The organism is Spirosoma lituiforme, from assembly GCF_054776635.1.
In genome coordinates this window covers 403,427-461,097 of sequence record NZ_BAAHBO010000002.1, presented here as the reverse complement: position 1 = coordinate 461,097, position 57,671 = coordinate 403,427, and the positions used below count along the sequence as shown (strand labels likewise).

The window sequence follows — 57,671 nt, the reverse complement described above, 5'->3', positions numbered from 1 at the left end:
CCAAGGGACAGTTTGCCGATTATTACGAACGGGAAGGTAATCAGCTGTTTAACCAGAAACGGTATGGTCAAGCCAGAGAGAGTTACACCAAAGCCCTCAATTACACAACGACCCGCCAGGAAACGCTCCGCCTTCAGATCAGGACAATCGATAACGTAACAAAGCCATCTAAACACGTAGGAATAAAGGTCGTTACGGGCTTGGTTGCTGTGGGTGCGGGGGCCTATGCCGCCCTGTTGCGGAGTGACTACCAGTCGAAAATGAGCACACTGGCACAAGTTAGCCAAACGACTGATCCTACCGGAAGTGGCATTATCGCTGACCCTGATAGCTACCGCCAATATAATACTGCCTATAACGCGGCTCAGGATGCCCAGCAAAAGAACGGTTTATTTAAAGCTTGTTTGGGTGTTGCTGCCGTGGCAACCGTAGCCGAACTATACTTATTACTGCACAAGCCGAAACCGCGCGCGAGTGCGATTCAATGGAAGCCTTCGTCCCAATCGTGGGGCTTAGCCATTAGCCATACATTTTAACTTCTCATATTCATATCCTTTCTTCCATACAAATGAAGACATTACGTACTTATCTCCTTATTCTTTTTTCAATCTTCGGATTTGGCAGTTTGCTCTTAAGCTGCGGCAACTGGGAGGTTCCTACCAAAAAAACGCAGCGCGAATGTGTTAAACCATCGGGTACGCTCAATAATGTCATTTCGCAGCGGAAAGCCGATTTTTCGATCAGTAACAGCGGAGGAACCACGGACAAAGTGACTTGGGATTTTGGTGATAACAATTCGGCAGTTACCACGGGAATGACCGTGAGTTACACGTATCCCTCTAACGGTACTTATACCGTGAAGGCTACGATGGCGAATACCTGCGGTCAGGAAACGACGATTCAGCAGACAATTACTGTAAGCGACGCGGTTAATCCGACGGTGACAATACAGGCGATTTCGGGTGTCTCAACCACAACGGCACTAGCCGGAATGACCATAACATCCAACGGGAATGCAACAATTACCCAGTATGGCCTTTGTTACTCGACTACGAACCAGGCACCAAATAAAGATAGTGATCCTATACTATTGGGTGCCTTACCAGCCCCTCTTGGCACGTCTACCCCTTTGTCATTAACAAGCCTCCAACCCAATACGATTTACTACGTCCGTAGTTTTGCCACCAATGCCGCCAATAAAACCAGTTATAGTACTACCGTACAGACATTCCAGACGGGGCAAGATCCTATAGTTATTACAAATGGTACTGCCAGTGTAGGCTATGCAACGGCTTCGATCAATCTGATCGTGCAGCATCTGGGTAACCCGGTTGCTAAAGAGTATGGTATCTATTACTCATCAACGACCAATAACCCCGACGTAAATAGTACTTCGGCTAAAGCCAGCGGACCCGTCGTAGGGGTCAATATAGTTCTCAATCTGAACGACTTAACTGCCAGCAAAACCTACTATTATCGTGCGTTCGCCCGGACGGCATCGGATCAGATTATATATGGACCGATTATGTCCTTCACAACCCAGGCCGATCCTGTTGCTCAGGACCTGATTGCTTCCATCGCATTCACAGACCAATCGCTTGTAGACGTAAGTGGGTACAATAACCACGTTAAGCTGGTTGATAATCCAACCTTTACAACCGATCACAATGGTAAGCCCAACTCGGCCATTTTTCTGGATGGAGTGAATGACTATTTCTACATGTCTGAGAATAGTAGTCTAAATCCAGAAGCGTTGTCAGTAAGTGTCTGGTTTAAAATGTCTTCTTTTACGCACCGGATGCAGATTTATAACAAATCGCGATTCAGCGATAGCGCCTTCGAAACGTATAGCGCGCTCTTGAAATTGGAAAACGATCAGGGGCCCAATACAGTGGTTATGACCAATATCAAACAAAACAGCGCATGTCAACCGGGTAAAGGATGGCTGGATTTTCCCTTCACCAGTCGGATTGAAGTGAATACATGGTATCATCTTGTATTCACCTATAGCGGAAAAACCGTACGAATGTATCTGAACAATGTACCACTATACACAAATACTGACCTTCCATACAGTACGATGGATAAATGCCCCGGTGCTGATTTGAAATTTGGGGCAGCTATTCAGGGGCTCAACTGGTTTTTCCACGGAGCCATGGACGACATTCGTATCTATAAACGGGCGTTGACGGCCAGCGAAGTGGACATACTATACAAGCAATAACAACACCTTACTCGACCTTCTTCAGCACGCGTTTCGCCAGTGATTGAAAAGGATGGGCCTTGTCTGTACTGATTCGTTTCAGTAGGGGCAGGGCCTTTTCTTTTTGATTGGTCTTTACGTAGGCCAGGGCCAGAAACCATTCCGATTTCTGCCGAAGTTTGCCGGACGATGCCGCCTGTGCTTTCGTTAACAGCGGAACGGCCTCGACGGGTTGCTTGTTGGCCAGATAGCTCAGACCCAGAAAATAATTCCGGTACGGAAGCGTCTGCTTGTCGGCGGGCAGGGTTTTCAACTGCTCGATAACGGTATCGTACTTCCCCGATTTGTAGGCCGTCATAGCATCCAGAAACTGATCCCGGACGGACGGAGCCATCTGGCCGGACGGAAAATCTTTCATCAGATCGGTTGTCGGGTCCGACGAGAACGTCTCGGCATAGGCAATATCCGTCTGCCGATTTGTGGTTTGCTGGTACACAAGATACCCCACGCCCAACACCAAAACGACCGAAGCAGCCGCAGCCCAGTACCGCCAGGAAACCAGCGGCCGAACCACGGTCTGGTTAACCGGTGCTGTTTCGGCTGGTGCCGAAGTGGCTTCGTACTGTGCTTTGGCCCGTTCGAGGGCGCGTTCGATGCCCAGCGCCCGCAGGCCCAGCCGGATATCGCGCTGCCGGTCAACCTCGGCCTGGAGTTCGGCGTCGGCCTTTACATCATTCTCAAAGGCCACCCGATCAACAGCCGACAGCTCGTTGGTCAAGTAAGCCTCAATAAGTTCGTACTGTTCTTCTGATAAATTCATAGCCCTCGCTGAGTCGCGGTTTTCAGGTAAAACGTTTTCAGCTTTTCGGCGCAGTCGTAGCGCTTCGATTTAACCGAGGATTCTTTCATGCCCAGCCGTTCGGCAATGTCCCGCAGTGACAGCTCGTCCACGTAAAACCACTCGATTAGTTTCCGGCATTCACCCTTAAGCTGATCCAGCGATTTTCGAACGGCGTCGACAATGTCCAGGCGCTCCAAGTCCTTTACTGTATCGGCGGTATCGGGCATGTCGTAATCCTCCGATAAGACAGCTTTTGTCCGGAACCGAGCCGATTTCAGTTCGGTCTGCCACACGCGTTTACAATACTCGAAGACGACCGTGGTAATGCGGGCCTCTGCCTGAAGCTGGTATTTCCCGGTTTCTACGTTGAGCAAAAAATTAAGTAATCCCTTCTGAAACGAATCTTCGGCGTCCATCTCGGAGCCACTGTTCGACAATACCCAGTAGCGAAAGGAAGGAAACACATCCGCGTACAGGTACTGATAAGCCCGCTCATTGCGACGTGTCAGGGCAGTATAAAATTCGAGTTCCGTTGAGAAGACAGGAAGCGGTCGGGTTGACATAAGGCTGTAGAATGGGCGAATATAACCCCCAATGGCCCATAATCATACCTATCCGCTACTTATCGGTTAATAGGCGAACCCTCGAAAAGGTCAGTGAAAATAATTTTTTAAAATTTCTCATTACGGCCCCTCACCTTTTTGCCACTCCGGCTATAGACAGTCGAAAACAAACTGATTTCGCTTTCCGCTTCCTGTCACATCCACAAACCAGAGTACCGACTACTAATTCTTTTCACACAATTCACAATCAATTATGTCAATGAATTTATCTAGCCCGTCTACCGATTCATCATCCGTTAATGCCGACGATCATTACTTCTACCACACCGTTGATTTGCCCGGTCTGGGCGAAATGAAAGGTGAATGGGATTTGCGGGAGTTTGCCGACGATTACCTGGGCCACGTCGACCTGACCAACAAACGGGTGCTCGAAATGGGAGCGGCCAACGGGTTTCTGACCTTCTACATGGAAAAAAAAGGAGCTTCCGTGGTGAGTTACGATCTGTCGCCCGAGCAGGACTGGGATATGGTTCCGTTTGCCCACAAAGACGGGGCGGCCTGGGCGCCCAAACGCAAGAACCACATCCGAAAACTTAATAACGCCTATCGCCTGAGCCATTCGCTGTTCAAGTCGAAAGCACAGCTTGTACACGGCACCGTGTATGCCATTCCCGAAACCGTTGGCCTGGTGGATGTCAGTACATTCGGCAGTATTTTACTCCACGTACGGGACCCCTTTCTGGCGATGGAACAAGTCGCAAAGATCACGCGGGAAACCATTATCATCACGGAGATTCTGGACACCAGTCGCCAGAAAATCATAAACCAGCTATTTGGCTGGATGGGCGAATCGACGGTGCGCAAAATCCGCAGTAAGCTACTGGGGCCATCCCTGATCTTCCGACCCAATGCCGCCGTCGGGCATCCCGAAGAAACCTGGTGGCACTTCACCCCCGAATTTCTGGAGCAGGCATTGGGCGTGCTGGGTTTCGGCAACATTCAGATCAAATACCACAAGCAATTCTTTGCGCAGCATAACAAAACGCAGCTCATGTACACCATTGTCGCCAGGCGAACGGTGCCGATGAAGTAGGCTTAGCTGCCTATCATTTTCCTTCTCTATTCGTACTGCTTTTGTTAACGTTCCGCAAGCCAATCAGGCTTGCGGAGGGGCAGTTCGTTGCCCGGTGATTCTTAATAATACGAATGCTATCCACTAAACATAATTGATCATGGATGTTTCATCGAAATACTTCGCGCAGTTCAGTCAGCGCAATCCTTACCAGCTTCGGTTTTTATGGGCGTTTTTGCTGGACATTAAACGGGTTGGAAAAGTAAGAGAACTCGTTTCTTTCTTACTGTGGGAACTAACGCACAGGCTTCGTTTTTACCAGGCCGGGAATAAGTACGTCCGGTTTACGAACGATGCCTGCCTGACCATCTCGCAGGAAGGAGCCTGGTTGGTCGAAGAAGCGGTGACCGGCTCATTTTTAGCGGCTCAGGGTTTGTGTTTTCAACCGGTAGCGATCAACTGGAAATACTGCGTCGAACGAGCCGACGGCCTGCTGTGGGGTTGCTGCTACGAAGACCTGACAACGCTGTATCGTAGCGACGACCAGAGTCAATCGGCTACTCGTATGTACACGTTTGAGTATCCGATCACGTCGATTTTCCTTAGCCAGTACAATGGTCTGTTTGTTTGCGCAAACGGCGTTGTTTACAAAAGCAGTGACGAGGGTAAATCCTTCGGGCGTGTTTTACAACTCTCTACGCCGATCAGCTATTTCCTGTTCGACAATGGTATGACCGAACTGCCCGACCACACGCTGATGATTGGCGAATATGGCTCGCTCTGGCATGGCAAAAGCTGGCAGAATCTCGCGTTTCTCTACCACTCATCAGACGGAGGAAATACGTGGCATACCTCGGACTTTCTCATTCGTCAGGGGGTTAACAAACACGTTCACGTTGTTAAATACTCCGCACACCTGCAATCGGTACTACTGACCGACGGGGATAACAAAAAGCAGGTATGGCAAAATACGACCCTGTCTCACTTCAATAACCAAGCAGATAAGCGACGGGCGGGATGGCAGTTGATCAACAGGCACCATCACCAGACCGGCGGTTACCTGTCGATGGCCGAAACGGACGAGGCCGTCTTGTTTGGCAGTGATTATCTGGGGGGCACAAATTTCATTGTGAAAACCCTGGACGGCAAACAGTTCGAAAAACTCGTGCTGCCCGATCCGTACCGTCGCAGCCCCGTCATGAACATGCGGGCCCGACAATCGCCGACGGGTAAAGAGATCTGGGCGGTTTCCTACAGTTGCCTGTCCGGGAAAGCAAAGAGTGTGCTCCTGTGCACAAAAGATTCGGGGAAATCGTGGGCACGGATTGTTGAATTCGACGGGGCCACCCACGAGGTCCGTCTGGCCAGCGCCACCCAAAACGCATCCAAGACACTCTATATTTCTATAACTAACTTCGATCATCGCGGGGATCAACATCGCGTATACAAGCTGGTTGCAGACAAGATCGCCGGGGGGGGCGCTGATTATTCCAGTGAATTGACTTCTTGTATGTCAATAAGTTGTTGACATCAGATTGCTTCAGAAGTCATCTTCAACCTAAACAGGACTTACGCAAAAGCCGCCATGAAATTAACCATTCTAATTCCCGCCTTCAACGAAGAGCAAACAATCTATTCCATACTAGAACAGGTCACAACCGCACCGCTTCCACAGGGAATTGACCGGGAGGTTATTGTTGTAGACGATTGCTCGCAGGATATGACCCAGGTCTGTGTACAGAACTTCATGAATCAATTTGATGGAGCCAGTATCAAATACATCCGGCATGATGTAAACCAGGGAAAGGGAGCCGCTCTGACAACGGGCATCAATGCGGCTACCGGCGACTTTCTGGTGGTGCAGGACGCTGATCTGGAATACGATCCTGCCGAATATAAGCTGTTGCTTCAGCCTATACTGGATAATAAAGCCGATGTAGTGTTTGGGTCCCGGTTCATGGGCGGACGGCCGCATCGGGTTTTGTATTTCTGGCATTCAGTTGGGAATAGATTTCTGACGCTGCTATCAAATATGTTTACCGATTTGAATTTGACAGACATGGAAACCTGCTACAAAATGTTTCGTCTTGACACGCTAAAACAGATCAACTTACGCGAAAAACGATTCGGCTTCGAGCCTGAAATTGTCGCCAAGATTTCTCGTATACCGGATATTCGCATTTATGAAGTCGGGATTTCGTACGCTGGCCGAACCTATGCCGAAGGAAAGAAAATAGGCTGGCGGGATGGCTTCCGGGCAATCTACTGCATCCTGTACTACAACCTGTTTTATGCCCCAAATACCCTGAGTGCCCTTGTCTCTATCAACTTTATGTATGAACGTCTGGATACTGTTTTGGGCCGTCGGTAGTCTTTGGTACGGTCAGGCGGTGTACCGGGCTCGCTGCGTCAATCCGGCACCAATCCGGAATGGATTCATAGATTCGCTGCTTGTGAATACGCTGGTTGTGGTTATTCTGACGGAAGCGTTAAGTGTTTTTCATCAACTCAATGACAACAGAGTAGGCTTGGTCTGGATTGGGGTAGCTATCAGCTTTACTGGCTGGGCCATCATTCAGCATCACAGTGGTAAAAAATTAGTCGGACTTCACTGGACTCACCTGACTAGGTTTGAGCGCCGATGTCTTGTCGTAACGAGTGTCATTCTTGCCTTAACACTGCTGACTGCTTTTCTGTATCCACCCAATAATTACGACTCCCTCACGTATCACATGGGGCGCATCGGACACTGGATGCAACAGCAGAGTGTTCAGCCTTTTGCCACGCATATCGAGCGGGAGATTTACCAACCTCCGCTGGCCGAGTGGGTGATTCTGCACACACTGTTGCTCAGTGGTTCGGATCTGTGGGCTAACACCGTACAATGGCTGGCGGGGGTTGGTTGTCTGGTCGCCTTGTCGTTGCTGACGAAGCAAATAGGGGGTTTACGGTCACTTCAGATCGCTACCGTTCTGGTGGCCGCAACGATCCCGATGTTTATTCTTCAGTCATCGTCTACGCAGAATGATCTAGTCGTAGCCTTCTATTTAATTCTGGTCGGGTTTTTTCTACTGCGCTATTATCAGAACCGACACATCGCCAGCATCGTCTGGGCCGGTCTTGCGTTGGGCTTTGCATTACTGTCTAAGGGTACGGCCTATCTGTTTAGCGCACCTTTGCTGCTAACGTGGGGGATTATGGAGCTCAGACGTCATCTATTCATAAGCAGGCCAGGGATCTCGACTTACCGTTCTTTGCATAAACTGGCTTTGCCCGTTCTGCTACTCATTGGTATGAGCCTGGGATTAAATGCGGGCCATTATGCCCGAAACCTTTCCATCTATGGGCATCCATTGACAAACGCGCAGCTGGAGGGCGACTACAAAAATCGAGTTCATTCGGTACCAATGATGGTGTCGAATATAAGTCGTAACCTGGCTATTCATTTTGGTGTCCCTATTGTAAACAAACTGGTTCAGCATAGTGTAGAAAGCCTCCATACGGCGATGGAGATGGATATACAGGATGCAAACACCACGTTCGGGGGGAGTGTGTTCAAGTTGCCGAGGGTGAGCAATAACGAAGATAATGCCTCCTGTTTCGTACATCTTTTGTGGCTAACCGGAAGTCTGATCGGGTTAATCCGCCAAAAAAATCAACAAAATCGGACGCCTTATGTAATCCTGGCTGGCGTACTTGCCATTACGTTCATGCTGTTTTGTGCCTACTTAAAATGGCAACCCTGGCATACACGGTTGCACCTTGTGTTATTTCTGCTGGCTTCTCCGATAGGGGCTGTTGGGTTGATAAGGGCAATGGACAGGAATAGACAATGGCCTTTCTGGCTATTTGTCATATCGGCGGGTGGGTTTGCTTTAACGAATCCGTTCAGGCTGTTGATAACATTGCCGCCCTTGACTCAGCCGGTTTCGTTTCTCAATGGACGGGAGAAAAACTATTTTGTGAATGGCCGAGAACACCTGGACACGTTTGTGCGTACATCATCGGCGTTAAATCAGCGATGGCACGATTCGTTACGAGTTGGGTTGCTTCTGGATGAAAATGACTTAGACTACCTATGGTACCACCTGATAAAAAAACCGGTCAGGCTTTATCACATTCGCGTTACAACGCCCAGCAAAGCCGTTGATAGTCATCCGCTCGTAGACTACGTCATTTCAATGCACACATGGAATGACACACTTCACTACAACGGGGAGGTGTATAAACGATTACGAGACAAACGTGGAACGATAGCCTTGTACAGTCGCGATCAGAAAAGCCCACGGGTAACTAACGTGAATACGCCTGGACACACGGACATAAAGACGAATCAGGCAATTATAAACTCGAAACAGTATCCCATAGCAAATACCCGTTCAGGCCGATTATGAGCACAGCCACGGCCCACGACAGGGCTTTAACCCAGAGCGGATTGACAAAACGGCCCATCTTGGCTTTGCTGTTTGTGAACAGAACCAGCGGTACTACCGCAAAGCTAAGTTGAAGCGACAGCACTACCTGGCTGAGGACCAGCAACTCACTGGTACCGTGCTCCCCATAGAGTATGGCAACAACCAGGGCCGGAACAATGGCGACCAGGCGGGTTATGAGCCGACGAATCCAGGGTTTAACGCGCAGATTAATGAAACCTTCCATCACAATCTGCCCGGCCAGGGTACCCGTTAGGGTCGAGTTCTGACCGGAAGCCAGCAGGGCCACCGCAAACAGAATACCCGCCATCTTAACGCCGAGTACCGGGTCGAGCAGGCGGTGCGCATCGGTAATGTCGGCGACCTGCTGGTTGCCCGAAAAGTGAAAAGCAGCCCCGGCCAAAATGAGGATGGCGGCATTGATGAAGAAGGCAAGAAATAAGGAAACGGTCGAGTCGATGGTGGCGAATTTGATGGCCGATTTACGTCCTTCGTCGTTACGCCCGAAATTACGGGTCTGTACAATGCTGGAATGCAGGTACAAATTGTGGGGCATGACCGTGGCCCCCAGTATCCCGATGGCAATGTAGAGCATACCCGGATCGCTGATGATTTCGGCCCGGGGCAGCAAGCCCGAAACGACACCGGCTATATCGGGTTTTGACACCAGTAGCTCGTAGCCAAAACAGCCAACAATCAGGAAAATCAGGCTGGCCACAATCCGTTCGATCAGTTGAAAGCCTTTGTTCTGTAAAAATAATAGCAGCAACACGTCCAGCGCCGTAAGTAAGATGCCAACCGTGAGGGGGAGGTCGAACAGCAGGTTGAGCGCAATGGCTGAACCGATTACCTCGGCCAGATCGGTAGCCGCAATGGCAATTTCGGCTAACAGCCACAACCCAATGGCCACCGGCCTGCTGTAATGGTCGCGGCAGGCCTGCGCCAGATCACGGCCCGTAGCGATGCCCAGCTTAAGCGACAGGTGTTGTAAGAGAATAGCGAACAGGTTGGAAATCAGTACGACCGATAGCAGCCGGTAGCCATACCGCGCCCCGCCCGCAATATCCGTGGCCCAGTTTCCGGGGTCCATGTACCCCACCGCCACCATCAGACCCGGACCCGCGTAGGCCCGCAGGGTTTTAAAAAAGCCCCCGCCCACGGGTACGTTAACTGAGCTATGTACGTCGGCCAGTGAGTCAGTATTGTTCGCCTGCCGCCAGCCTTTCGTTGACGTATTCGTTGCTTCCATGTAATACAATTGACAAATAACTCTCCCTGTAACGAACGAAAGGTAAGGATTGTTGAAATAAAAATTTAGGTTCGTCTAAATTTTTAGAAAGTTTAACATAAAAATTACCTTTGCCTGCAACTGTTTCTGTTTATCCGGCCGTTATGGCTAAGCAGCCGTCCATTTCATGCATTCATTTACTGAGGAGAACTATCTAAAGACCATTTATTACCTCGCTAACCGGCAGCAGGGTGAAGTGAGCACCAACGCCCTCGCCGAAATGACCGCGACGAAGGCGGCCTCGGTAACGGATATGCTGCGGAAACTGGCTGAAAAACAGCTTATTCACTACAAAAAATACCAGGGCGTCCGGCTAACCGAGGAAGGGGAGCGGCTGGCGCTCCAGGTTATTCGGCGGCATCGGCTCTGGGAGGTCTTTCTGGTGCAGAAGCTAGGTTTCGGCTGGGATGAAGTACATGAGATTGCGGAAGAACTGGAGCACATACGGTCGGAAGAACTGGTAACGCGTTTGGATACGTACCTGGGTTGCCCGCAGTTCGATCCGCACGGCGATCCGATTCCTACCCACGCCGGGCAAATGCCCGAAATGGGCTATCGAAAGCTGTCGGAGGTGGCCACGGGTGAGGCCGTCTGCCTGATGGCGGTGCTGGAACACTCGACCGAGTTTCTGAAACACCTCGATCACTCGCACCTTACGTTGGGTTGTACCGTTACCATCCATGAGATCAACACGTTCGACAAATCGGTGCTGGTGCAGGTAGACGCCGGACGTACGGTATTTGTTACCCACGAAGTCGCCAAAAATTTATTAGTGAGTTAGTCCATTATGAAACTCTTAGACGCCTATATACTCAAGCGCTTTCTGCAGACCTACATCTTCGTGGTGATGGTTATTGTGCTGGTGGTGGTGATGATCGATTACACCGAAAAGGTGGACAACTTTCATAAAACCCACGCACCCGGCAATGAAATTCTGTTTAATTACTACCTCAATTTCATTCCGTACTGGGCCAATTACATCAGTCCGCTGATGGTCTTTATTGCCACCGTTTTCCTGACCTCGCGGTTAGCGGCCCGTACCGAGCTTATTGCCATTCTGAGTAGCGGAGTCAGTTTTATCCGGCTGCTTTTTCCGTATGTACTGGGGGCTTCTGTGCTGGCTGTTGCTACGTATTTTATGGTCAACTACGTGATTCCCAAAGCAAACAAAACCCGGATTGCGTTCGAGATCAAGTACATCAACGATGCTTATAACTACTCCGGCCGGAACGTACACTTAAAGATCGCGCCCAACACGTACGCGTATCTGGAAAGCTACAACAACCAGAGTAACACGGGCTACAAGTTTACGATGGAACGCGTGGAGGGCAACCAACTCAAGCAAAAACTCTCCGCCGACCATATCGAGTGGGATGCCAAAAAAAAGAAGTGGACCGTGTATGATTACAAGATACGGACAATCAACGGATTGCAGGAAACGCTCACGCCCGGTCCCCGTATCGACACAACGCTGAATCTGAAACCGGATGATTTCAGTTCGGACTTTAACTTGTACGAAACCCTCACCCGCCCCGAACTGAATCGCCATATTGCCCTCTTGCAAAGCCGCGGGGCCGACGGGGTCGAGACCTACCTGCTCGAAAAATACAGCCGGGATACCCGCCCGTTCGCCATCATTATTCTGACCGTGATCGGCGTCATTATGTCGGCCCGGAAGAGTCGGCGGGGGGTAGGCTGGCAGGTAGCGCTGGGGTTTATTCTGGCCTTTACATATCTACTGTTCTTCATGCTGGCCAAGGGGATTGCCGAGTCGGGTAACCTCAACCCAATAGTGGCGGTCTGGTTGCCGAATGCTATTTTTGCGGGTATCGGTGTACTTTTGTACAATACCATACCCAGGTAAGGGTACGTAATGATGAGTAATGCAGGATGAATGGTGATTCGTTACCGCCGTTCATCCTGCATTACTGCGTCATGTATCATTATGCAGAAAAAAGCGTCACTTACAGACTACTTTCAACTTCATTTCATTGTTCTGATCTGGGGCTTTACCGCTATTCTGGGCAAACTACTGCAACCACTCGATCCGTCGGCGGTCGTTTTGTTTCGGACCCTGCTGGCTGTCTTCGGGCTGGGGATTGTTCTGACCGTTCGTCGGCAAAATCTTCGCGTATCAACTGCTGATGTGTGGAGACTGCTCGGAACGGGCGGACTCATTGGTTTGCACTGGGTCCTGTTTTTTCTGGCGGCCCGATTGTCCAATGTGTCGGTATGTCTGGCCGGTATGGCAACCAGTTCGCTCTGGGCCAGCGTGCTGGAGCCATTGCTGCTGCGTCGGCGGGTGCGCCCCATTGAGGTAGCGCTTGGCGGGGCCGTTATGGCGGGCCTTTATCTGATCTTCCGTTTCGAGTTCGATAAGGTAGTGGGGCTATCGGTCGCCGTGGGGGCCGCGATGTTATCGGCGCTGTTTACCATTATCAACAGCCGGTTTACGCATAAGTATGACGCATTGGTCATTTCGTTTTATGAGATGGCGGGCGCTCTGCTGGGCGCGGTTATATTGTGGCTACTAACCTGGCAACTTACTGGTGAAGAAGCAGGTACGGTTGTTCAATACGTACCCCAAACGGGCATGCAGTGGCTCTGGTTACTCGTGCTTTCGCTGGTTTGCACCGTCTATGCCTATACCGTTGGGGTTAGCCTGTTGCGAAAGTTTTCGGCGTATCTGGCCATATTAACCGTAAATTTGGAGCCGGTGTACGGTATTCTCCTGGCCTTATTGATCTTTGGGGATACCGAACACATGACGTCGGGTTTCTACATCGGTACGCTTGTTATCCTGATTGCTGTACTGGCCTACCCGTTCCTGAGCGGGCAGAAATCGACGAATACCACGCCCACCGGGGGCGATCTGGAAATAAATAGTCAACAATAAAGCGGACGAAGGGCGCCAAAGAAGCCCTGACTTACGTCTGTACGAATTTTTGCATGAAACATCCGCTTATTGATCGGTTGGCGACCATAACCGTTGTTCTTCTGTTTTTACTGGCTTACCTGCCCTTACTGCTGCTCTCGTTTCACAACCATCCATCGGCCGCCGACGATTACTGCTTTGCTGATACGGCGGTCCGGTACGGGTTCTGGCAGGGACAGAAATACTACTATGACGGATGGACGGGGCGTTATTTCTCCAACATGCTGGTTCACGGAAGCCCGCTGGTGTGGGGCTGGTACGATGGGTACCGGTTTATTCCGGCGTTGCTGGCCACCGCACTGGTTGGTGCTATTCTGGCGTTGGTTAACGAGCTGTTGCGGGGTGAGTCGCTGAAAAACCGACTTCAGGTTGTGGGTTTGCTGTTTTTCATGATCGTATTGGCCCTGCAAAGTACCGTCGAAGCGTTTTTCTGGACAGCCGCGATGGCGACCTACACTGTCCCGACTATACTGACTATTTACCTGATGGCCGTTATCATCCGGTGGTATCGTATGCCGGATGGCCTTCTCAAAGGGTTGACGGCCGTGTGGGCGGGGTTTCTGGTATTTGCCAGCATCGGCTCCGGCGAAACGAACCTTGTGCTGTTAATTTTACTGCTGCTGGCCATACTGGGCTACCGGCTGGTGTTCCTCCGGCGGTTCGACCCTGTGCTGATCTGGCTGGTCGTGGTCGCCTTTGTGTCGGCCTGGTTGCTGTTCAGAGCTCCCGGCAACGCGATCCGCATGGGAAGTAACCAGGCAAAAGCGGGTGAACTAGCTAAGTCGATGGGGTTTTCGTTTGGCTGGCTGGCCCGGTCAATGGGGTTGTGGCTGCTCAAAACGCCGATTATTCCTTTTTCGCTGCTCTTCATCCCAATTGCCCGGCGGCTGGTTCGGCACGGCAGCCCTGTTCGTGAGTTGTTTCTGTTGCCGGCTGGTCTGGTCGCGGTGGTCTACCTGGGGTTGCTGGCCGCCACCATTTTTCCCTCCTATTACGGGTTAGGCATTCCGCCTTTCGCCCGCACCATGAACGTCCTGTTCGTTTTCTTTGTACTCGGCTGGTTTTATGTTTTAACCGTCTGGGTAGGGTGGCTCGAACGGCGGGGGCGCAGCCTGACGCTCGTTCAGAAATGGCCTGCGCCCATCTGGATGCTGGCCGGTATCTGGGTGATCGGGAGTGTTGGTGTCAGCAAATCTCTGAAACAGATGGGCACGGATTTAGTCAGTGGTGATGCCGCTACGTATGACCGGGAGATGACCGAACGTCATCGCCAGCTCACGCTATCCGCCGACACCGTTCGCATACGGCCTATCAGTGTATACCCGCCCAGTATTTTTGTTGAAGACATCAAGCCCGACCGAATGCACTGGTGGAACCGTTGCCAGTCAGGCTATTACGGGCACAAAGTAATTGTTCTCGACTCTACACTCACCGCCACCGCTAAGCTATAAATGTCGTCTGTCTGCATCATTATTCCCTGTTACAACGAGGCTACCCGCCTTCGAACCGAGGCATTTCTAGCGTATATGCAGCAGGGTACGAACGTAACGTTCTGCTTTGTCGACGATGGCAGTACCGACGGTACCAGCGTGGTACTGGAAGGCATGCAGGCACAATACCCCGATCGAATTAGTGCGTTGATCCTGCCCCAGAACCAGGGAAAAGCGGGTGCCGTTCGGGCGGGTATGCTGCATTGCGCCGGTAAGCCATTCGATTACCTGGGGTTTCTGGATGCTGACCTGGCCACACCGCTCGCGGCCATTGCCGATCTGTCTGCCGTGCTGGACGCCAATCCGGCGCTGGACCTGGTTATGGGGTCGCGCATCAAGTTTCTAGGCGTCGATATTCGGCGGGATGCTTTCCGGCATTACGTTGGCCGGATCATTGCTACCATTATCAGCACGATACTGAAATTACCCGTTTACGATTCGCAATGCGGGGCCAAGCTATGCCGGTCGGGCATTGTCGTGACGTTGTTTCAGGAACCGTTCATTAGTCCCTGGCTATTCGACGTCGAGCTATTGGCCCGGCTTACCCAGTATCATGGTCGGCCGGGCGTGCTCAGTCACCTCGCCGAACAACCCCTGCGCCAATGGATCGAGCAAAGTGATTCGCGCATCAGTTCGGGGTACATGTTCAGAATGTGGTATGAACTATACCGGATTCAGCGAAAATACAAGAACGTGTAATCGACCGTTGATTAACCTCTATTGGCACCAAACAGGGTGCTTCGGAGAATGAAACTGAAAAATTAAGTCTGCATTATGTCTACTGTTAGCACCGCACCCGTCCAAAGCCGTCTTTTCTCACGGCTGCAACGCGTTGCCCCTGTATTAATCGCCTTGCCGGTTGGTTGCTTTATTCTGTTCGTGTTCACGTATGCCGCCAATGTTCCCTGGTTCGACGACATTGACGCGTTTCTCGGTTTCACACTGGCGTATACCGATGCCACGACGCTCTCCGAAAAGATTTACAATGTTCTGGTCCCCAACAATGAACACCGGATTGTGATTGCTAAACTGATCACGCTGGGCATGTATTACCTGACGGGCGAGGTCAATTTTCGATGGCTCATTCTGATTGCCTTGCTGTTCATACTCGGCACGTTTGTCCTGCTATCCCGGGTGTTTCGATCCATGCAGTTGCCCTGGCTGGCTTTCTTGCCGGTGCCCTTTCTGCTGCTGCAACCCGAGTATTACCTGACCAGCCTTTGGTCTATTCCCGGTCTGCAACATTCCGTTGTTATTTGCCTGACGCTGTCATCGCTATATATGCTTACCCAGTCGGGGAGTGGCAAATTTACCCTCGCTATTACGTTACAAATTTTAGCCGCGCTTTCCATGAGCAATGGCCTGATGGGGTTGATCGCCGGCGGTATTATTTTGGCCCTGAACCGAAGCTGGCTTCGTCTGGGTGGCTGGGTGGTTGGGAGCGTGATCGCCATCTGGCTCTATTTCTATAACTTTCAGAGTGCCGGCCGGACCAGCGAAAGTTTAGCCTACAGCCTGGCTCACCCGGTGCAGGCCATTGGCGCGTTTTTCACGTTCACGGGGGCCATGTTCGATCTGACGCCCACCGTTCAGGGCAGCTGGCGCTATGCGGCACCCACCCTGGCGGGCGCTATACTGACCGCGCTGGTGTTAACCCTGGTGTACCGGATGGGACTTGGGTTCTGGCCGATTGCTGACAAAACCGGTACGAGCGGACGGCAAAACCGGCGGCTGTTCTTCATTGGCGGGTACGTCTTTCTGTTCGGTAATGTGGCCATTATTGCCCTGTTGCGCCTTCGGTACGGGTACGAAGTGATGGTGGTCAGCAATTACATGATCTATCCGGCAGTGATGGCGGCCCTGATCTACCTCAACGTACTAAGCGAATGCCCGGACTGGCGGGCGCAGCAGCAGTGCTTACGTATTGGTTTATTGGTCAGTATCCTGATTTGGGTGTTCGCTTATGGCGTCTACTGGCCCAGAGCGGCTTACCGGAAACAGATGCTGCTGACCAGCGCCATGAACCAGAAACACTATGATATTGGGCTTGGTGCCACGTGGGGAACGCCGTTTGCCAACATGGCCCGTTCGGTCATGCGCGAATCGGCAAAACGGGGTGTCTATCATTACCCGGCCAGTTATATCACGCCGGTGGAGTCATTTCTGACAGTGACAAATGGTCGTGTCTCTAACGACTCCTGTCTGACCATGCAGGTAGAAGGAGGGGGTTACAATTATGTGGCGCAAACTGAGCCCAACGCGTATCCGAATACGCTAAGACAGGCGGCCGTTTTCGTTCAGTCCGACCAGCGCACGCTTCTGTACGCATCGGAGACACCCTTCACGTTGCGGAACTTCTGGCTGAACCAGCCAGTCACGTCGGTGAAGGCCGAAATTATCAATATCATGCTGGCACCGGGTCGCTACAAAGTGGGGGTCGTAACGCCGTCGGAGGAGAACCGTCCGGTTCGGTTCAGCTGCCACGCGGTGACCATTCCTTAAGAAAAAAAGAGACACCCACGCGCTGCAACGACAAAAAGTTTACTTTTGCCAAGTCTGTACAGACTCAATATTCACTGTTTTGCCGAATCCACAGATTTCTATTATTGCTCCGTTGTACAACGAAACGGAATCGTTGCCGCGTCTTGTTGCCCGGTTGAACGCCGTTATGGACGCGTCACCCCTGCACATTGAAGTCGTGCTGGTGGACGATGGGAGTCGTGATACAACGGCTATACTGATGCAGCAACTGGCCCTCACCGACAGCCGCTACCAGTGCGTATTCCTGTCCCGCAACTATGGGCATCAGATTGCGCTCACGGCCGGTATAGCCTCGGCTATAGGCACCGAAGCTCTGTTCATCATTGACGGCGATTTGCAGGATCCCCCCGAGTTACTGACAGAGTTTTACCAGAAGTTTCAGGAAGGATACGATGTAGTGTATGCCGTTCGGAAGAAGCGAAAGGAAAACTGGTTTAAACGAACGGCCTATTCGTTGTTTTACCGGCTCATGCGGTCGATCTCGTACGTCGATTTGCCGCTGGACAGTGGTGATTTCTCCCTCATCAGTCGCCGGGTGGCCGATGTACTGAAGCAAATGCCCGAGGAGAGCCGGTTTATCCGGGGGATGCGAAGCTGGATTGGTTTCCGCCAGATCGGGGTTGAGTACGAGCGTGACGCCCGGCTGGATGGCGAGTCGAAATACTCGTTCAGTATGCTGCAACGCCTGGCCTACAATGGCATCTTTAACTTCAGTGAATACCCCGTCAAGCTGATCACCCGAATGGGTATGTTCACGATTGGCGTGGCTGCGATCTACCTGATTCAGACCCTGATAAAACGGTTTGTGTACCACGACGTACCGCAGGGCTTTACCGCACTGCTGTTCGTTATCGTTCTTTTCAGTGGCGTACAGCTCATCGCGCTGGGTCTGATTGGCGAATACGTATTGCGCATATTTTTCCAGGCTAAAGGCCGTCCGTTGTACGTTGTTCGGGAGGTTATCCGACACCAGCAACGTCAGCCTTTGCCCAGTCTCAGAAGCGCAGATCCAACCACGACTGCCTAGCCGACCACCCGCTAAACAACCTGTTTTTCTCTGTAAAGAACCCCGATGGCATTAGATAATACCTTAACCGCCTACCCTGATCGTATCAATATCGTCATTCCATTATTCAATGACTGGCAGGCGCTGGGGCTATTACTGGAACGTATTCGGGATGTCAACGAGCCGTCCTTAACCAGTCGACTGAGTTTTTTGATCGTCGATGATTGCTCATCAACGAACTTCGAAACCCTGCCCAATGGCATTGGCCAGTCGTTGTCGGTGCTGCGTCTTTTTCGGAACGTTGGTCATCAGAAAGCCATTGCGCTTGGGTTGTCGTATCTGGCTTCGTTACCCGATCAGTATCCTACCATTGTTATGGATTCCGATGGCGAAGACCGGCCCGAAGATATTCCCCAGCTGTTGCAAACCGGCGCTGCCAATCCGGGCCGGATTGTGTTTGCCCATCGCGCCAAACGACACGAAAGCCTGATCTTCCGGTTGTTCTACGAGGTCTACAAAAGTGTTTTTCGTCTGCTGACGGGGAAGGTGATCACGTTTGGGAATTTCAGCCTTGTGCCCGCCCGTCAGTTGCGTAAACTGGCGTACGTGTCAGAAATCTGGAATAACTACCCCGGTGGCGTAATTCGGTCGCGGCTGCCTTACACGGCCGTGCCCCTGGAACGCGGCCGTCGATTGGCGGGGGAGTCCAAAATGAACTTTGTCTCGCTGGTGCTGCATGGGTTGAGCGCCGTGTCGGTCCTGATGGATACAACTGCCGTGCGGTTAGCCTTATTTTGCGTTACGATGGTGGTTGTGTCGGTATTCGGGATTGGCGTGGTGGTGTTTCTGCGCCTGTTTACGGATGCGGCTGTGCCGGGCTGGGCCAGTTATTTAGTTTTTTCATTCCTGATCGTTATCCTCCAGGCGTTTCTTATCTCGCTGCTGCTGGTATTCATCGTGCTGTCGTATCGAACGCAGCCCCAGTTTATTCCGGCACGGCAATTTGGGGATTTCGTCGAAGAGGTCGAGAAGGTGTATTAATAGGTTTACGGCAGGTGGCTGAAGGCCGGTGCTGTGCCGCTGCAACCCCCACGTCGTGGATCACTGAACGATGCTATTTAATTCACTACAATTTTTACTGTTCTTCATTGTCGTTACGCTTAGCTATTTCAGCTTGAAATGGCAGGGACGATGGATACTGTTGTTAATAGCCAGCTGCTATTTCTACATGGTTTTCCAGCCCGCGTACATCCTTATCCTGTTTCTGACCATTGTCATTGACTACATTGCCGGGATCTGGATCGAGAAAACGAGTGGTAAATCCCGACGATGGCTGCTCATTCTGTCGCTCATCTCGAACCTGGGTATTCTGGCTTTTTTTAAATACCTCGGCTTTTTCGCCGAAAACCTGGCTCTGCTGTTCGAAAACCTGAGTATGCCCGGCGTGGCCGAATCCGTTACAGACGTGGTCAATCGGGTGTTTATTAAAGTGTTGCACGCGTTCGGGCAGAGCGGTATTTTGTCGTATAAAAACAACATGAGTATTCTGCCCATCGGTCTGTCGTTTCACACATTTCAGGCCATGAGCTACACGATTGAGGTGTATCGGGGCAACCAAAAGGCGGAGCGGCATTTTGGTATTTACGCCCTCTATGTCATGTTTTACCCGCAGCTGGTAGCCGGTCCCATCGAGCGGCCGCAAAACGTACTCTGGCAGTTCCACGACTATTTTAAGTACGATAAAGAGAACGTCAAAGCGGGCCTGATGCAGATGGCCTTTGGCTTATTCAAGAAACTCGTTATTGCCGACCGGCTGGCTATGCTGGTCGATCACGCGTACGCCGATCCAGCTCAACAGAATGGCCTGACGTTGCTGGCAGCCACATTTTTCTACACGATCCAGATTTACTGCGATTTTTCGGGCTACTCCGATGTGGCGATTGGAGCCGCCCGGGTCATGGGTTTTTCACTCATGGAAAACTTCCGGACACCCTACATTGCCCAGTCCGTCTCGGAATTCTGGCGACGCTGGCATATTTCGCTCTCGACCTGGTTCCGCGATTACCTGTACATTCCACTCGGGGGCAACCGAAAAGGGGAAGTGCGTCAGTACATCAACATGATGATCGTTTTCCTGGCCAGCGGCCTCTGGCATGGTCCTAACTGGACTTATGTAATCTGGGGAGGATTGAATGGGTTATACCAGATTCTGGCTGTGTTGCGGGATAAAGTATTAGCCCGACTGGGTTTCATATCGACACCGGCCAAACAGATTCACTCGCCTGCCAGTGCGCCTAAACCGCATTCGCCACTGCGCGTGGTGGCCAATACGCTCAGTACGTTCGTACTCATCATGCTGACCTGGGTGTTTTTCCGCGCCCGTAATCTGGGCGATGCTTTCCTGATCCTGAAACGGATTCCAACGCTGTCGTTCAGTGATCACCTCGACAGTCCCATGAATACAACCGAGATGTGGTTCAGTGTTTTTCTGATCGTCTTTCTGTTAATAAAAGAGCAGTTTTACCTCACCATTCCCACCCGAAGCACGCTCCGGTTTGCCGCCCTGTTTGTACTGATCACCTTCGCTACGTACTTATTCGGCGTGTTCTCCTCGAACCAGTTCATTTATTTTCAGTTCTGAGAAGCGCTCTTTTTCACTATATCGCCTACAAAGATCACCTTTTCATTAAGCTCGGATAACGCATTGGCTACAGCACGCAGTCGTACTATATTGGTATGATGGCTCATGCTGTGAGGAGTATGCGTTTGCTAAGTTCATTAACTGCTAAATTTACCTTTCTGGATTTACTAACTCGTATGGCGTCAACTAAGGCCAGCATTTCGTAAAGCAGGGGATCGTTAGTAGCAGCCTGCACGGCGGTTGGATAGAGTGGTTCGATAGCCTGGCCTCGAACAGCACCATCTGCATCCGGCCACACGTAGGGCTCATTTGATTGAATAAGATCACACAATGGTTGTGTGGGCATACCCCGAACCAGCGCTCCCGGTTACTGCGGGAAGACATACTTGATACCATACTGTAAAAAGTCAAGTAGAGCACGAGCCATGACATGTTTGGTCGCTGGATCGTACAAACCCGCAAACGCTGATCGCGCCAGCGATTCGGTTACCTCCGAAGGACTAATTTGAAGCTGAGAGGCAATTTCTTTATTTAATATATCTCGTCAAGATTTTGGTAAGACACGTACTATACCTAAAGGATTAATCTCAACCCAGCTTCTATTGTATTGAGCAATAATCTTCAATAATACAGGTACGTCTTGCGGGCGCATACCATTATGCTTTCTCATAATTCGTGATTCGCAAATTGCGAATTTTCCGAAAAATGTAGTTAGAATAGCGTAACGTTAGCTCACTCAATGACTAGTCTCTGATTAACTATCTGCTCTAAACGGAATAGGAGTGAGGCTACTTCCCCTCTTCAAACGCCATCGCCACGCCGTTCATGCAGTAGCGCAGACCCGTAGGCTCCGGTCCGTCGGTAAAAACGTGTCCGAGGTGGGCGTCGCAAACTGAGCATCGAACTTCCGTGCGGCCACCGTCGGGCTCATCATAAACGGCATTGGAAACAATGGGCGCGTAAAAACTGGGCCAGCCAGTGTGCGAATCAAACTTGGTGGCCGACGTAAAAAGGGGATTATGGCAGCATACGCAGGTATACATACCTTGTCGGTGCTCGTGGGTTAACTCGCTGCTGTTAGGCCATTCGGTGCCATTGTCGCGGGCAACGTTGTACTGGGAGCGGGTCAACTGCTTTTTCCAGTCGGCATCGGTTTTCTCGACCCGGCGGTTACCGGGCGATGTCGCTCCTGCGGGGCGCTGGTGTGGTGGCCTGGGCTTGGCAAAAAAGGTACCGTACAGCCATAAACCGGCTATCAGCAGCACGGCTACCAGGACGAAAATTCTGTTTTGTGGCATAGCGTCAAACCCGAATGTTTTCGTCTAAAACACAAAACAGACCGCTTCCCGTTCACCGAAACTTACCGGCCAATGGCTACTTTTCGCAAAATGGAATCGATGACCTGTAGGGTGGTAACCCCGTCGGCTTCGGCTTCGTAATTGAGCATGATGCGGTGGTTGAATACATCCGGAGCCACCTCCTTGATGTCTTCCGGCAAGACATAATCCCGGCGGTCGAAGTAGGCGAGGGCTTTGGCGGCCAGATTCAGGTTGATGCTGGCCCGTGGCGATACCCCGAACTGAATGTAACGAGCCTCGTCCCGGAGGTTGTATTCCAGGGGCCGACGCGTCGCGAAAACCAGCTCGATGATGTACCGCTCCAGGGTTTCTGAAATAGTAATGCCATTGATCTCGTCGCGAATGGCGGACAGTTCTTCCTTGCCCAGCACGGGCTGTACCTCGTAGTCGAAATTCATGTTCGACATCCGGCGCATGACGGCCAATTCGTCTTCTTTGTTCAGGTAGTCTACGAAGACCTTCATCATGAAGCGGTCTACCTGCGCTTCGGGGAGAGGATACGTACCTTCCTGTTCAACCGGATTTTGCGTAGCCAGTACCAGAAAAGGACGGTCGAGAACAAAGGTTTCTTCCCCAATCGTAACCTGCTTTTCCTGCATGGCTTCTAGCAGGGCCGCCTGTACTTTGGCGGGCGAGCGATTGACCTCATCGGCCAGAATCAGGTTGGCGAAGATGGGGCCTTGCTTCACTTCGAACTCCGCCGTTTTCTGATTAAAAATCATGGTGCCGATCAGGTCGGCGGGCAGCAGATCGGGGGTAAACTGAATACGCTGAAAATCCAGTTCCAGCACTTTGGCAAGCGTGTTGATTGTCAGGGTTTTGGCCAGACCCGGCACGCCTTCGAGTAAAATATGGCCACCCGTAAACAGGCCGATGAGCAACCGGTTAAGCAATCGGTCCTGCCCGACCACCACCTGGCTCATTTCATTGAATACCTCGCGGATCTTAGTATGGTACGTGAATGACGTCGTTGGTTGCATAATAATCCGTTTACGGTCTGTGGTTTACGGTTCGGAGTTGGTGGTTCACGGCAATCGCAACCCGCAAACCACAAGCTCTAAACCGTAAATCACAGACAAACTACCTTAAAACGTTATCCGGATACTGCGGTCCTTGCCGTGAATGTCCTTGTACACATGAATTTTGGTAAAGCCCCGGTCCGCAAAAACCTGCCGGGTCGCTTCGCCAAAGCGTTCATTGATTTCGACGTAGCAAGCGCCGTCTTTTGTCAGATACCGGACGCAGAAATCAGCCACGGCTTTGTAGAAAACCAGCGGGTCATTGTCTTCCACGAAAAGAGCCAGATCCGGCTCGTAGTCCAGTACATTGCGGTCCATATCCGCGGCCTCCGAACGGGTTACGTAGGGTGGATTGCTAACCACGCAATCGAACCGCTGGTCGAAATCAGGGGGAACATTCAGAATATCCTGAATCGAAAAGTCAACGTCGGCATGAAGATTCTCCGCGTTCTGGCGAGCCAGTGCCAGGGCCTCCATCGATACATCCCAGCCGGTTACTACGGATTGCGGCAGAAACCGGGCCAGCGTAATGGCAATGCACCCACTGCCGGTACCAATGTCCAGAATAGGAACATCATCAACACGGTCGGCAAAATCGTGCATGATCAGGCGAACCAGATCTTCGGTTTCGGGACGGGGAATCAGCACATCGGGCGACACCTCAAACTCTAAGCCACAAAAGATGGTCGTACCAATAACGTGCTGGATGGGCTCCTGCCGATTCAATCGTTCGAGAATCTTGAACCAGTCGGGCTCCGTACGGTTTGGCGGAAGTGGTTTATCGGTAAGCACATCAGTCTTTCGGAAACCGAAATAATGATCCAGTAGCATAAAGGCCATTTCCCGGGCTTCTTCGGGAGCGTAGGCTGTAATGTTCTTGCTAAGGCGTTCGTATAAGGGTTTGGCAGTAGCCATTTGATTCGGGACGAGTAATTTTGCCAAAAATAGGAAAGTTTAGGCGGTTCCGTACGGGGATTTGCGGCTTCTGATGGCCAGATGGCTCCTGTTGTCCGCAAAAAGTACGGTTGGTCGAGGATAGCATGCCTTGTCAACAACAGTTAAAACGGGTACAAAAGATGGTAACAGAGATGGATAAACGGTTTATGCGTCGTGCGCTCGAACTGGCTGGCCTCGGTCGGGGGCAGGTTAGCCCTAACCCCATGGTCGGCTGTGTTATTACGTACGCGTCGGGTTCTGAGGAGCCGCGTATTATTGGGGAGGGGTGGCACCAGCGCTATGGCGACTGGCACGCCGAGGTGAACGCCGTTCGCTCGGTGAAGCCCGAAGACCGGCATCTGTTACCCGAAGCGACCGTTTACGTAACGCTGGAACCTTGCTCGCACTGGGGGAAAACGCCCCCCTGCGCCGATCTGCTCGTTGACAGTCGGGTGAAACGGGTTATCTGTTGCAATGATGATCCTAATCCACTCGTGTCGGGGCAGGGGTTTGCCAAACTTCGGGAGGCCGGTATTTCGGTAGAAACGGGCCTGCTTGCCGAGCAGGGCCGCAAACTGAATGCCCGGTTCTTTACGTTTTTTGAGCATAAACGCCCGTATATCATGCTGAAGTGGGCGGAGACGGCCGACGGCTTCATTGCCGGTGAGCAGGGGCGGCAGGTTAAAATAAGTGGCGATCTGGCCCATCGGCTGGTGCATCGCTGGCGCAGCGAAGAGCCTGCTATTATGGTAGGGGCTAATACGGCCCGGCTGGATAATCCTCGTCTGAACGTTCGCCTTTGGCCCGGCCTGGATAGGCCCGGCCTGGATGGGCCCATCCAGGCCGGGCCTATCCCCTCAAATCAGCATCCGATACGTATTGTGGTTGATAGTGGGTTGTCGCTGGAGCATTCGCTGCATTTGTTCGACGGTTCTCAACCGACTATTGTGTACCATCGTGTTGCGGGTAAAAGCGAATCCGGTTTCCCCAATGTCGCGTATTCATTCATACCTGATCGCACGGAGTCGTCGCTCGCATACATATTGGACGACCTTTACCAGCGAAAGATCCAGTCCGTGCTGGTAGAGGGCGGGACCCGTTTGTTGACATCGTTCATAGAGGCTGGTCTCTGGGATGAGATGAGGGTATTTCGGAGTCAGACCATGTTGGGAGCGGGCATCGCGGCTCCTCAGGTTCGGGGTAAACTAAGTAGCCGGGAAGCCATTGGTCGGGATGAATTGACCATATATGTCAATGAATGAAGACACGTCGCTAGGCCAGCGAAAAGCTTCAGCTACAAAAAAACGCTCCGATTTTGTCGGAGCGTTTAGGTACAAAAGAGGAAGATTGTGGTGATCGTAGGTAAGGGATCAGGCCACCCTGCCTATTGCGATTGGGCAACGGGCGTGGCATTGCTGCCAATATTTCCACTCGCTACCAGACTGGTGCCCGACATAACCTTGACGTTGGCGTTGTAGGTAGTCAACTTATCGTAGAAGCCTGCCTCGCTTATCGTGTAATATTTGTTCGTGGAAAATTCGCCGGTTGCTCCGCTAATGGCATCGAGGGCTTTGAGGGATTTTGCGGCACTATCAGCCATTTTTCCTTCGTAAATAGATGCGGTGTAGGGTGTTCCGGTTGTTGTGTTGTAAAGACCCACCTCGACCAGGGTAACCGCCGAATTGTATTTGTAAAAGACCACCCGCCCGTATATGGTTGCTCCCGTGGCCGACGTGAGCGTGTACGACTTGTAGGTCGTTAGGGTACCCCCGCCCGGTGCAACACTCGTATTGGGTTCAAACTTCTGCTGTTCGCAGGAACTGAGTAACGTAATGAGTGAGAAAAGGATGCCCAGTACGGCGATCGTGCTTCGTGTGTTGAAAAATCGGTTCATCGCTGGAGGTACAGTTAGAAGTTGAACATCAGACGGCCATAATAGTAGGCACCGTTAGAGCCTTGCTGGTTGTTGGAATACAGGTAAAACCCCTGATTTTCGGACCGGAGTATCTGAGGGTATTTATCGAGGATGTTGCTACCGCCGAGGGACAGTTTCACGTTCCGGTTCAGATCATATCCGAAGCTTAGGTCGAAGATGGCCTGTCCCGAAAATGTTTGGTCATAAAAATTGCCATCGTTGTCCGACGATACCGACCGCTCCGTAACCGTTCCGAAGTACGTACCTCTCAGCATTGTGTTGAATTTGTTGACGCGGTAGGTAACCGAACCGATCAGTTTTGTTCGGGGCGTGCCCGTTTCAAATTGCCCGATTACGTCGCGGCTGAGGTATTTGCCCACAATTTGGTCGGGAGTGAGATTGGCGACGTTCAGGTCGAGCACTTTCCGGTTGAGAACCGTATTCTTGCTGAAAATGGCGGCAAGGCTGAATGTGACACTGCTGCCTCGTTTCAGGTTGAGCGTGTAGTTACCAACGGCTTCGACGCCTTTCGACCGGACATCCGCGCCGTTGACGAAAAACTGAGCTTCGCCATCACCGATAACTTCCTGGTAGTTATTCCCAACTTCCGACGCATTGAAATAGCTGGTTCTGAAGATACGGTTGTCAACGTCGATCTGGTACGCGTCCAGGGTTACTTCGAAACCTGGTGCTGGCTGATAGGTCAGACCGAACCCATACGTACGAGATTGTTCCTGTTTCAGTCCTTTAATGCCCAATACCCGGGCTGCTGTGCTGTTAGTGGGGTAGGTGGTCACGTCCAGTGGTTGTGGAATACCGTTGGCGTCGGGTACGAAAGCCGTCGCGGTGTGGGTGTAGTTCAGTTCCTGCAACGATGGTGCCCGGAAGCCAGTGGCAATAGAGCCACGGATCGACAGGGTTTTGGTCAGCGAATAGCGGGCGGCCAGCTTGCCAATGGTTACCCCGCCGAAGTCAGAGTAGTTTTCCAGGCGGAAAGCGCCCGCCAGCAGGAATTTCCGGGTAAGTTCCAGTTCCGCATCCAGATAGGCGGCCATCGTAGTCCGGAACTCGTTCCGCTCGTTTTTGGGGCCAAAGCCCGCAAAGCACTGGCAGTTAGAGGATAACGATTTAACGGTTACCTGCTGACCCGCATAAACGGATAAGGGCTGCCCGTTTGCATCAACGATTGGTGTACTGCTGGCATCTTCCAGCGGCTTGCCGTCCGGGCCAACCAGCAGGCCGTCTCTGGCTACCGTAAGAATGCCCGCATTGCCGTAGGCGTAACTTTCTTCCTGGCCCTTAATGATCTTGTAGTTTTCAATCCGCATCTCCGCGCCGAAAGCAACGTTCAGGCCATTCATTACGCCTTTGAAATAGCGGGACATGTCGAGGTTGGTGGAGTTCTGCGAAAACTGGTGCGTACCCAGGTTCATGTTCACCGGCGTATTGGAGCCGAGAGACGCATTCATGGTATTGACCATACCCAGACGCATGGTGTTCCGGCCAAACGTGTTGCTGAAATCGACGCTGAACTCGCCGATTTTACTTTTGAGGCCAATGGTGTTCGAGATATCCGACGTATTCGACGTCATCTGGGGTCTGAATCCGTTTGGATAGAGCAGGTAATTGAACCGGTCGGTCTGGGCGGGTCGGCGGAAATAGCAGGAGAACCCTTCCAGGTATTTATACGACGCCCCGCCAAAACTGTAGATCGTGGTGGTCGGGTTGATTTCGTAACCCGCATTGTAAAACGTGCTGCCTAGGGTAATGGCCGGCATACCCGCGTATACCGCAAAATCGGCTTTGGTCAATCCGCGGGCACTCATCAAACCCGTTTCCGTTTTCAGGGCGGAAATCTGCGACGCATTACCGGCTACCTGTGCGTTGATCAATTCCGGATTTGTGATCACCGGATTCCCATTTTTATCGGTTCTCAGGTTATTCAGGTAGGTGTTGTCGAAGAACCCCCAGTCGTTAACGAACGGCCGTAAGGTGGGTCGGCGCTGGGTGATCTGGCCCGAAACGTTGAAGTAGCCTTTGTCGCTGATTTTGAAACCGTAATTGGCGTCGAACTGGTAATTGAAGCCATCGGGTTTGCCCGCTTTGGTCAGCGCCCCGGCCTGTCCGCCCGTGTTGGCGTAACCGCCACCGGTGAGGCTGCCCGTCAGTTTGTTCGTGCCTTTTTTCAGGATGATGTTAACCACGCCAGCGACCGCATCAGAGCCATACTGTGCAGCCGCCCCATCGCGAAGAATTTCGACCCGGTCAATCGCCGACACGGGAATCGTCATCAGATCGACGGTAGTAGACGGACTACCCACCGCGGTTTCGGTAATGAGCAAAGCCGATGTATGCCGTCTTTTTCCATTGATAAGCACCAGAATCTGGTTGGGGGCCATGTTCCGAAGCTGAACGGGATCGACGTGCGAGTTGAGATCGCCCCCCTGCGAGCGAACCGCGTTGAAGCTCGGCGCTACGAACGCCAGCATCTGGGCCAGATCCATTTGCGGAAGTTCGCCCATAATGTCCTTGATCGAGATCACGTCGACGGGAACGGGCGTTTCCAGAATAGTGCGTCCCGTGTTGCGCGACCCCGTTACAATCAGTTCGGTTAGTTGGGTAGCATCTTCATCCAGCGCTATGTTGAAGTTGGTCCCGCTGCCTACTTTTATTTCTTTCGATTTGAAACCGATGAAACTGATGACCAGCACGTCTGATGGCGACGCTTCCAGCGCGAACATGCCCTGGCTATCCGTAACGGCTCCTTTCCTTGAGTTTCCTTTGACCAATACGTTGACGCCCTGCAGGGCTTCGGTGTTTCCGCTGACCGAGACTTTACCGGTTATTTTTCGGCTTTGGGCCAGCGTCTCTATCGGGCATAAGGCGACCATGATCAGGAGGGCGACTAATGCAGGCAATACACGATCCTTACGTAATTTTAGTGTCATGGTTAGTATTTACTAGAGTTGAACAAACGGATCATTCGGTAATACGGGTAATTTTTAAAGTTGTACGGACTGATTTTTTGGTAAATGCAATGGGAAAGTTGAGGTAATAGCAAGCCAGAAGCCGGAAAAACCGGCTTTCGCAACGAACAAAACGTAAGCTTATTTGCTGGGGGTAATCAGTTCAGTTATAGGTGTTTCTATACGGTATAACTTCCTGACCTATGAACTCTCCGGAACTTAGTCGTGCGCACGAATAGAGAGTAGTATTTTTTGTTAATGATCAAATATTAAAATTATACTACTGTATAGCAAGTAAAATTTAGAATATAATTCTGAATTATTGAATAAATACAATAGATGAGTATTTATGGTCTATTTTCCTTAAGCGTAAGACCATACAAGCTGGCCATCTGTCAATAATCATTTCTGTAGTTTTGGTGATAAAAATGTGGATCGTTTTGATGGAGCCGGACCTTTACCTAACAATTCGTACAGGCACCGATTGAAATCAACAGTAAACTGTTTTATTTGGTTAGCTATTTGCTTGACTAACAAATGATTGCAACTGAATGAAATACGTCTCCTTCCTTATTTTGACCTTAGTTTACTCCGTTTCTGCGCTGGCCCAAAGCGCGCGTACCCCTGTGGAAGCGCAGCACTTCATTAAGCTGGGCAATACGTTACGCATGGTCGATCGACCGGAACAGGCCATTGACCTGCTATTACGGGCATTGCCGGCCGTGAAGTCGAAAGACGCCTACATGGAAGCCGTTACGTATGAGAATTTAGGCTTTGCCTATCGGGACCAGGAGAACTTCCAGACGGCGCTGGGTTATTTTCATAAGGCCCATGATCTGTACAAAAAACTGAACTTTGGGGCTAGCGAAGCCGCCATGCGGCAATTGATCAGCGAAACGGCATCCAAAGACCTATACGCGGGTATTGATGTGGGCGCGTCGGGGGTAAAGCTGGCCATTTTTCGGACCATCTACGAAAATGGATTTTACAATAAAGACGTCAAGGTAAAGCCCATTGCCCCCAACGTAACTCTTGTTTCGGGCACAGCCCAGTCGTTCAAAGATGGTCAGGAAGTAATGAAAGTGTACCTGGATTCGATCCGTCGCTACAACATTCCCGCCGATCATGTGTATATCGCCTTTAGTAGCGGAGTCAACGAAACGTTGGGGAAAACGCCCGTCAAGAAAAAGAAGCTCTACGAATTATTTTCGGCGCTGGTAACCAACAGCCTGCCTGGGAGCGATAGCCTGTTCATCGACTCAACGCTGACGGCGGCCCGAGAAGCGGAACTGTTCATGATCGGTTCCATTCCCCGGAAGCTATGGCTCACAGCCTCCTGCGTTGACATTGGCAGTGGCAATACCAAAGGTGGTTATTACGATAGCGGGCGTCGGTTTCATTCCGTTAGCTTGCCCTATGGTACCAAGACGCTGGCAAACATCATCGATAATAACCGTTCGCTGTCCATCGAGGCCTATAAAGCAGAAGCGCAGCGCATCGTGAAAATGATTGCCGATACCGCTATCAACGTGGAGTTCAATACCACAAGCCCCGGCCTGCACCAGCGCAGAACGGTGGCGCTGGGTGGTGGTATCGCCTGGGCCATGGCCGCCTACCTGCATCCCGAGAAAGCCGGTACGACGGCCGTGCCTCTGACCCTGGCCGATGCCGAACGGTTTGTTCGGTTGGCCACAACGGATTACCAAAGTCTGATTCACCCCGACTTATCTGATCTGACAGACCCGACCGTTCGCCGAAAAGCGGAGGCTGACTTGGCTAACGTACAAAACCAGTTCAATGAAAAACAGCTTATTGCCGGTTCGTTACTGATGGAAGCTGTACTTCGGGCTTACGCCGATACATCGATACCTAAACGATTCGTGTTCATCCGCGACTCGGACATTAGTTGGGTAACGGGTAAGTTTTTGGAAACGATCAACCAGAACTACGAGAAAGCCATTGCCCAAGACGCCCGCTAAACGGAAAATGCTTACGCGATCGGCTTTCCCGAGGCCCAGACGCCTTTCACCCGCATGGCTTGATCCAGCCGGACAAGGTTGGCTACGTAGCCTGGCTGAATTTTACCCAACTGATCTCCCATATTTATGATTTCGGCAGGAATGACCGAGGCCATCCGAAGGGCCTTTGTCAGTGGAATACCCGCCTGCTCGACGGCAATCCTGACGCAGTCGATCAGGGTAATGGCCGAGCCCGCCAGATTTCCTTCGTTGTTGACATAGCGTCCGGGTCTGGGTTCATCCGCTTCGAAATGGACAATAAACTGACCCAGCTCAAAATTGGGTCGGGGAGGGTTGGCAAAGAGCGCGTCCGAAATCAGGAACAATCGTTCGGGTTCGCCGTCGGGACACAGCAACCGGTAGGCAATGCGAATGCTGGTTGGGTCGCAGTGATACCCATCGGCAATGATACTGGCACGAACGGTCGGATGGTCGAAAACAGCACCGACAACACCCGGTTCCCGGTTAGCGAAGCCGCGCATGGCATTGTAGAGGTGCGTCGCCAGCGGAATGCCTTCGTTGAACGCTACGGTAGCCTGCTGGTAGGTTGCGTTGCTATGACCGAGGGACAGGAGCGTATTCGCGTGCTTCAGTTTTTTGATCTTGCTGAGTTGATCGGCAGTCAGCATTTCGGGGGCTAGTGTCAGGATCCGAATAACATCAGCGTTGGTGCTGAACAGCGTTTCTAGCTCGCCTTCGGCCGGGGTTCTGACGTAGGCGGTGCTATGCGCTCCCCGTTTGATGAGGTTGAAATAAGGTCCTTCAACGTGAATGCCCAGTACGCCAAACGGATTTTCGGCCCGTACGACCTGCACGGCCGCCATCGACTGCTGCATGATGTCGAGCGACGTTGAATGGATGGTGGGCAACAGCGTGGTCGTTCCGTTTCGGGCATGAGCGTCGTAAATATGCCGAACCGTTTCGGGCGTTGGCTGATCATTTAAAAATAAATCCGAGCCCCCGTATAGTTGCAGATCAATAAGACCCGGAATCAGATAATCGCCGTCGAGATCAATGGTCGTGGTATTTTCGTTGGCATCTTGGGTCGGCGCTGATGAATTAATCTGCTGAATACGCCCGTTTGCTACGCGGACAGATGCATTGGGTAACCATTCGGTTCCGGTAAATAAATGGGCGTTGGTGAACGTAATGGTCATGCCTGATGAACTTGCGTGTTAATGGAGTGAGTGGGTTTACGGTATCCCGAAGCCAGTGTCTTTGTCTTGACGGGGCCTATCTGTAGTAAAGGCCGGTCGCCTGATTTTCTCCCGCTACACCGGAGAAAAAATAACTTGTCTGATTTCCTGACTCGGGGAATGGCTGGAATGTAGCAGGATTTTCGTTTTTTTGCGAACTATTTCGTGTCAGTACCAACCTGTTTATCTTTTGAACGCTGTTCGCTTAACTCCCCCAGCCACACTACCGCAGTCGGGTCTTGTCCAGGCTACGATACCCCTCGCTTCGTCGAAAAGTGAAAGTAACCGCGCGTTGATCATCGACGCCCTGACCGGATTTCGCTGCGATCTGCAAAACCTCTCGACCGCCCGGGATACGCAAACGATGATTCGGTTGCTGAAATCAACCGATCAGACGGCTGATGTGCTGGACGCTGGGACAACGATGCGTTTTCTGACGGCTTATTTCGCCGTTACGGGTCAGGAAAAAAAAATGACCGGTACGCCCCGGATGTGCGAACGCCCCATCGGAATCCTTGTGGATGCCCTGCGGACGCTGGGCGCGGACATTACCTATTTGAACAAGGAAGGGTACCCGCCCCTGCAAATCAACGGGTTTTCCTCAGCAACGGAGTCCGGTAATCGGCTTAGTATTCGTGGGGATGTGAGCAGCCAGTATATATCGGCGCTGGTGATGATTGCCCCGCTGCTTCCCAACGGGCTGACGCTGGAGCTGACGGGTGCTATCGGTTCCCGGCCGTATATTGAGATGACCCTCGAACAGATGCGGTATTTCGGGGCCGATGTGCAGGCAGATTGGGACGCCAAGACGATCACCGTCGCACCGAAGCCCTACACGCCGAAACCGTACGCGATTGAGTCCGATTGGTCGGGGGCGAGTTACTGGTACAGCGTAGCGGCTCTGGCCAACGACCGGACCGCCGGACCGCTCACAACTGAGATCAATCTGTTAGGTCTGAAAGCAAAGTCGCTCCAGGGCGATAGTGCCATTGTGGATATTATGCGATCGTTGGGGGTTGAAAGTACCTTCACCGATTCGGGGGTTCGATTAACCAAAGGCCCAACGGCTGCATCGCTGGCCTGGGACTTCACGGATTGCCCCGATCTGGCGCAGACCGTGGCCGTTTGTGCCGCCGTGAAAGGGGTTGTTCTCCGGCTCACCGGCATCGAAAGTTTGAAGATAAAAGAAACCGATCGCGTGGCGGCTTTGCAGGCTGAGTTGCAGAAGATCGGCGCTGAACTGGTTGAAATCGAGCCCAATCATCTATACGAAGTTCACCAACTGACCGTCAATCCATCAGGCCCTGCTACCATCGATACCTACGATGATCACCGGATGGCTATGGCGTTTGCGCCGGTAGCCATGCAACAAGAAATCATCATTGATGAACCCGGTGTGGTAGCTAAATCGTACCCTTCTTTCTGGGATGATATGGCTCGGGTAGTAACCGTCGCTTACATGAATTAATCGGAAGATAACTAATTTTTAACCCATTATGACACACCGGGAGCAATTCGAACAGCAGGGCTATCTCATTGTCCGTAACATCTTTACGCCAGACGAAGTAGCTCAGTTACGGCAGTCAGCGTACGAATACCGGGATCGGCAGCAAAAACTTGGTCTGGTGTCGCAGGTCAAGCAGGCGGCTTCGGTAAAAGGTGATTTGCTGAGTAAAGAGGGGCTGGGCTGGGTTATTTACGACCCGCGAATTGTGACCATCGCCAGTGAGCTAATGGGGGATAAGCCGGTGTATTTTTCCGACAGTACGTATCAGATTGGAACAGGTACAAGAGGGTTTCACCGGGACAACATTGATCGGTATCAGTTTGGCCAGGGAGCCGATTGGGAAGGACCGTATCCCCTTATTCGGTTCGGCGTTTACCTACAGAACCACGATACCTACAGTGGAGGCATCCGGTTCAAAGCCGGGAGCCATGAGGCTGCTGATGGGGCCGATGTCTTTGCCGACACGCGGGCGGGTGATATTGTGGTCTGGAACATGCGTACCCTCCACAGTGGTAATGCCCGTCGTATGAAGGTGTTAACCAACCTGCCCCTGCACGTCGGTCTGGAGAATCGCTTGCCCGATTTCCTGTTCCGGGAGCAGGAGGGCGAACGGGTATCGCTGTTTTTTAGCTATGGTCTGGAAGGAAAACACCTCGACCGCTACCTCGAACAGCACATTCAGAAACGAGCCGATATGCAGGAAAACGTACGTTTGTCTACGTACTCACCCGAAACGCTCAGAAAAGCGGAGCAGAACAACGTGAAAGTGCTGGACGTGAAGAAGCTGGGTTAGTTTCTACGTCAGATGCTGACTCCTTCGCCGAGTTTATTAGGGATCCCCGAACTCTGAGCCGGTGTGTAGGTTGTGGGAAGAGTAACTCGAAATGTGGTGCCTTTCCCAACTATCGAATCAACCTGGATGTGGCCGTGGTGCAACTCAATAATGCGTCGGGTCAGGGCCAGGCCAATGCCATGCCCCGTAATGGTCATCGTTGATTCTGACCGGTAGAATGGCTCAAAAATGTGCGGCAGGTCGCTTTCGGGAATGCCGTATCCCTGATCGCTGAAGGTAAGTTTCAGCCGCCCCTGTTCAAAGGCTATTCGCACCGATACGCTTCCGTCAGGCGAGTATTTACAGCCATTTTCCATCAGGTTCTGGAAGGCCGTCTGAAGGAGTGACTCCTCTCCGATAATGACCAGCTCTTCTTCGTGGACGGGGAGGTTATCGAAGTCAATATCAATCTGGTACTCGGGCTTTTTGCTGACAATCTGGCTCTGCGCCAGCCATAACAGTTCGTCAATGCGAACGGGCTGGTTGTTAAGCGTTACCACATCCGAGCTGGCGCGGGCTAATTCGAGCAGGCCGTTCACGAGCCGGATCATGCTCTTCACTTCATCCAGCAGCCCATCGAAAGCAACCTCATATTCGTCCGTCGTGCGCGCCTGTAATCGGGTCACCTCAATCTGGCCCATCATGACGGTGAGCGGGGTGCGCAACTCATGGGATGCGTGCGACACAAAGCTTTTTTGCAACACAAAGGCCTCTTCGAGTCGGGAAAGCAGGTCGTTGAAGGTTCGGGCCAAGTCAGCCAGTTCATCGCGCTGGCGACCTACCCGCAGGCGTTCGTGGATGTTGGTGGCCGAGATGGCATTTACCTGGGTGATGAGCTCCGCTACCGGCCTGAGGGCGTCGGTTGCAAACAGATAGCCCGCTATACCTACGATCACAAGACTGAGCAGCCAGCCCGAAAACAGAATTTCCCGCAGCCGATCGAGCTTACTTAGTCCGTAGCGGTCATTGCCTGACGCAACAATAATCAGGGGTTCTTTTCGAGCGTTCAAATGCAGAACGGCAATGGCTTCCGTATCGCCTATCCGTACATACTGGGGTTTGTTGTAGGCAACTTTGCCAAGAAGGCTCGGGGTTATGGGAAAGCGGGGCCGTTTGGTTTCCTGATTGTATAAAACGGTGCCCTGGCGGCTGTAGATCGTGACCTGCTCATCGGTCAGAACAGGCAAATCGGCCCGTGGTACCTCACCTACGTCCTCGCGTAATCTGACGGTCGTAAAGGCTTTTTCGACAAGCCGTTGCTGGAATTCCTGCTCCCTGAACTGGTCATACAGGTAGTAAACGGAAACGGTAAAGAGCAGAACAATGGAAGCGACCAGTAAAACAAACAGCAGAGTCAGGCGAGTGCGGATATTCATGGGAAATTCGTACGTTGGTCAGTCGTCAGTCATGAGCGGACGACGACTATGTTGCTGGTTCGTCAGCCAGTCGCAACTGACGGTCTACCAACGTACGAACCGCCACGTCTCTGACGTATTCGATTTACTCTTCTTTCAGCATGTATCCCATCCCGATAACCGTATGGATGAGTTTGGTCGGGAAATCCTTATCAATCTTTTTTCGAAGGAAATTGACATAAACGTCGATAACGTTTGTGCCCGTGTCGAAATGAATATCCCAGACTTTTTCGGCAATATCCACCCTTGAAACAACGCGGCCCCGGTTTCGCATCAGGTAATCGAGCAGACCAAATTCTTTCGCGGTAAGCTCGATGCGTTTATCGCCCCGGCGAGCAATTTTTTCGTTCAGGTCCAGTTCAAGGTCAGCTACTTTCAGCACATTTGCCTGCATACCGGCATCACTGCTGCGCTTGGTCAGCGCCCGCAGGCGAGCCATCAGTTCACGAAACTCAAAAGGTTTTACCAGGTAGTCGTCGGCTCCCGCTTCAAAGCCGGTCAGTTTATCATCGACCGAACCCATGGCCGTGAGCATAAGAACGGGGGTCCGGTTTTTTTCCTGTCTGATGGACTGAACAACGTCAAAGCCGTTCATTTTAGGCAGGTTAATGTCTAACACAATCACATCATACAAATTATTGAGGGCCATATTCCGCCCCACTTGCCCGTCATAGGCCACATCTACTTCGCACGATTGCTCCTCCAGCCCCTTCTTGACAAAGGAGGCTAATTTGGGTTCGTCTTCTACTACCAAGATCTTCATGTCGGCAACATACATAGCTATCGGCTTATTTAAAAACGGCAGATTAATTTATTTATTTAAATATACAGAAGCCAGCAAAAAGCGCTACACAGAGGCTGGCCGATAAATTGCTTGATTGAGCGTTCAAAACTCGCTGCCTAACCTTAAAAGGAGTTGAAAATAGAATTAAAAGCCTGTTAAATAAAAACGATACTTTCGTGTGAGTGCGTACGTATGTAGTTAAGTTGCAGTGGTAAAAACAGGAGGTGAAACAAAGGCTCGTGAAGCGCGTTTTTACACGTGGAATTGACCCGGCAAGCAACAAAAAAGCCGCTCCGAATATCGGGGCGGCTTTCCGCTTCTATCCACACCATTTCAAGACTGATGACCGGGTGGTCACCTAATCTTGATGTTCAACCTTCCCTTTGTAAAGGATTGTTATGCTAAAAGTAAGCAAAATTTTTGTATATACAGAAAAGCAAGCTCTTTTCTGATTAAACACCCTGCAAGGTTGCAATTTCTTTTTGGAAAAAACGTAAAATCTACGCTAAAATTATTTAACGCACCAAAGAGGCTATTATTAAATGTCGCTGAATTTTTGCCGGTAAAATGAATAAAATATCAATGGAAATATGAACAGCGTTAACAGAGTAGCTGTGATCAGACCGCCGATAACCACAATAGCCAGTGGCTTGGCTGTTTCGGAACCAATCCCGTGCGACACGGCCGCCGGAATCAAGCCAATGCCAGCCATCATGGCGGTCATAACCACCGGGCGTATGCGGGAGATAACCCCTTCCCGTATCGCGTCGGACAACGGTATGCCATTGCGCAGGTTCTTCTTGAAAACGGAGATCAGAATGACACCATTCTGAATACAGATGCCGAACAGGGCGATGAAACCGATACCGGCCGAAATACTGAAGTTAACGTGTGTGACCAGCAGGGCTGCAATGCCGCCGATGATGGCAAAAGGTACGTTAAAGAGCACCAAGCCAGCGTCTTTTACGTTGCCAAACAAAATGAACAGAATGAAAAAGATGGCCAGCAAACTAATGGGAACAACCTGCGCCAACCGGGCCGTGGCGCGTTGCTGGTTCTCAAAATCGCCAGCCCACTTCGCCGTGTAACCCGCCGGAAGTTTTACCTTGGCCTGTACTTTTTGCTGCGCTTCGGCCACGGCACTACCCATATCACGACCCCGTACCGAGAACTTCACGGCCCCGTAGCGCTGGCTTCCTTCCCGGAAAATCAGCACGGGACCGGTTTGGGTATATACGTTGGCAATTTCCTTGATGGGAATCATGCTGCCATTCTCGGTGGGTACCATCAACTGGCTGATCTGCGACTCGCTGGAACGGAACGGGCGGTCGTACCGGATGCGGAGGTCGAACTTGCGTTCACCTTCGTAAATCTGGGTGGCTGCCTTACCCCCGATAGCCATCTCAATAACGGCTTCAGCATCTGACTTGTTAACGCCGTATACCGCCAGCTTATGCTCGTCCAGCTCTATCCGCATCTCGGGTTGACCCGTTGTGCGGATAACGCCCAGATCTTCGATGCCCTGAACCGTAGCCAGCTGGTTCCGGATCTCATAGGCTTTCGTTTCCAGAATACCCTGGTCCGGACCGTAAATTTTAACCGCAATGGAGCCTTTTACCCCCGACACAGCCTCTTCTACATTGTCCATGATCGGTTGCGAGAAACCAAAGTTCACCCCCGGAAAAACGCTGAGTTTCTCCTGCATTTTTTCGATCAATTCTTCTTTGCTCAATCCGCTTTTCCAATCGTCCTGCGGGTAAATATCGACCAGAAATTCAATGTTGTAGAAGCCCGTCGGATCCGTACCGTCATTGGGACGTCCCGTTTGGGAAATAACACCTTTCACCTCCGGAAACTGCTCAAAAATATGGCGCATCAATACCGTCTGCTTCACCGACTCGGGTAGCGAAATACTCATGGGCATTGTGGCCCGTACGTAAATAGAGCCTTCGTTCAGTTCGGGTAGGAACTCGGTGCCCAATAGCGTGAAGCCCGACAGCCCAACGGCTACCAGAATACCCGTCAGGATCATGCTGGTTCGTTTATGAGCAAAGGTGAAGTTGAAGAGTCGGGTCGAAGTGCTCGTGACAATATTTACGAAAGGGTTATGCTTCTCCCGAACGTTTTTCTTGAGCAGAATGCTCGCTAGTACGGGTACCAGCGTCAGGGTGAAAATCAGCGCACCGAGCAGGGCAAACCCCAGTGTCCAGGCCAGCGGAGAGAACATTTTGCCCTCTACTTTCTGAAACGAGAAAATGGGAATCAGACAGGTGATAATGATGGCTTTGGAAAAGAAAATCGCCTTTCCCATCTCAGTACCCGTTTTCCGGATAATGCCCATTTTGGCCAGCTTGTTAAACTTGGCCATGCCTTTTTCGTGGGCCAGTTCGTCGAGCGTTACGAAAATGCCCTCAACCATCACCACCGCGCCATCAACGATGATCCCGAAGTCGATGGCACCCATCGAGAGCAGATTGGCCGACATGCCTTTGAGTCGCAGACAGATAAAGGCAAACAGTAACGCCAGCGGAATCACGATGGAGACCGTTACGGTCGTGCGCCAGTCGGCCATGAAGATAAAGACGATGACCGTGACAAAAACGATCCCTTCGATGAGGTTATGCGTAACCGTATGCGTAGCAAAATGAATGAGCGTTTCCCGGTTGTAGAACGTGTTGATTTCTACATCGCTGGGCAGAATGCTGGTGTTCAGTTCATTGATTTTGGCTTTCACCCGATCAATAACTTCGCTCGGGTTTTCGCCTTTGCGCATGACCACAATACACTCCACTGCGTCGTCTTCTTTGTCGCGGCCAGCCTGCCCAAGCCGGGGCAAAGCCGATTCCGATACCTGGGCCACGTTATGAACCGTGATGGGCGTTCCCTTGATATTCTTGATGATGATGTTCTGAATATCCTGCTGGTTTTTCAGCAGACCGATCCCCCGCACAACGTAGGCTTCCGAATTTTTTTCAATGACATCACCGCCCACATTGACGTTTGCGTTGGCAACGGCCTGGTACAACTGAAAAGGTGTAATGTTGTAGTCAATCAGCCGACGGGGGTCTACCGAAATCTCGTACGTTTTTACCTCGCCCCCGAAACTAACGACATCGGCCACACCGGCTACACTCTTTAACTGCCGCTCGATCACCCAGTCCTGCATGGTTTTCAGCTCACGGGCCGTGCGGGTAGGGGACTGAAGCGTGTAGCGGAAAATCTCGCCGGTTGGCCCGTAGGGCGGCTGCACATCGGGTTTAACCCCTTCGGGCAATTCGACGCCATTGAGCAGGTTGTTCACCTGCTGGCGGGCAAAGGTATCATCCACGCCGTCGTCGAACAGAATTTTAACAACCGACAACCCGAACAGCGACGTTGACCGGATGTCAGTCCGCTTCTGTACGGAGTTCAAACCGATCTCGATTGGAATCGTCACGAACTTCTCAACCTCCTCCGCCGACCGGCCGGGCCATTGTGTGATGAGGGTAATCTGGGTATTGGTAACGTCGGGGAAAGCTTCAATGGGTGTATTCTGGTAGCTGATGACACCGGCCACAACGGCCAAGCCTGTCAGAAAAAATATGAAAAACTTGTTCTTCAGCGAGAAGGATAAAATACTCTTTATGAATTTATTCATACCGATTACGGCGTGTACGTCTTTTAGGTCAACAAAAATGCTGGTCTAAACTTAAATCGGGCTTAACCTGTGGTTAAAAGAAGGTTAAATAAGCAGGCCGTATTGATGGCCGTCAAGACCGCGCTGAGTCCGTAATAACTAAATGAAGTCCAATTTTTTCAGCCTTTATTCCGTTTGATGGGTTTAAAAGGTATTCAACCACTCGTTAGTTGTTAATTGTCTTACATATGATATCCGAAATTCAGTCAAACTTTGGTTTTGCCAATAGTAAAGAGGAAGGCACTGTTATCGATGAACCAATCAATCCACTACCCAGAGCGGTATTACGCTCCAATTCACACTGGTTGCTGGATGGGGAATGGAAGTTCTCGATCGATGCCAATGATATCGGTTTAAATGACCACTGGTTTCTGGGGCATGCGTACGAAGGTGTAGCCGAGTGGCCCGGTTCGATCGAGGAACACATGGCCCGAGCAAAAGGGCAGATTAATCCCATCGTTTGGCAGGATAAAGTGGTTGCCTGGTACGAACGCGAGTTTGCCCTGCCCGAGCGTACCGAGCCGCAGGACTGCTCAATTATTCAGTTAACGTTTGGGGCCTGTGGCTACGAAACCCGCGTGTGGCTCAACGGGCACCCGCTCAGCACGATTGAAGGAGAGGCTATTCACTATGGAGAGTATACGTCTTTTTCCTTCGAACTGGCCGACGAATTGCTCCGGCCTACCAACCGACTGACGGTACGTATTGCCGATACAATGGACGCCGAGACAACACGGGGCAAACAGGAGTCGCACGTGTACAAGCGGGGCGGCATCTGGTACCAGACCTATACGGGTGCGGTGCGCTCCGTCTGGCTGGAAACTGTTGAACGAAATCGGCTCCGCTCGCGGGTGGGGGTGGTCAGTACCGTTGAAGATGAACTGGTTCGGTTTAGCCTGACTACCCGGGTTCACGATCCGGGTAATTACATTTTACGCTTACAGGTATTCGAGCGAAAAGCGCCCCTGTCCTCAACGCCGATGGCTACCTCCGATTTTCCGTTGATGCTGGAGACCGGGCAGAAGCAACAGCGGGTGGTGGTCGAAGTGCCGGGGGCGCAACTCTGGTCGCACGAAAACCCGGTTCGTTACCGGCTTATCGCCCAGCTTATTGACGAAAACGGCCACATTGCGCAAATCGAAACGCAGTTTGGCCTGCGTAAGATCGAAGCGCGCGGGCGATTTATCTACCTGAACAATAAGCCTATTTATCTGGACGGTATTCTGTATCAACCCGGTACGGCAACCTATGAAGAAATGAAACGGCACATGCTGGCCATGAAAGAACTGGGCTGTAATCTGGTCCGGGTTCACATTGCCGGTATCGATCCGCGTATTTACAACCTGGCCGATAAACTGGGTATGTTGCTCTGGGTCGAAGTGCCAAGTCCACACAGTTCAACGACCCGCAGCCGGCAGAATCACCAGGCTGAACTGATGCGGATGCTCGCCCTGATGGGCACGCATCCATCGGTGGTGATCTGGAGCCTGTACAATGAAGACTGGGGCGCACAGGACATTGCCACCAATCCGGAAACGCGCGAATACATTACCAATATGTATCACTTTATGCAGATCGCCTATCCGCAATTCCTGGTGGTCGATAACGACGGCTGGCGTCACATTTCATACGAAGGGCGACTCAAATCGGATCTGCTGACGGCTCACTTATACACGCCTGATCTCAATCACTGGCAATCGCTTCTCGACCAGCTGGTAGCGGGCGACCTGGACACGGTGGCAGCCTTTCCACTGGTCATCGGTGATCCGTTTTTCTACCGTCGGCAGGTGCCGCTGGTCGTTAGCGAATGGGGTGGCTTTGGGTTTGCCAACTACGGCGGCCCTCAGAGTGCCGATGAGCGTACCGAGCGCATTCGTCAGTTCAAGCTGGAAATGCGCAAACGCCCTATTGCCGGTGATGTATACACCCAGGCAACCAATATTGAAGACGAGCGCAATGGTCTGATCGACCCGCATACCGGCGAGTTGTCCGTACCGGCTGGCTTGCTGGCGTCGGGTGCTCCCCAGGAAGTGCCTGTTATACCTGTGTAAGGTTGTAGCAGGCAGATTCAGTAAGCTATCTTGGCCGCAACTAGTTGCGGACATGCATGAAAATTATATACCCTACTCCAATGGAGACCCGATTGGAGTAGGGCTTTGCCGCTAACGGTGTATAGCTATCCAGTCGGAAAAAGCATCGATAAACCGAGCTATATAATCCCGCGTACGTTCGATTTGTATTGAACCCTCACTATCGAATAGGTCTTCACTATCCCCAATGTAAGCTTCGGGTTGCTGCATGGTAGGCATGTTGAGAAAGACCAGACACTGCCGCAGATGATGATTAGCGCCAAAGGCACCCATTTTGCCGGGCGAAAGACTGATGATAGCCGCTGGCTTGTTCGCAAAAACGTTCTGCCCGTGTGGAGCCGAACCGATGTCGATTGCGTTCTTGAGGACGGCGGGTATGGATCGATTGTATTCGGGCGTGATGAATAAAATGGCGTCTTTCTCCAGAATATCCTGGCGGAAATGTTGCCAACTCAATGGCGGACAATCGGTTTCAAGGTCTTCGTTGTAGATAGTCAGATCACCTATCGAAACAAGCTGTAGGGCGATGCGATCGCAGGGCAGGCTCTGAACAAAACGAGCCATCTTTAACGATAAAGACTCTTTTCGCAAACTGCCCGCGATAACGGCAATGGTATACTTCTCTTCTTTCATTGTCTTTTTTAGGGCAAAAGAAACGTAAATGGCCCATCAGAAATAGAAGAAAACCGCCAGGGTGCTAGGCCCATTCGGAGAAGTTTCGTAACGACGTTATGCCTCGATTCAGAAACTGCCTGGGCGTAACGCCAGCAAATTCCCGGAAGTCGCGGATACAATGCGACTGGTCAGCATAGGCATATTCATAAGCCAGGTCGGTCAGTAGCCCGAACGGCTGTTCACACAGATGATCCAGGGTTGCCTGAAAGCGGCAGATACGCGAAAACAGTTTGGGCGAAACACCGATGTGATTTTGCATTATCCTTTCCAGTGATCGTTCGGACAAACGCAGATCGGCTTGAATGTTACTTAATGAAATGGTTCCGTTACCCGTCTTGATCTTTTCGATAACGGCCGCTATTTTCCGATGTTCACCCGATCCTTTTTTAGCCAGCTGGATGCGCAGCCAATCGGAGAGTTTTGTTAGCTTGTCGATTAACGAACTTGTTTCTGAAAGCTCTTCCGGGAGTGACGTCTTTACGCAGTCATTCACGTCGATGTAGTCATTGGTTAGCAGGTGGGCATCGATTCCGAAAATGCTTTTGAGGGCGTGAGGTTGCAGACAAACGGCAATGTTGCGATACGGCCCACTACTTGTTTTGTAGGAGTGTCTGGTTGTCAGTCCATGCAGAAATAGTTTCGGGAAAGGCCTGTTGCTATAGTCAGTGAAAACAGTTTCTTGCTGAAAAACAAGCCCCGGACAACCGTCTGCCAGCACCTTGAAGGCAGTGGGCGTAACAGGTACATCATCGTTTTGCAGCACCAGGAACTGACGAACATAAGGCCGTAAATACGTTGCTGGTTCTATCTGAATATACCTCATCTTGCCTTGGTATTGTTTTTGGCTGCAGGCTAATTACGGCAAAAATACATCACTGCCTTGTCTATTAGTAGGTACGTGAAGGCATTTTATGCGGGTATCTGCTGTTAGTGTAAAAGAGGAGGTTCGCCAGCAGTTGGCTCGCAATGTTACACGGATCATCATTAATCCTGTAAGTATCCAGAGCGGAACAGAACCGAAATTTGTTAACGAAAAAACGCATTAAACGATAAAGATCATGGAAACTGTAAAATTTAAAACCAACATAAAGTGTGGTAACTGCATGGCTACCGTAACCCCGTTTCTGAATGAAGCCATAGGGGAGGGCAATTGGCAGGTAGATATGAAAGACCCGAAGAAAGTGCTGACCGCCGAAAATGCAACGGCTGAGGAAGTCAGACGGGCTATTGAAAAAGCTGGCTACAAAGCAGAGCCGCTCAACTGATACAATGATGCAGACAACCACCGACGATTCGAAGACGGAAGCTAGCAGGCGTGGCGGTATGGCCGACGTTCGGAAAACGTATCCTGTGCTGGAAATGAGTTGTGCCGCCTGCGCCGTCAGTGTCGAGTCGATTCTAAAACAAACACCGGGGGTTAGCGACGCGGGAGTGAACTACGCCAATCAGTCGGCCTGGGTCCAGTTCAATCCGGCCGTCGTTGGCCCGACAGAACTGCAACAGGCCGTTCAGGAAATGGGGTACGATATCGTTATCGACACCGAAGAGTCGGGGACTGATGCCCGGCAGGTGCAGGAAGAAGCGAATCAGAAACGGTTTCAGCGGCTCAAACAACGAACGATCTGGGCGCTGATTCTGTCGTTGCCCATCGTTGTCATTGGCATGTTCTTCATGTCGCTTCCCTACGGCAACTACCTTATGATGGCGTTGACGGCACCGGTCGTGTTTGGGTTGGGGCGTTCGTTTTTTGCTAACGCCTGGAAGCAGGCCCGTCATGGCAGCGCCAACATGGATACCCTGGTGGCGTTGAGCACGGGCATTGCTTTTTTGTTCAGCGCCTTCAATACGCTTTACCCCGAATTCTGGCATAATCGGAGCGGGTCAGGCGTTCATCCACACGTTTACTTCGAAGCGGCCGCCGTTGTCGTTACGTTCATTATGCTGGGTAAACTGCTGGAAGAGCGGGCCAAGCTGAACACCTCATCGGCCATCCGAAAACTGATCGGTTTACAACCCAAAACGGTTCGGCTGGTTGAGGGCGATACCGAGCGCGAGATTCCGGTTTCGGCGGTTCAGGTTGGGTATTTGTTGCTGGTGCGACCGGGCGAGCGAATTCCGGTAGACGGACGAGTGGCATCGGGTGAGTCGTACGTCGATGAGAGCATGATTAGTGGCGAGCCCGTACCCGTCATAAAACAACCGGGGGCGACTGTGTTTGCGGGTACCATAAACCAGAAAGGCAGCTTTCAGTTTTGTGCCGAAAAAGTTGGGGGCGATACGCTACTGGCGCAAATCATCCGCATGGTCCAGGATGCGCAGGGAAGTAAGGCTCCTGTACAGCAACTTGTCGATCGAATTGCCGGTGTTTTCGTACCAGTGGTGCTGGGCATTGCCGGGTTGACATTCGCGGTCTGGATGCTGTTTGGTCACGACCTTGCTCCCGATAGTGACCCATTTACGACGGCCCTCTTGACTTCCGTAACGGTACTGGTCATTGCCTGCCCCTGCGCCCTCGGACTGGCAACACCTACGGCCATTATGGTGGGTATTGGCAAAGGGGCCGAGAACAACTTACTCATCAAGGATGCTGAAAGTCTGGAAATTGCCCATACCGTGAACGCGGTTGTACTCGACAAAACCGGGACCATCACGGAAGGCAAACCCCTCGTTACCGACGCGCGCTGGACTATTCCGGCTGGTGAGCAAGAACAGGTTATGTCGATTCTGTACTCATTGGAAAAACAGTCGGAACATCCGCTTGCGGAAGCCATAACGGCGTTTTTGCCAACCGGTGAGCTACTCCCCCTGAATGCGTTCAATAGTGTGACCGGCCGGGGGGTCAGGGCTACGTATCAGGATGCCGATTACTACGCCGGTAACAAAAGTCTCTTGAGCGACAACCGGATCACCGTACCCGCTGAACTCGATCGGTACGCTGCTGGCTTGCAGAACCAGGCCAAAACCCTGATTTATTTTGCCCGTAAAAACGAATTTATTGAGGAAGTACTCGCTGTCATCGCGATTGCCGACCCTGTAAAATCGAGTTCCAGACAAGCCGTCGAAACGTTACAGAGCCGGGGTATTGAGGTGTACATGCTGACCGGCGATAACCGGCAAACGGCGGCTGCCGTGGCCCAGCAGGTCGGGATTCAGCAGTACAAAGCCGACGTAATGCCGGGCGATAAAGCGGATTTTGTGAAAGCGCTACAGGCGTCGGGCAAGGTAGTGGCGATGGTGGGCGATGGCATCAACGATTCGCAGGCACTGGCCCAGGCCGACGTGAGTATTGCCATGGGCAAAGGCTCCGACATTGCGATGGACGTGGCCCGAATGACCCTCATCACATCTGATCTGACCAGTATTCCCAAGGTCCTTAAGTTATCGCGGCAAACGGTACGCGTTGTTCGCCAGAACTTGTTCTGGGCGTTTATTTACAACCTGATCGGCATTCCCATTGCCGCCGGTGCCTTGTTCCCGACCTATGGTTTCCTGCTAAATCCAATGATTGCCGGGGCGACTATGGCGCTCAGTTCCGTATCGGTGGTGAGTAATAGTTTGCGGCTACGGGGCATGAAATTGTAGAACTCTATGGCCTTTGTCGAGGGAAAATAACTTTGGAATAAAATAAGAAAGCCCGGCCAGAAGTCTGACCGGGCTTTCTTTGTAAATCTATTAGCCTTAAAAAACGGGCAGTTATTATTTGCCCACCGTACCACGCAGTGCACGTGGAATTTCGATGCTGGCAACTGGGTTGGATGCTTCTTCGAGCAACTCAATGTTTTGTACCACAATCTGACCAACACGAACGGATTTGCCCAGGTCAAGCGCTGATACATCTACGTCAATAAAGTCGGGGATGTTTTCAACAGTACCTTTCACGCGCAGTTTCCGAACGCGGGTCACCAGTTTACCACCTTTCTGAACGCCCGGCGCTGTGCCCAGTAGACGAACTGGAACGGCGATTTTGATGGGTTTTTTGTCCGTAATGAGCAGGAAATCGGCGTGTAAAAGAACATCACTCACTGGGTGAAACTGAGCTTCCTGAAGAATAGCCCGGTATTCAGCCCCTTCGATGTTCAGAGCTACTTCAAAAATATTTGGCGTATAAATCAAATCGCGGAACAGAATGGCCGGTGCATAAAAATGCACTTGCTCATCGCCACCATATAACACGCATGGAACATTGCCCTCGGCCCGAATCGCCTGTGATTCCGTGCGGCCGAGATTCGCTCGTTGATACCCTACAATCTCGAGTTTTTTCATGATTTCAAATTTTAAAGAGTGAAAGAGCAAATGAGCGAAAGAGCGAAAGATGCAGATGAACCGCTCTTTCATTCTTTCACTCTTTCGCTCTTTAGTATTTTATAAACAGTGAACTAATAGATTCATGATCACGAATACGGCCAATGGCTTTGGCAAATAACTCGGCCACCGACAGTACTCTAATTTTTTCATTCGATTGCTTCATCGGCAACGTATCCGACACGACCAGTTCCTGTAGTACGGAGTTGGCAATGTTTTCGTGCGCCCTGCCCGACATAATCGGGTGCGTACAGATGGCGCGTACGGATAACGCTCCCTTATCCATGATAATCTGGGCGGCTTTTGCCATAGTCCCTCCCGTATCAATCAAATCATCGACAAGCACCACGTTAGCTCCTTCAACATCCCCGATCACCTGCATGGACGCAATTTCGTTAGCCCGTTTGCGGTGCTTGTCGCACAGCACGATATCGGCGTTGAAATGTTTGGCGAACGTACGGGCACGATTGGCACCACCCACGTCCGGCGAAGCCACCACCAGATTTTCCAGATTCAGGCTTTTTATGTACGGCACAAATACCGATGTTCCTTCCAGATGGTCGACCGGAAAGTCAAAAAAGCCCTGAATTTGTCCCGCGTGCAAGTCGAGTGTCATTAGCCGGTCAACACCTGATGCTGCCAGCATGTTGGCAACCAGTTTGGCGGCAATTGACACACGAGGTTTGTCTTTACGATCCTGCCGGGCGTATCCGAAGTAAGGAATAACAACGGTTACGTAGTGTGCCGAAGCACGGCGGGCTGCATCGACCATCAACATCAATTCCAGCAAGTTATCACCGGGAGGTGGCGTAGACTGGATCAGAAAAATATCGCAGCCACGGACCGACTCTTCAAAACTGGGTGACATTTCCCCGTCGCTGAAGCGTCGGCAGGTGTAGCCGCCCAGATCTTTCCCGTAATAGTGTGCAATTTTTTCGGCCAGATAGGTGGACTGACTGCCCGAAAAAATCTTAACCGGATTAAACGAAGCCATGTGTGCCGGACAAATTTCCCGCAAAGGTAAGGAAAAATCAGGCCACTTGCTGACTGGATGTAAACTTTCTTGCCGTAAACCGTCTGGTGGGGGTTGGCTGCGGAATGAGTCCGGCTGACTATTTGCCATTTTATATGATACGGATGTCAAACAATTTGTCAAACACGCGATTTGATAGGTATGGAAACACTTGTGCCTTCTCAGGTTGATGGCTCTGCAACAAAGCCGCTTTTAGGGCTTGAATCTGAACAGATGAATGCCTTATTCCGGCAAATTGCCGATGTAGCTGCCCAAACCGACGACGATAAGACGTTTCCTGAAGAAGCCTTTCGTACACTGGCCGAAGCTGGTCTGTTTGCGGTGACCCTACCGGGCAAGCAACTGGATAGTCAGCTACTCAAAACCGACCAACTGTTTCAACTATTGAAACGTATTGGAGCCGCAAATTTAGCCGTCGGACGGGTCTACGAGGGGCACATCAATGCGTTGAATCTCATCAGCCTGTATGCTACGCAGGAACAGAAAACGCGGTGGTATGCGGATGTAAATCAGCACGATCGGCTATTCAGTGTTTGGAATACACAGGCGGGTGATGGGGTGAAAATTCACGCTATTGGCAATGGACGCTACCGGCTCGAAGGCGCCAAAACGTTCTGCTCGGGTTCGGGCTGGATTCAGCGACCACTCGTAACGGGACAACTGCTGGGGGATCCATCCCGAAAAGGGTGGCAGATGTGCATTATTCCAACAGAGCAAGTCAATAAAATTCCAGTAGATACGAGTTTCTGGCAACCACTGGGTATGCGTGCATCGGTCAGTTACAAGCTTGATTTTACGGGCATTGAACTCGATGAAAGCGATTTGCTGGGACAACCCGACGATTATTATCGGCAACCGTACTTCAGTGGGGGAGCCAGCCGGTTTGCTGCCGTACAGTTGGGTGGGGCAGAAGCGCTGTTCGACGCAACCCGAGACTTGTTAGCGTCTATGCACCGTACCGACGACCCGATGCAGCGTACCCGGGTTGCCGAAATGGCCTGGCTGATCGAATCAGGAAATCAGTGGCTCAAAGCCGCCGGAGACAATGCGGATGCCTGGCTGGCCGAGGAAAACGGCCCCGAAAAAATTGTGGCTTACGCCAACATGACCCGGACGGCCATCGAAGACATATGCCTTCGGGTAATGCCTCTGGCCGAACGGTCGGTGGGTGCGCGCGGGCTCATGCGGCCATTTCCATTTGAGCGCATTCATCGCGATTTGACATTTTACTTACGGCAACCCGCCCCCGATGCCACCATCCTCGACATCGGACGTTATGTATTGACTAATCCACAAAACGCGCATGAACTCTGGCGTTGATAAAGCCCATTTTCTGGAGTCTATGGCGCGTCCGCTTAGCGTGCATCAGATGGGCCATGTGCTGGTAATTGCCCCGCACCCGGATGATGAATCGCTGGGGTGTGGCGGCACGATTGCCTTGTTGCGGCAAGAGGGATTCCGGGTACATGTACTGTTTGTAAGCGATGGAACCATGTCACATCCGAACTCGCCCAGTTACCCGGCCGATCGATTGCGACAGGTACGCGAAGCGGAAGCCCTGGAAGCCCTGCGGCAACTGGATGTACCCGTTGACAGTGCCATTTTTATGCGGCAAAAAGATACGCAGGTAGCCACCACCGATAGTTCTGATTTTGCGGCTGCGGTTGCGTTTGTTCAGAAGGTTGTGGAGGCTATTCAGCCCGCTACCGTCCTGGTTCCTTGGCGACGTGACCCACATCGGGACCACCGGGCGTCGTGGCAGATTGTGAATGCGGCCCTGTCGATGCTTACGGTAAAGCCGCGAGTGCTGGAATACCTGATTTGGCTGTGGGAACTTGGTCATGAACGCGACATGCCCGGTCATGACGAAATGGTTGTCTGGAGCGTACCGATCAAAACGGTTATGAACCAGCGAAACCGGGCCATTGCGGCCCACCGGTCGCAGGTGAGCCGGATGATTGACGATGACCCCACGGCGTTCTATTTATCACCCGAATTACTGATGCACTTCAGCGAACCGCGCGAATTGTTTCTGGAAGAGCCTGTTAATCAACATAACTATGTCTAAATCAAGCCTGTCCAAGACCTACTTTGACGAAGTTTATCAGGAAAACGACGACCCGTGGAATTTTGAAACCAGTCCGTATGAACTGGCCAAATATGCGGCCACCATGGCCGCCCTGCCCAGGGAACGGTACACCAATGCGTTCGAAATTGGCTGTTCCATTGGCGTGCTGAGCGAACTATTGGCGCAACGGTGTGACCGTCTGCTGGCGGTCGATGCGAGTGAGTTACCTTTGACCGTAGCTCGCAAACGGCTGGCTTCTTACGAACAGGTGACGGTTAACCAATTGAGTATTCCTGCCGAATTTCCTGACGAACAATTTGACCTGATCTTACTATCAGAGGTTGGCTATTACCTGGTGCTGGATGACCTGAAACAGGCGCGGCAACAAATGCTCGATCACTTAACCGACAACGGCCATTTGCTGCTTGTTCACTGGACTCCTTTTGTGCCGGATTACCCGCTGACAGGCGATCAGGTCCACGAAGAGTTTTTAGCCATTGCTGGAGAGGGTAAACCACTTAAGCATATGTTGGGCCAGCGCACGGAAAAGTACCGGCTGGACCTATTTCAAAAGCAGTAGTGTATTCACCGGGCTTGATGAGGTATATTGATTAGCGGAATCCATGGTTCGTGTCTTTACAACCCTTAAAACGTGTTAAAAACTCACTCCACGTCAAAACGCTACGAACGCAAGGACCGTGTCTTTACGGTCCTTGAAATATAGAATGAATTCCTGATATAGATTATACAACCAGGAAGTTTCGCATGTCCCGAATGGCGACGGTAATGGGAACGGGTTTCCATTGCGTCATCCATTGCCCTGAAGTCATCCGCTCGTCGATCAATTCCCAGATTTCTCCGAAAAAGTGACTTTTCGTAAATTGCTCAAGGAGCCAGTCCGGATCGATACGCAGGTCGAGAGCAATGCGGTTTAGAACCTCGGTTTGCACACCCTGGTTACGCTTTTGCCAGCAAAGTCGCAATTGCTGCCGGTAGTTGAACCGGGCGATAACGGCTTTGGCGGGTTCGGCCAGTTGACATTGGTTAGCCTGGCTCATTGTTGACCAGTAACGCAATTGTTCCGAAAAACCAACGGCTACCCGGCCCTGCAATCGGGTTGAGGTATAAACTTTTACGTGCGGGCTTTTTCGAATCTTGGCATCTACGCGCAAGAGTGCCCGATAAAAAGCTTCGTCTTCCAGATACGGCGTTTCGGGTAGACCACCAACCCGCTGATACATGCGGCACGTAACGGCAATACTTGCGCCAAAATGCTGGAAGTGCCGGGGCCAGGGATCGTGTAAACACGGATCGAACTGGGCCTCCGCTTTGGCCACCAGCGTCCGGTACATAACATCGCGCAGATGAAACAGCCGTACGTTGCTCTGGTCGGGTCGGGTGAGAATGCGACCCCCAACGGCATCGTTGCCCTTCGCCATTTCGAGCATGATGTTATACACCCATCGACTATCGACCACTGTGTCGCCGTCTGTGGAGGCTATAATTCCGTCCGATTGCCCTACACTGGTCAGCCGACGGCAGGCTTCATCCATGAGTATCCGCCGAACCGTACCGATGTTCGCTTTATCGGGCGGTAGCTGGATTTGGGCAATGTGAAGCTGAAAATCAGGGTATTGCTGCTGGTATCGGGTGGCTACATCAAACGACGCATCTGTACAGTTGTTGGCCAGTAACAAAACGTCGTAGAGGGCTGCACTGATTGGTCGTTTACTGACGTCCTGCTGCTTGCGAAGCGCTTCCAGCGTGTCAACCAACTGATGGGCTTCGTTCCTCACCGGAACAATGACCGTAAGCCGTACTTGTGAAGAGGGGAGAGAGTCATTAAACAGAAGATGCGTAGTATTCACACGAATCATCTTCTCTGTTTCCGTTTGCATAGGGCTATGGGTTCTCCACATGAAAAATCTGGTCGCGCGGGTATACCCTTAGTCACAACAGAATGTATGAAATTTTGTTAGTCTACATTGATAAGTTACCAGGCTATGCGGTCAAGCCGGGTGGCTATTCGCTGACCGGGCCTGAATCTTCCGCAGAACGAATACGCACAGCGTGGCCGATAATATGCCGACACCAGTGCCTGCCAGCACATCGATTGGGTAGTGAGCGGCTACGTAAATCCGGCTATACGAAACAACCGCAGCCCACAGAAACCCCCATTGTAGCCAGGGGTGACGCTTGCCCAGCATAAGCCAGAGGCTGGTTGCCAGGGCAAACGTGGTTGAGGCATGTGAAGAAACAAACCCATATTGCCCCCCGCACTCGACAACCGGATGAATAAGGGCTTGCAAAGACAGTTCATGGCAGGGCCTTAGCCGGTGAAAAAGTGGTTTGAAGACCGAAGAGGCTACCTGATCGGCGAGCGCTACGGAAAAAATAATGGTCAGGATAAATCCGATGGCTTGCTTACGGTACTGGAAAATAAGCCAGCCAATGAGTAGGGCATACAGCGGGAACCAGCTATTCCGCTCCGTGATCCAGATCATGATCGGGTCCAGCCAGGGCGTGTAGCGACCATTGAGCCACAGAAAGAGGTGAATATCGAATTGATTAAGTTTGTCAATCATAAATCACAGAACCAGAAACTGACTGAGGTAGTTACGGGCTGTCAGAATAGCCGTTTTTACGTCGTCAGGATGGCTTTCGTACGCTTTGTCCTCGACTTCGATGCAGACCGGTCCCCGGTACCGGACGTCCGTCAGGGCCGCAAAGAAATCACGCCAGCGCACATCGCCCAGGCCGGGAAGTTTGGGCGAATGGTACTCCAGCGGATTCGCCATACTACCTACCCGATTCAGCTTGTCGCGGTAAAGTTTTACGTCTTTCAGATGGATGTGGTGCAGCCGGTCGCGGTAGTTGTAGATGGGTTTGACTTCGTCCATCATTTGCCAGATCAGGTGGCTGGGGTCGTAGTTAAGGCCTAACGCCCGCGACGGAATAATCTCGAACATCCGATCCCAGATGGCCGGGGTTGTAGCGAGATTTTTACCGCCCGGCCATTCGTCGTCCGTAAACCACATCGGGCAATTTTCGATGCCAATTTTTACGTTACACGCTTCGGCTTCTTTCACAATCGCGGGCCAGTGCTCGGTGTACAGTTTCAGGTTGTCCGTAATCGTCAGGGACGGATTTCGGCCAATAAACGTATTGACAACCGGAACGCCCAGCCTGGCCGCGGCCCGGATGATTTTCTTGATGTGTTCGCGGTAGAACTCAGCCTGCTCCGGATTCGGATCGAGCGGATTGGGGTAGTAACCCAGTCCCGAAATAGACACCTTATGATACTGTGTTAAGGCGTGAATGTCATCGACGTTCAGGTTGTCAACATCAACGTGCGTAACGCCCGCATACCGCCGGACGTCGGCGTTACCGGATGGCCAGCACATAAGTTCGACGCACGCAAACCGATGTTCCGACGCAAATTGAAGAACACCGTTTAGATCAGAGTCAGCCAGGATAGCCGATACAAAGCCGAGGTTAAGCATACTGGGGATGGGTACAGCCCGGACGGCCACATCCGGTTGGTTCATATACATACGAAAACGCACCCCGAACGTGACCGTCCGGGCTCTACATAGTCTTTTGGTGATACAGCAGTTACTGCACTCGCCAACGCCCAGCTCTACGGAGAGCAGGCGTGACTAAACGAGGGCCAAAGGTAAAAGCTTAACGGTATAGATGCGTTGGTGTGCGTTGAAAAGATTGCGCCTTGGCGGGAGATGCATCGGCGAATGGGTGGTGACGCCGGAAGGTTGGTCAGTGCTTTTGACCGGATCAAGGCTGATAGACAGGCGCAGGGGATACGTTGCCGGTAGTTTATTCTTGGCAATTTTCCGGACCCGGTTCTACCTGACTGGCAAAAAAACGATTTTTCTTCATCCACGAAATAAGACTCCGTGGATGAAGAAAAATCAATACGGAAGATTTATAAAGACACAATACCCGTTCGTACGGCCCACATGGCAAGACCAACCCGGCTCTTCACCTGAAGGCGTTCAAACAGGGCTTCCCGGTAACCGTCAACGGTGCGGGGGCTAACGCACATTTTGTCGGCGATCTGGACATAGGTTAGCTCAGAGCAAGCCAGCTGTATAAAATGGTGTTCTCGCTGGTTCAACTGAACGGCGTTCTGATTGGGGGGATAGTTATACATCGTGCGGAGTGAGCTAGTTACTATTCGGGCTAAAGATAGATAAGCGCCTGAAAGATAAAATTATACACACTTTTCCCTGCGACGAAGTGAGTTAACGGTAAGGTTTTTCTGCCAGGCTAGTTAAAGCCCAGCTTCTCCCGAACCCGGGTAATCGTTTTACTCGCAACGGCACGTGCTTTCTCCTCACCCGCCCGAAGCTCAGCTTCCAGCGCATCATTGTTGTTCATGTAATACGTGAAGCGTTCGCGTTCAGTGGCAAATCGGTCAACAATAAGTTCGTAAAACGCTCTTTTAGCCGTTCCGTAGCCATAGTTGCCCCCTTCGTACAAACCCCGCATTTCGGCGATCTGCTCGTCCGAAGCCAGCAAGGAATATAACTGAAACGTAATGTCCGTGTCCGGGTTTTTAGGTTCCTCCAGTGGGGTCGAATCCGATTTGATCTTTTTTACCACTTTCCATAACTCGTTTTCGGGTAGGAAAATGTCGATGTAATTGTTGTACGACTTGCTCATTTTTGCCCCATCAATGCCCGGAATCGTCATCAGACGGTCATCAATCCGGGCGTCGGGTAACACAAACACCTCACTATCGTAGTACCGGTTGAACGTACTGGCAATGTCGCGGGTCATTTCAATGTGCTGACGCTGGTCTTTTCCAACCGGAATGATCTCGGCGTCGTACAGCAGAATATCGGCCGCCTGCAAGACCGGATAGACAAACAGACCCGTATTTACCGGACCGCTGGACCGATCTGATTTTTCCTTGAATGAGGTGGCGTTGTTCAACATCGGAACGGGCGTAAAACAACTCAGGTGCCACGCCAATTCTGTATGTTCGGGTACTCTCGATTGCCGCCAGAACGTATTCTTAGCCGTATCCAGACCAAAGGCCAGCCAGGTAGCGGCTACCGCCCGAGTAAACTCCCGTCGGGTTGGCCCGTCCTTGATCGTAGTCAGTGAGTGAAGATCGGCTATGAATAAAAACGACTCATTATCAGGCTGTTTCGATAAGTCGATGGCTGGTTTGATCGCGCCCAGAATGTTGCCCAGGTGCGGCCGACCGCTGCTTTGTATACCGGTTAAGATTCGTGCCATTGTTGTTTTTGTATTCGGGTGATGGTTTGTGGTTTGTCGTTTACGGTTGGCTGATGCGCCAGCGGACCAGCGCGGCTATACAGGCGTCAGCCAGCCGTGACGATGGACTGCCACAACCGGCAAACCAGTATTCCGGTCTTATTTGCCTTGTGCTTCGACGACGGCGATGGCGACCATGTTGACAATCTCGCGTTCCGACGAACCTAATTGCAGTACGTATACCGGCTTCCGAATGCCGAGTAGAATAGGGCCAATGGCGTCGAAACCAGCCGCTTCGCTCATTAAGTTATACGCAATGTTGGCCGCCGACAGATTAGGGAAAATAAGCGTATTCGCGCCTTCCCCGACGAGTTTACTGAACGGATGATTTTGCTGAAGAAGTTCGGTGTTAAAGGCTAAGTGAGCCTGAATTTCGCCGTCGACAACTAGGTCAGGGTGCTTCTGCTGCAGAATCTCGACCGCCCGATTCATCTTCTCCGCATCCTCGCCTTTAGCACTCCCAAAGTTAGAATACGTGACCAGCGCAATGCGCGGCTTAATGTTAAACCGTTCAACCGTACGGGCGGTCAGTTCGGTAATCTCAACGATTTCTTCGGCCGTTGGGTTAAAGTTCACCGTTGTGTCGGAGAAGAACAATGGACCCCGTTTGGTGAGCAGAATGTACATACCCGCTACTTTTTTCACGCCCGGCTCTTTCCCGATAATCTGCAACGCCGGACGGATGGTATCGGGATAGCTGCGCGTCAGACCCGAGATCAGGGCATCCGCTTCGCCCGTTTCGACCATCATCGCCCCGAAGTAGTTGCGATAATACATCATCTTCCGGGCTTCGGTGGCGTTGATGCCCTTTCGTTTGCGTTTATCGAAATACACATCGGTAAACCGATCGATCAGGTCAGATTGCTCCGGTGCTCGTGGATCGAGAATCGGAATCTGGCCTAAATCGAGGCTATTTTCCTGGATAAGCTGTTCGATTTTTGCCCGTTCGCCTAATAGAATAGGGTGTGCAATTCCTTCATCCCGAACCTGTTGGGCGGCTTTCAAAACTTTCAGGTTCTCGGCATCGGCAAAGACTACCCGTTTGGGATTTGCTTTGGCTTTGGTCAGAATAACCCGGGAAATCTGATTGTCCTGACCAAGTCGGCGAGCCAATTGTTGTTCGTAGGCATCCCAATCGGTGATGGGTAACCGGGCTACGCCTGATTCAATGGCGGCTTTTGCGACGGCCGGGGCCACCGTTGATAACAGGCGCGGATCGACGGGTTTGGGCAGGATATAGGTTCGGCCAAAGATCATGTTAGACTCCCCGTAAGCCAGATTAACCAGGTCTGGCACGGGTTTCTTGGCCAAATCTGCCAGCGCATACGTAGCGGCCAGCTTCATGGCTTCGTTAATTTCGGTGGCTCGCACGTCCAGCGCACCCCGGAAAATATACGGGAATCCCAGTACATTATTAACCTGGTTGGGGTAATCGGATCGACCGGTTGCCATAATGATGTCCGGGCGGGCAGCCATGGCCTCGTCGTAACCGATCTCAGGCGTTGGATTGGCCATAGAAAACACGATAGCGTTTGGTGCCATCGAGCGAATCAGGTCCTGGTTT

The 57,671-nt window shown here is 51.6% G+C and carries 47 protein-coding genes (2 of these 47 running past the window's edge); 25 read left to right on the top strand and 22 right to left on the bottom strand.

The annotated features are described in order from the left end of the window. Positions 1 to 536: the 3' portion of a tetratricopeptide repeat protein gene (locus ACYU87_RS10365; RefSeq protein ID WP_461133993.1), read on the top strand. Its footprint begins 364 nt before the window's first position; the window shows 536 of its 900 coding nt (coding positions 365-900); its start codon lies off the left edge, out of view; its stop codon occupies positions 534 to 536. Between the two features lie 32 nt (positions 537 to 568). Beyond that, complete coding sequence (locus tag ACYU87_RS10360) at positions 569 to 2,224, top strand: LamG-like jellyroll fold domain-containing protein (protein WP_461133992.1); 1,656 nt, start codon at positions 569 to 571, stop codon at positions 2,222 to 2,224. Between the two features lie 7 nt (positions 2,225 to 2,231). On the opposite strand, the gene ACYU87_RS10355 is transcribed toward ACYU87_RS10360, so the two are convergent. Together ACYU87_RS10355 and ACYU87_RS10350 are read right to left on the bottom strand one after the other, a co-directional pair. Next, the gene (locus ACYU87_RS10355; RefSeq protein ID WP_461133991.1) at positions 2,232 to 3,023 is read right to left on the bottom strand and encodes a hypothetical protein; all 792 of its coding nucleotides are present in this window, start codon (positions 3,021 to 3,023) and stop codon (positions 2,232 to 2,234) included. Continuing rightward, complete coding sequence (locus ACYU87_RS10350) at positions 3,020 to 3,607, bottom strand: RNA polymerase sigma factor (RefSeq protein ID WP_461133990.1); 588 nt, start codon at positions 3,605 to 3,607, stop codon at positions 3,020 to 3,022. Before ACYU87_RS10350 ends, ACYU87_RS10355 begins: the two co-directional genes overlap by 4 nt. Positions 3,608 to 3,866: 259 nt before the next feature. Between ACYU87_RS10350 and ACYU87_RS10345 the strand changes: the two genes are divergently transcribed. The 4 genes from ACYU87_RS10345 (at position 3,867) to ACYU87_RS10330 (ending at position 9,073) form a co-directional block, all read left to right on the top strand. After that, a complete protein-coding gene (locus tag ACYU87_RS10345; protein ID WP_461133989.1) occupies positions 3,867 to 4,700 on the top strand; it encodes a class I SAM-dependent methyltransferase in 834 nt (277 codons plus the stop codon). Between the two features lie 139 nt (positions 4,701 to 4,839). Further along, complete coding sequence (locus ACYU87_RS10340) at positions 4,840 to 6,207, top strand: beta propeller repeat protein (protein WP_461133988.1); 1,368 nt, start codon at positions 4,840 to 4,842, stop codon at positions 6,205 to 6,207. Between the two features lie 57 nt (positions 6,208 to 6,264). After that, entirely contained in the window at positions 6,265 to 7,050 is a 786-nt protein-coding gene (locus tag ACYU87_RS10335) for a glycosyltransferase family 2 protein (RefSeq protein ID WP_461133987.1), read from the top strand. Beyond that, complete coding sequence (locus ACYU87_RS10330) at positions 7,016 to 9,073, top strand: ArnT family glycosyltransferase (protein ID WP_461133986.1); 2,058 nt, start codon at positions 7,016 to 7,018, stop codon at positions 9,071 to 9,073. Before ACYU87_RS10335 ends, ACYU87_RS10330 begins: the two co-directional genes overlap by 35 nt. Here ACYU87_RS10330 and ACYU87_RS10325 read toward each other — a convergent pair. Then, positions 9,021 to 10,361 carry an Nramp family divalent metal transporter gene (locus ACYU87_RS10325; RefSeq protein ID WP_461133985.1) on the bottom strand — a complete coding sequence of 447 codons (1,341 nt, stop codon included), beginning with the start codon at positions 10,359 to 10,361 and terminating at the stop codon, positions 9,021 to 9,023. The two genes, ACYU87_RS10330 and ACYU87_RS10325, sit on opposite strands and share 53 nt — an antisense overlap. A 166-nt stretch (positions 10,362 to 10,527) precedes the next feature. Between ACYU87_RS10325 and ACYU87_RS10320 the strand changes: the two genes are divergently transcribed. From ACYU87_RS10320 to ACYU87_RS10280, 9 genes are all read left to right on the top strand, one after another. Further along, positions 10,528 to 11,181: a metal-dependent transcriptional regulator gene (locus ACYU87_RS10320; protein ID WP_461133984.1), complete on the top strand. Its 654-nt coding sequence runs from the start codon at positions 10,528 to 10,530 to the stop codon at positions 11,179 to 11,181. A gap of 6 nt (positions 11,182 to 11,187) precedes the next feature. Further along, the gene (locus tag ACYU87_RS10315; RefSeq protein WP_461133983.1) at positions 11,188 to 12,264 is read left to right on the top strand and encodes an LptF/LptG family permease; all 1,077 of its coding nucleotides are present in this window, start codon (positions 11,188 to 11,190) and stop codon (positions 12,262 to 12,264) included. Between the two features lie 81 nt (positions 12,265 to 12,345). After that, positions 12,346 to 13,296: a DMT family transporter gene (locus ACYU87_RS10310; protein WP_461133982.1), complete on the top strand. Its 951-nt coding sequence runs from the start codon at positions 12,346 to 12,348 to the stop codon at positions 13,294 to 13,296. A gap of 53 nt (positions 13,297 to 13,349) precedes the next feature. Beyond that, entirely contained in the window at positions 13,350 to 14,786 is a 1,437-nt protein-coding gene (locus ACYU87_RS10305) for a DUF6056 family protein (protein WP_461133981.1), read from the top strand. Further along, positions 14,787 to 15,524, top strand: coding sequence for a glycosyltransferase (locus ACYU87_RS10300; RefSeq protein WP_461133980.1), 738 nt, complete (start codon positions 14,787 to 14,789; stop codon positions 15,522 to 15,524). A gap of 75 nt (positions 15,525 to 15,599) precedes the next feature. Then, the gene (locus tag ACYU87_RS10295; protein ID WP_461133979.1) at positions 15,600 to 17,327 is read left to right on the top strand and encodes a hypothetical protein; all 1,728 of its coding nucleotides are present in this window, start codon (positions 15,600 to 15,602) and stop codon (positions 17,325 to 17,327) included. A 79-nt stretch (positions 17,328 to 17,406) separates the two neighbouring features. Then, on the top strand, positions 17,407 to 18,393 hold the full coding sequence (locus ACYU87_RS10290; protein WP_461133978.1) for a glycosyltransferase family 2 protein: 987 nt from the start codon (positions 17,407 to 17,409) through the stop codon (positions 18,391 to 18,393). A 45-nt stretch (positions 18,394 to 18,438) separates the two neighbouring features. Further along, entirely contained in the window at positions 18,439 to 19,413 is a 975-nt protein-coding gene (locus ACYU87_RS10285) for a glycosyltransferase (protein ID WP_461133977.1), read from the top strand. 70 nt (positions 19,414 to 19,483) lie between these two features. Further along, positions 19,484 to 21,013, top strand: a complete 1,530-nt coding sequence (locus ACYU87_RS10280) for an MBOAT family O-acyltransferase (protein ID WP_461133976.1) — start codon at positions 19,484 to 19,486, stop codon at positions 21,011 to 21,013. Positions 21,014 to 21,801: 788 nt separating this feature from the next. On the opposite strand, the gene msrB is transcribed toward ACYU87_RS10280, so the two are convergent. The 3 genes from msrB to prmC form a co-directional block, all read right to left on the bottom strand. After that, the gene (gene msrB / locus ACYU87_RS10275) at positions 21,802 to 22,311 is read right to left on the bottom strand and encodes a peptide-methionine (R)-S-oxide reductase MsrB (RefSeq protein ID WP_461133975.1); all 510 of its coding nucleotides are present in this window, start codon (positions 22,309 to 22,311) and stop codon (positions 21,802 to 21,804) included. Between the two features lie 62 nt (positions 22,312 to 22,373). Next, the gene (locus tag ACYU87_RS10270; RefSeq protein ID WP_461133974.1) at positions 22,374 to 23,351 is read right to left on the bottom strand and encodes an AAA family ATPase; all 978 of its coding nucleotides are present in this window, start codon (positions 23,349 to 23,351) and stop codon (positions 22,374 to 22,376) included. 105 nt (positions 23,352 to 23,456) lie between these two features. Continuing rightward, positions 23,457 to 24,305, bottom strand: coding sequence for a peptide chain release factor N(5)-glutamine methyltransferase (gene prmC / locus ACYU87_RS10265; RefSeq protein ID WP_461134365.1), 849 nt, complete (start codon positions 24,303 to 24,305; stop codon positions 23,457 to 23,459). Between the two features lie 161 nt (positions 24,306 to 24,466). Here prmC and ribD point away from each other — a divergent pair, with 161 nt between their 5' ends. After that, positions 24,467 to 25,588, top strand: coding sequence for a bifunctional diaminohydroxyphosphoribosylaminopyrimidine deaminase/5-amino-6-(5-phosphoribosylamino)uracil reductase RibD (gene ribD, locus ACYU87_RS10260; RefSeq protein ID WP_461133973.1), 1,122 nt, complete (start codon positions 24,467 to 24,469; stop codon positions 25,586 to 25,588). A gap of 122 nt (positions 25,589 to 25,710) precedes the next feature. Here the strand turns inward: ribD and ACYU87_RS10255 are convergent, their stop codons facing one another. After that, entirely contained in the window at positions 25,711 to 26,220 is a 510-nt protein-coding gene (locus ACYU87_RS10255) for a hypothetical protein (protein WP_461133972.1), read from the bottom strand. A 14-nt stretch (positions 26,221 to 26,234) separates the two neighbouring features. After that, positions 26,235 to 29,189, bottom strand: coding sequence for a TonB-dependent receptor (locus ACYU87_RS10250; RefSeq protein WP_461133971.1), 2,955 nt, complete (start codon positions 29,187 to 29,189; stop codon positions 26,235 to 26,237). 569 nt (positions 29,190 to 29,758) lie between these two features. On the opposite strand from ACYU87_RS10250, the gene ACYU87_RS10245 reads away from it, so the two are divergent. Further along, a complete protein-coding gene (locus tag ACYU87_RS10245) occupies positions 29,759 to 31,186 on the top strand; it encodes a tetratricopeptide repeat protein (protein WP_461133970.1) in 1,428 nt (475 codons plus the stop codon). Between the two features lie 11 nt (positions 31,187 to 31,197). Here the strand turns inward: ACYU87_RS10245 and nagA are convergent, their stop codons facing one another. Continuing rightward, positions 31,198 to 32,382, bottom strand: a complete 1,185-nt coding sequence (nagA, locus tag ACYU87_RS10240) for an N-acetylglucosamine-6-phosphate deacetylase (RefSeq protein ID WP_461133969.1) — start codon at positions 32,380 to 32,382, stop codon at positions 31,198 to 31,200. 229 nt (positions 32,383 to 32,611) lie between these two features. Between nagA and ACYU87_RS10235 the strand changes: the two genes are divergently transcribed. Both ACYU87_RS10235 and ACYU87_RS10230 read left to right on the top strand, forming a co-directional pair. Further along, a complete protein-coding gene (locus tag ACYU87_RS10235) occupies positions 32,612 to 33,889 on the top strand; it encodes a 3-phosphoshikimate 1-carboxyvinyltransferase (protein ID WP_461133968.1) in 1,278 nt (425 codons plus the stop codon). A 28-nt stretch (positions 33,890 to 33,917) separates the two neighbouring features. Continuing rightward, positions 33,918 to 34,721 (top strand): phytanoyl-CoA dioxygenase family protein, encoded by an 804-nt coding sequence (locus ACYU87_RS10230; RefSeq protein ID WP_461133967.1) that lies wholly within the window; start codon positions 33,918 to 33,920, stop codon positions 34,719 to 34,721. Between the two features lie 8 nt (positions 34,722 to 34,729). Here ACYU87_RS10230 and ACYU87_RS10225 read toward each other — a convergent pair whose 3' ends face one another. From ACYU87_RS10225 to ACYU87_RS10215, 3 genes are all read right to left on the bottom strand, one after another. After that, positions 34,730 to 36,136, bottom strand: coding sequence for a sensor histidine kinase (locus tag ACYU87_RS10225; RefSeq protein WP_461133966.1), 1,407 nt, complete (start codon positions 36,134 to 36,136; stop codon positions 34,730 to 34,732). Positions 36,137 to 36,260: 124 nt separating this feature from the next. Then, positions 36,261 to 36,938 carry a response regulator gene (locus ACYU87_RS10220; RefSeq protein ID WP_179945465.1) on the bottom strand — a complete coding sequence of 226 codons (678 nt, stop codon included), beginning with the start codon at positions 36,936 to 36,938 and terminating at the stop codon, positions 36,261 to 36,263. Between the two features lie 559 nt (positions 36,939 to 37,497). Continuing rightward, positions 37,498 to 40,596 (bottom strand): efflux RND transporter permease subunit, encoded by a 3,099-nt coding sequence (locus tag ACYU87_RS10215; RefSeq protein WP_461133965.1) that lies wholly within the window; start codon positions 40,594 to 40,596, stop codon positions 37,498 to 37,500. Between the two features lie 227 nt (positions 40,597 to 40,823). On the opposite strand from ACYU87_RS10215, the gene ACYU87_RS10210 reads away from it, so the two are divergent. Beyond that, positions 40,824 to 42,686: a glycoside hydrolase family 2 protein gene (locus ACYU87_RS10210; protein ID WP_461133964.1), complete on the top strand. Its 1,863-nt coding sequence runs from the start codon at positions 40,824 to 40,826 to the stop codon at positions 42,684 to 42,686. Between the two features lie 111 nt (positions 42,687 to 42,797). Here ACYU87_RS10210 and ACYU87_RS10205 read toward each other — a convergent pair whose 3' ends face one another. Further along, a complete protein-coding gene (locus ACYU87_RS10205) occupies positions 42,798 to 43,358 on the bottom strand; it encodes an NADPH-dependent FMN reductase (RefSeq protein WP_461133963.1) in 561 nt (186 codons plus the stop codon). A gap of 64 nt (positions 43,359 to 43,422) precedes the next feature. Beyond that, positions 43,423 to 44,223: an AraC family transcriptional regulator gene (locus ACYU87_RS10200; protein WP_461133962.1), complete on the bottom strand. Its 801-nt coding sequence runs from the start codon at positions 44,221 to 44,223 to the stop codon at positions 43,423 to 43,425. 235 nt (positions 44,224 to 44,458) lie between these two features. Here ACYU87_RS10200 and ACYU87_RS10195 point away from each other — a divergent pair, with 235 nt between their 5' ends. Then, the gene (locus ACYU87_RS10195) at positions 44,459 to 44,665 is read left to right on the top strand and encodes a heavy-metal-associated domain-containing protein (protein WP_461133961.1); all 207 of its coding nucleotides are present in this window, start codon (positions 44,459 to 44,461) and stop codon (positions 44,663 to 44,665) included. Between the two features lie 7 nt (positions 44,666 to 44,672). Continuing rightward, positions 44,673 to 46,982: a heavy metal translocating P-type ATPase gene (locus tag ACYU87_RS10190; RefSeq protein ID WP_461134364.1), complete on the top strand. Its 2,310-nt coding sequence runs from the start codon at positions 44,673 to 44,675 to the stop codon at positions 46,980 to 46,982. 114 nt (positions 46,983 to 47,096) lie between these two features. Here the strand turns inward: ACYU87_RS10190 and ACYU87_RS10185 are convergent, their stop codons facing one another. Together ACYU87_RS10185 and ACYU87_RS10180 are read right to left on the bottom strand one after the other, a co-directional pair. After that, positions 47,097 to 47,663, bottom strand: a complete 567-nt coding sequence (locus ACYU87_RS10185) for a 50S ribosomal protein L25/general stress protein Ctc (protein WP_461133960.1) — start codon at positions 47,661 to 47,663, stop codon at positions 47,097 to 47,099. Positions 47,664 to 47,754: 91 nt separating this feature from the next. After that, a complete protein-coding gene (locus tag ACYU87_RS10180) occupies positions 47,755 to 48,696 on the bottom strand; it encodes a ribose-phosphate pyrophosphokinase (protein WP_461133959.1) in 942 nt (313 codons plus the stop codon). A 180-nt stretch (positions 48,697 to 48,876) separates the two neighbouring features. On the opposite strand from ACYU87_RS10180, the gene ACYU87_RS10175 reads away from it, so the two are divergent. The 3 genes from ACYU87_RS10175 to ACYU87_RS10165 are packed head-to-tail and all read left to right on the top strand — an operon-like array spanning position 48,877 to position 51,383. Further along, complete coding sequence (locus ACYU87_RS10175) at positions 48,877 to 50,055, top strand: acyl-CoA dehydrogenase family protein (protein ID WP_461133958.1); 1,179 nt, start codon at positions 48,877 to 48,879, stop codon at positions 50,053 to 50,055. Then, positions 50,039 to 50,803, top strand: a complete 765-nt coding sequence (locus ACYU87_RS10170) for a PIG-L deacetylase family protein (RefSeq protein WP_461133957.1) — start codon at positions 50,039 to 50,041, stop codon at positions 50,801 to 50,803. Before ACYU87_RS10175 ends, ACYU87_RS10170 begins: the two co-directional genes overlap by 17 nt. Next, entirely contained in the window at positions 50,796 to 51,383 is a 588-nt protein-coding gene (locus ACYU87_RS10165) for a class I SAM-dependent DNA methyltransferase (protein ID WP_461133956.1), read from the top strand. Before ACYU87_RS10170 ends, ACYU87_RS10165 begins: the two co-directional genes overlap by 8 nt. A gap of 163 nt (positions 51,384 to 51,546) precedes the next feature. Here ACYU87_RS10165 and ACYU87_RS10160 read toward each other — a convergent pair whose 3' ends face one another. The 6 genes from ACYU87_RS10160 to ACYU87_RS10135 form a co-directional block, all read right to left on the bottom strand. Then, positions 51,547 to 52,701, bottom strand: a complete 1,155-nt coding sequence (locus ACYU87_RS10160) for a glycosyltransferase family 2 protein (protein WP_461133955.1) — start codon at positions 52,699 to 52,701, stop codon at positions 51,547 to 51,549. Positions 52,702 to 52,812: 111 nt separating this feature from the next. Beyond that, complete coding sequence (locus tag ACYU87_RS10155; RefSeq protein ID WP_461133954.1) at positions 52,813 to 53,388, bottom strand: phosphatase PAP2 family protein; 576 nt, start codon at positions 53,386 to 53,388, stop codon at positions 52,813 to 52,815. A gap of 3 nt (positions 53,389 to 53,391) precedes the next feature. Then, positions 53,392 to 54,306: a sugar phosphate isomerase/epimerase family protein gene (locus tag ACYU87_RS10150; RefSeq protein WP_461134363.1), complete on the bottom strand. Its 915-nt coding sequence runs from the start codon at positions 54,304 to 54,306 to the stop codon at positions 53,392 to 53,394. Between the two features lie 440 nt (positions 54,307 to 54,746). After that, positions 54,747 to 54,974 carry a response regulator transcription factor gene (locus ACYU87_RS10145; RefSeq protein ID WP_461133953.1) on the bottom strand — a complete coding sequence of 76 codons (228 nt, stop codon included), beginning with the start codon at positions 54,972 to 54,974 and terminating at the stop codon, positions 54,747 to 54,749. Positions 54,975 to 55,090: 116 nt separating this feature from the next. Further along, positions 55,091 to 56,068 carry a tryptophan--tRNA ligase gene (gene trpS, locus ACYU87_RS10140; RefSeq protein WP_461133952.1) on the bottom strand — a complete coding sequence of 326 codons (978 nt, stop codon included), beginning with the start codon at positions 56,066 to 56,068 and terminating at the stop codon, positions 55,091 to 55,093. Positions 56,069 to 56,206: 138 nt separating this feature from the next. Beyond that, positions 56,207 to 57,671, bottom strand: the 3' portion of a protein-coding gene (locus ACYU87_RS10135; RefSeq protein WP_461133951.1) for an NADP-dependent malic enzyme. The gene runs 803 nt beyond the window's last position; the window shows 1,465 of its 2,268 coding nt (coding positions 804-2,268); its start codon lies beyond the right edge, outside the window; the stop codon is at positions 56,207 to 56,209.

Bases quoted from the DNA above. Each gene is read 5' to 3' on its own strand.
- trpS (WP_461133952.1), bottom strand. From the start codon at position 56,068: ATGGCACGAATCTTAACCGGTATACAAAGCAGCGGTCGGCCGCACCTG.
- ACYU87_RS10185 (WP_461133960.1), bottom strand. From the start codon at position 47,663: ATGAAAAAACTCGAGATTGTAGGGTATCAACGAGCGAATCTCGGCCGC.
- ACYU87_RS10175 (WP_461133958.1), top strand. From the start codon at position 48,877: ATGGAAACACTTGTGCCTTCTCAGGTTGATGGCTCTGCAACAAAGCCG.
- ACYU87_RS10170 (WP_461133957.1), top strand. From the start codon at position 50,039: ATGAACTCTGGCGTTGATAAAGCCCATTTTCTGGAGTCTATGGCGCGT.
- msrB (WP_461133975.1), bottom strand. From the start codon at position 22,311: ATGCCACAAAACAGAATTTTCGTCCTGGTAGCCGTGCTGCTGATAGCC.
- ACYU87_RS10285 (WP_461133977.1), top strand. From the start codon at position 18,439: ATGGCATTAGATAATACCTTAACCGCCTACCCTGATCGTATCAATATC.
- ACYU87_RS10335 (WP_461133987.1), top strand. From the start codon at position 6,265: ATGAAATTAACCATTCTAATTCCCGCCTTCAACGAAGAGCAAACAATC.
- ACYU87_RS10295 (WP_461133979.1), top strand. From the start codon at position 15,600: ATGTCTACTGTTAGCACCGCACCCGTCCAAAGCCGTCTTTTCTCACGG.
- ACYU87_RS10325 (WP_461133985.1), bottom strand. From the start codon at position 10,361: ATGGAAGCAACGAATACGTCAACGAAAGGCTGGCGGCAGGCGAACAAT.
- prmC (WP_461134365.1), bottom strand. From the start codon at position 24,305: ATGGCTACTGCCAAACCCTTATACGAACGCCTTAGCAAGAACATTACA.
- ACYU87_RS10330 (WP_461133986.1), top strand. From the start codon at position 7,016: ATGAACGTCTGGATACTGTTTTGGGCCGTCGGTAGTCTTTGGTACGGT.
- ACYU87_RS10360 (WP_461133992.1), top strand. From the start codon at position 569: ATGAAGACATTACGTACTTATCTCCTTATTCTTTTTTCAATCTTCGGA.
- ACYU87_RS10305 (WP_461133981.1), top strand. From the start codon at position 13,350: ATGAAACATCCGCTTATTGATCGGTTGGCGACCATAACCGTTGTTCTT.
- ACYU87_RS10150 (WP_461134363.1), bottom strand. From the start codon at position 54,306: ATGCTTAACCTCGGCTTTGTATCGGCTATCCTGGCTGACTCTGATCTA.
- ACYU87_RS10250 (WP_461133971.1), bottom strand. From the start codon at position 29,189: ATGACACTAAAATTACGTAAGGATCGTGTATTGCCTGCATTAGTCGCC.
- ACYU87_RS10300 (WP_461133980.1), top strand. From the start codon at position 14,787: ATGTCGTCTGTCTGCATCATTATTCCCTGTTACAACGAGGCTACCCGC.
- ACYU87_RS10245 (WP_461133970.1), top strand. From the start codon at position 29,759: ATGAAATACGTCTCCTTCCTTATTTTGACCTTAGTTTACTCCGTTTCT.
- ACYU87_RS10210 (WP_461133964.1), top strand. From the start codon at position 40,824: ATGATATCCGAAATTCAGTCAAACTTTGGTTTTGCCAATAGTAAAGAG.
- ACYU87_RS10350 (WP_461133990.1), bottom strand. From the start codon at position 3,607: ATGTCAACCCGACCGCTTCCTGTCTTCTCAACGGAACTCGAATTTTAT.
- ACYU87_RS10155 (WP_461133954.1), bottom strand. From the start codon at position 53,388: ATGATTGACAAACTTAATCAATTCGATATTCACCTCTTTCTGTGGCTC.
- ACYU87_RS10180 (WP_461133959.1), bottom strand. From the start codon at position 48,696: ATGGCTTCGTTTAATCCGGTTAAGATTTTTTCGGGCAGTCAGTCCACC.
- ACYU87_RS10215 (WP_461133965.1), bottom strand. From the start codon at position 40,596: ATGAATAAATTCATAAAGAGTATTTTATCCTTCTCGCTGAAGAACAAG.
- ACYU87_RS10355 (WP_461133991.1), bottom strand. From the start codon at position 3,023: ATGAATTTATCAGAAGAACAGTACGAACTTATTGAGGCTTACTTGACC.
- ACYU87_RS10205 (WP_461133963.1), bottom strand. From the start codon at position 43,358: ATGAAAGAAGAGAAGTATACCATTGCCGTTATCGCGGGCAGTTTGCGA.
- ACYU87_RS10315 (WP_461133983.1), top strand. From the start codon at position 11,188: ATGAAACTCTTAGACGCCTATATACTCAAGCGCTTTCTGCAGACCTAC.
- ACYU87_RS10230 (WP_461133967.1), top strand. From the start codon at position 33,918: ATGACACACCGGGAGCAATTCGAACAGCAGGGCTATCTCATTGTCCGT.
- ACYU87_RS10340 (WP_461133988.1), top strand. From the start codon at position 4,840: ATGGATGTTTCATCGAAATACTTCGCGCAGTTCAGTCAGCGCAATCCT.
- ACYU87_RS10280 (WP_461133976.1), top strand. From the start codon at position 19,484: ATGCTATTTAATTCACTACAATTTTTACTGTTCTTCATTGTCGTTACG.
- ACYU87_RS10270 (WP_461133974.1), bottom strand. From the start codon at position 23,351: ATGCAACCAACGACGTCATTCACGTACCATACTAAGATCCGCGAGGTA.
- ACYU87_RS10190 (WP_461134364.1), top strand. From the start codon at position 44,673: ATGCAGACAACCACCGACGATTCGAAGACGGAAGCTAGCAGGCGTGGC.
- ACYU87_RS10195 (WP_461133961.1), top strand. From the start codon at position 44,459: ATGGAAACTGTAAAATTTAAAACCAACATAAAGTGTGGTAACTGCATG.
- ACYU87_RS10225 (WP_461133966.1), bottom strand. From the start codon at position 36,136: ATGAATATCCGCACTCGCCTGACTCTGCTGTTTGTTTTACTGGTCGCT.
- ACYU87_RS10165 (WP_461133956.1), top strand. From the start codon at position 50,796: ATGTCTAAATCAAGCCTGTCCAAGACCTACTTTGACGAAGTTTATCAG.
- ACYU87_RS10255 (WP_461133972.1), bottom strand. From the start codon at position 26,220: ATGAACCGATTTTTCAACACACGAAGCACGATCGCCGTACTGGGCATC.
- ACYU87_RS10345 (WP_461133989.1), top strand. From the start codon at position 3,867: ATGAATTTATCTAGCCCGTCTACCGATTCATCATCCGTTAATGCCGAC.
- ribD (WP_461133973.1), top strand. From the start codon at position 24,467: ATGGTAACAGAGATGGATAAACGGTTTATGCGTCGTGCGCTCGAACTG.
- nagA (WP_461133969.1), bottom strand. From the start codon at position 32,382: ATGACCATTACGTTCACCAACGCCCATTTATTTACCGGAACCGAATGG.
- ACYU87_RS10320 (WP_461133984.1), top strand. From the start codon at position 10,528: ATGCATTCATTTACTGAGGAGAACTATCTAAAGACCATTTATTACCTC.
- ACYU87_RS10145 (WP_461133953.1), bottom strand. From the start codon at position 54,974: ATGTATAACTATCCCCCCAATCAGAACGCCGTTCAGTTGAACCAGCGA.
- ACYU87_RS10220 (WP_179945465.1), bottom strand. From the start codon at position 36,938: ATGAAGATCTTGGTAGTAGAAGACGAACCCAAATTAGCCTCCTTTGTC.
- ACYU87_RS10310 (WP_461133982.1), top strand. From the start codon at position 12,346: ATGCAGAAAAAAGCGTCACTTACAGACTACTTTCAACTTCATTTCATT.
- ACYU87_RS10160 (WP_461133955.1), bottom strand. From the start codon at position 52,701: ATGCAAACGGAAACAGAGAAGATGATTCGTGTGAATACTACGCATCTT.
- ACYU87_RS10200 (WP_461133962.1), bottom strand. From the start codon at position 44,223: ATGAGGTATATTCAGATAGAACCAGCAACGTATTTACGGCCTTATGTT.